We start from the raw sequence: 56776 nt of genomic DNA, 5'->3' as shown, positions 1-56776 counted from the left end.
TAGGTCGCCGCCAGTTTTTATTTGAAAGCTCATCAACATTGTTGATGAGCTTTTTTTGTTTTAGAATATAATGTAAATGGAGAAAGGGAATAAAACAAAGTTGTTTTAAACACAAAATTTTGATGCTATTAAAATTAGAATTTGGTTTTATTTTAATAGCATTTATATAAAAATAATTATTCAAAAATTATAAATTTTTCCCCATCATAAGAAGCAAATACCATAGTTGGATAAGAGTCGAAATGATATACATTGGCATTTTTGTCGATTGCTATTGCCCCAGCAAAACCATCAATTTGTTTTAATTCTTCGAATGTTTTTTCAAAAGCATTTTTCAAAGTCATACCATCGGTAACACGGGTTACGATTTTAGCAGCTGTTGCATTACTAACAATATCTTCGCCAACACCTGTACAACTTACAGCGCAGAATTGATTGGCGTAATTTCCTGCAACAGTAGCAGAGTCTGAAATTCGTCCTGGGATTTCAAAGCCTTTTCCGCCTGTAGAAGTCGCTACGGCTAGTTTGCCATTTTTATCAATTGCAACAGCGCCAACTGTACCTTTGCCTCCTGTTTTTAATTTTGAGTTATATTCTGAACGACGTTGGGGCATTTCCGTTGAAAAATCTACGAAACCATGCTTGGTGGCATAATTTTTAGCACCAGAATCTCCCAAAACACGATCGTCTTCTTTTTCTAAAGCTTTTGCAACAAAAATTGGATTTTTAACATTTTCGATGTTGATAACACCACTTAATTTTTGAGAAGTACCATCCATAATAGCAGCACTCATTCTTATAACTCCATCACTTTGGATTTGCGACCCAATGCCTGCGTTGAATAGATCATTATTTTCTAATAACGAAACTGCGTAGGCTACTGTATCATAAGAAGAATTTAACTTTAGAAACTCAAAAGATTTTTCAACAATTGATTTTAGGGCAGTTTGTTTAGCGATTTTCGTTTCTGTAGACTGATCACTTTCTGAGAAAAAACCGCCATGGATAATAATTTTCATAAGTATTAATTAACTTGCTGAATTGAATTGTACTGAGAATTAATAATTGTCATATCGCGATTAGAAAGATTGTAAGTATCGTTCACAGACATCACATTTACAATTAAATTTTCGATCGAAATTGGTTGACCCATTTCGATATTAGTAAGATTGGTATCTTTAATAAAACGACCATCTACTATGATAACAAGTCCCGATCCAATAGCAGTCATAACATCACCAGAAATGAAAAGCCCAGTATCTTCACCTAGTCCAACGCCTAAAGTCCGAGGATTGTTAACGACCGCCTGGAAAAGTCGTCCCATACGACCACGTTGAACAAAGTGAGTGTCCACGGTTACATTTTCGATAAGTCCAAGACCTTGTGTCATTTTTATTTCACCTTTCAGTAAGGCTTCTGTACTACTGCCTTGGTAGATCATATTCTCGGAAGCTGCGGCTGCGCCAGCCGAAGTCCCAGCGTAGATAAAGTCTTCGTTTTGGTATTTATTTAAAAGTTCATCGTGAAATCTAGTTCCGCCCAAAATAGAGGTTAATCGCAATTGGTCGCCTCCTGTAAACATAACGACATCTGCTGTTTTAATTCTTTCAACAATGGCATCGCTATTGGCCTGTTCACGATTAAAAATATCTAAAATATTAACATGCTTTGCACCTAAGTGTGTGAAAGCTTTAATATACTCTGGACCTACAATATCTGGGATTTGTGAAGCAGTGGTTATAATTTCAATAACAGAATCTTCTTGCAGTCGAGATTCTAAAATAATTTTTTTTAGTATGCCTCTTTCAAAAAAGTTGAGATTTTTTTCAACATCTTGATCATAAGATATTTCGGTGAAACTCCCTACGTTGACAGCGCCACCTATGATCACTAATTTTCCTATCGCTTTCATGTTACAAAATTATGAATTATTTGCAGGCTATACTTTATAAAAAGACTACTTTAGATAATTTAAATTTAATTTTAAAAAATAAAAAATACTAAAAATTTTTATAAGTACGGAATTTAATATTGTAGAAAGTTAAATAATTTTCGATTTAAATTGAAAAATTATTGAGCTATGTAATGAATACTTGATAGAAACTTTTATCTTTGATTGTAACGATTAAAAAATGATAAAGTATGCGCATTGAAAAAATCCAAATTTTGCGAGGTCCAAATATCTGGAGTATTAGAAGAAAAAAGCTTATCCAAATGCGTCTTAATTTGGAAACTCTCGAAGATTATCCCACCAATAAAATTGAAGGTTTCCGAGAGAGAATCGAATTGTTGTTACCATCCATGTATCATCATCGTTGTTCGGAAGGCGAGGCTGGTGGATTTTTCAAGCGAGTAGAGATGGGCACCTGGATGGGACACGTTATTGAGCATATTGCTTTAGAAATTCAACATTTAGCAGGAATGTCCGTAGGCTTCGGGCGCACAAGAGAAACCAAAACTCCGGGAACTTATAACGTCGTTTTTGATTATATTGAGGAAAAAGCGGGTGTTTACGCCGCGGAAGAAGCCGTTAAAATCGCGGAAGCTTTGATAGATAACAAGAATTATGATATTACAATTTGTATCCAAAGACTAAGAGAAATTCGACAACAAGAGCGTCTTGGTCCTTCGACGGGGAGTATTGTTGAAGAAGCGGAATCAAGAGATATACCCTGGATTCGTTTAGGAAGAAACTCTTTGGTACAACTTGGTTATGGTGTCAATCAGCAACGTTTCCAAGCCACTATTACTGGTAATACAAGTAGTATTGCAGTCGATATTGCATGTAATAAAGAATTGACCAAAAAGATGTTGGATGATGCCGCAATTCCTGTTCCGATGGGCGGTTTGGTGACTGATCTAGAGGAATTGGAATCAGTTATAAAAAAAATTGGTTATCCTATTGTTATAAAACCTTTGGATGGCAATCACGGACGAGGACAGAGCATTAATGTTAATGATTGGGAAACCGCAAAAACTGGTCTTCAACATGCACAAAGTATCTCCCGACGGGTTATAGTTGAAAAATATATAACAGGATTTGATTTTCGTATTTTGGTGATTAATCACAAAATGGTTGCTGCTGCTAGACGTGTTCCTGCTCATATTATAGGCGATGGCGAGCAAAATATTCAACAACTTATTGATCAAGAAAATCAGGATCCGAGGAGAGGTTACGGACATGAAAAAGTTTTAACAGAAATTAAAATCGATAAAGATACCAACGAGCTTTTAGAAAAGTTGGGTTTTACTTTGGAAAGTGTACCGAACAAAGGTGAAATGCTTTACTTAAAATCAACCGCAAATTTGTCCACGGGAGGAACGTCTATAGATGTTACAGAAATGGTGCATCCAGATAATATCACCATGATGGAGCGTGTTTCCAGAATAATTGGTCTTGATGTTTGTGGGATTGATGTTATGGCTGAGAATCTTACCCAGCCGCTCAAAGAAAGTGGTGGCGCTATTTTAGAAGTTAATGCAGCGCCAGGTTTTAGAATGCATTTGGCTCCCAGCGAAGGTCTTCCGCGCAATGTTGCAAGTCCTGTCGTTGATATGTTATACCCACAAGGAAAAGCTTGCAGAATTCCTATCATGGCCATTACGGGCACCAATGGAAAAACCACAACCACAAGAATTTTAGCACATATTGTTAAAAATAATGGTTTTCGTGTAGGATTTACAACCTCCGATGGGATATATATCCAGAATACTTTGTTGTCAAAAGGTGATACCACAGGGCCTTTGTCTGCAGAATTTATACTGAAAGACCCAACAGTAGAGTTTGCTGTTTTAGAAACTGCACGAGGCGGAATATTACGTTCGGGACTCGGATTTTCTCGTTGTGATGTTGGTATTTTAACCAATATTAAAGAAGACCATTTAGGATTAAACGATATTCATAATCTTAAAGATTTAACACGTGTGAAACGTGTGGTTTTGGATAGTGTAAAAAAAACAGGTTGGGTAATCCTTAATGCAGATGACGAATATTCAATGAAAATTAAAAATGATTTGGATAGTAATGTGGCGCTTTTCAGTATGGATGAAAACAATCCTTACATACAGCATTACGCTAAAGAAGGTAAGATTACTTGCGTTTGCGAAGAAGGTTATATCACGATAAAAAAAGGAGAATGGAAAATCCGAATTGAGAAAGTTAATAACATCCCGATTACGATGGAAGGTAAAGCCAAATTCATGATAGAAAATGTATTGGCTGCATCGCTTGCCGCTTATGTTTACGGTTTCGAAATTCAGAATATTGCTTTGGCTTTGACCACATTTATCCCGAGTGCGCACCTTACGCCTGGACGGCTTAATATTTTTAAATTTAAAAACTTTAAAGTAATGATTGATTTTGCCCATAATCCTGCAGGTTATGAGGCTATTGAAGATTTTTTGAGTAAAATAGATTCTAACAAAAAAATCGGAATAATATCTGGTGTTGGTGATCGTCGTGATGAAGACATTCGGGAATGTGGAAAAATTGCTGGACGTATGTTCGACCATATTATCATCCGAAGCGAAAAACATCTTCGTGGTAGAGAGGAAGAAGAAATTAACAGTTTGATTATTGAGGGCATCAACAGTTCGGGCCGTGAAGTTAGCTATGAGATTATTCCTAAAGAAATCGAAGCTTTGAAACATGCGATGAGCATGGCGGAGGATGGTATGTTTATCACCGCGCTTAGCGACGTATTAACCAATGCAATCGAGTTGGTGCAAGATTACCAACACCGCGAAATGTTGGACGATGAGATGAACTCTAAATTGTAAGCAAACATAAACAAAACTTAAAATAAACTAGTATCTCGATGCTAGTTTTTTTATGTCTTTGAAAAATGTAATGTCGAAATTCTTAGTTTTTGAAATAGAGGAGTAAGATTTTTTCAATATTTTTTTTAAGATGGGCTAAAAGCTACTCATAAAAAAGTCCAGGACTATATCCTGGACTTTAATAAAAAAATGTATTGGCTAATTATTTTTTAATAATTTTCGCAGATTTTGTTTCCGCACCAATTTTTAATGTAATAATATATACGCCTGGTGCAAGATTGCTCATATCCATTGTACCAGATGAAGCATTCCATAATTTACTAGAAACTTTTTGTCCTGTAAGGTTGAAGATTTCCACCGCATCAATTTTTGATGAGTAATTGATGTTTACTAAATCAATTACTGGGTTTGGATAAAGTTTAAGATCATTTTTGTTGATATCTTGTGCCAACATAGATCCAGCAAATTCATGCGCACCCATATCTGGTGTAGTCGTGCTTCTTGTTGTATCATCAATATCTACAGTAACTTCAGCTAAAGGCGTTCCTTTATTATCTAAAGAGTTGTTTTCTGTTGTAAGGTGAAGATCTGTTGGAGAAACAAAAATAGGTAAGATATTTAATGAATTGGCATCTTTTCCTGTAGCGGTTTTCCAGTCTGCTAAAGTTGCTTTTGCAGAACTTAGGTAGCCTAAGTTAGTACCAGTACTGTAATAATCGTTGTGATCGATATTGCTAAAAACTGTTGCAGGAGCAGCTGAGTAGATAGCATATCTGTTAACCGTAGTTGTCTGTGAATTGACTAAGATGTTATTTCTTAAATCAATTGCACCAGCATCCGAGATAGAACTTGTTACGTTGATAGCAGCGGTCATACCTGTTGTCACAACTTGATCGGTATTCATATTAATCGTGTTATTATAGATCTTATATCCTGTACTTTTTCCATTAAATGTGATACCTACTCCATTATCCAAATAACTATTACCATTGTAACCATGGTTTGCGACATCGGAGATAAAATTATTAAAGACATTAACGCCTCCGTTAGCAGCAGTTGAGTAACCATTAAAATAAATTCCTACTGCCGCATAACCTCCTGTGTTCGTATTTTTAATATTACTAATTTTATTTTTAGAAATTGTTACACCACTAGTCCCAGCGGCAGATGTTCCTGCGATCTGAATTCCTGCATTAACTCCAGTTCCAGCAAAAGAAATGTTAGAAATAGTATTAGCTTCAATTACATTATTGGTGTTAAGCTTTGCTCCAGTTGTACCACTAGAAACCAAGATTCCTATAGCTCCATTATTTGTTGCGCTTCCAGCAGAAATATTAGATATTGTATTTCCACTTACATTACTGTTTACAGTACCTGTAGCTAACCAAATTCCTCTTCTAGCGTAGGCTGGTGTTGGATTGAAATTTCCGATCGTGTTGTTTTGGATTACGGCACCATCCGTACCTTGTGCGTACAAACCAGCAAGACCAATAGCATCTGCACCTGTGGCTGACAGATCGTTGTCATTGATAGTAATGCTGCCATTTTCGGCACCTACTGTCGCGAATGCATATACGCCGATATAGGCTTTTTTAATGGTATTGTTCGTTATAGAAATATTACTGAATGTTCCAGCTGTACCTCCATTATCTGCAATTACAACTGCACTTGAGGTGTTTACCCCATTTGTAATAATGGTGTTTTTTAATGAATTGTTGCTCATCGAAGCAGTTCCTACACTACCAAATCTTACCACTTGTGGAGCAGTTGTAGAAAGGTTTGTGATAGAAAGGCTCTTATCTGTACCACCCGAAAGAGAACCGTCGATTGTTACATTGCTAGCGCCAACAGTTCTGATGAGTGCATTGCTGTTAGTTGTTCCAGAAATAATACGTGCTTCACCACTTGGTTTAATGGTTACCGTATAACCTCCTGTAATTGTATTAAGTGGGTTAGCTCCTGTTTCTGCAGTTAAATCTTCAATGATATTGAAAGTTAAATTTCCGCTTACAAGCCCAGCATTGATATCTTCAAAAACACCACCAGTATTTGTTAAAGATGTATAATCCCCAGTGGATCCTACAGTATAAGTACCGTTAAGGGCAGCCTTAAACTCGTCAGCACCCATATCTGGAGCTGTTGTACTTCTTGTTACGCCATCAATATCAGTAGTTACTTCAGCTAAAGCTGTACCTTTGTTATTAAGCGCAGTATTTTCAGGGGTAAGGTGTAGATCTGTAGAAGATGTGAAAATTGGGCTAACATTTAGAGAGTTTTCGTTACCACCAAAGCTGGTTTTTATATCCGCCAATGTAGCTTTTGGCGCAGCACCAATGTATCCAAGATTAGCACCAGAAGAAAAATAATCATTATAATCTATATGTGCGAAAACAGTTTTTGGAGCGCTAGAATATAGTACATATTTTTCGCCTGTTTGCGTTTGATTATTAGCAAAAATATTATTTCTAATGTCAATAGCACCTGCAGTTGTTGCTGAAGTTAAAATGTTAATTGCTGCAGGTCTACCAGCTACATTTTGATTTACATTAAGAGATACAGAATTGTGATATACTTTTACATTAGTACCAACACCACCAAGAACAATCCCGTAGCCATTATCTGCAATACCGCCCCCACTAGAATATCCATAGCTATATACATTAGAAATAAAGTTGTTAGCAACCAATACATTATTAGATGTTGTAAGTGCGTTTACATAAATACCGTTAGATCCATAGCCTGTGGTATTTGAGTTTGATACTTTATTTATTTTATTATTAGTTACAATAATATTGTTAATAGCACCACCAACTAAGATACCTGAAGCGGTTGAGGTGCTAGCAGTACTAACACCATCGATTTGGTTTCCAGTAATTATTGCATTTTTAGCATTTTGTAGCGCAATACCTCTGAAGCCTAACATTTCTGCTGTGTCGGCAGAGCCTAATGTATTATTTTTAATAATAGCACCATCATCCTGAGCAGTAGAACTTCCTATGATAAACATCGCATTTTGTGCCTTGTTAAAGGTGTTACTTTCAACAGTTAGATGGTTGTTTGGCACAGTTCCAGCTCCTCCTAAAGTTGGACCAGAAACAAGTAAGCCTGCAATCGTTGCTGATGGTGTGGCGCCTGAAAACTTCACATTTTTAATGGTCGCATAATCTGCGCCTGCTGCGGTCGTACTAGCCACCCATAATATTATAGGACTACCTGTTGTGATGGTATTTTTCAAGGTTAAGTTGTCAGAGTCTGTACCATTATTACTACCGTCAATAGTTACATAATCTGCTGCATTTACTTTGATTAACGTTTCAGCAGTATTTCCAGAAATTGTGGCATCAACACCCGCTGCCGGTTTAATAGTTAGCGTGTTGGTTGCACTAGATCCACTATTTTCCTGGATAATAATTGGAAATGTTTCCGAAGGATAAGTTGCATCCAAAAGCGTTAGCGTAACAGGGCCAGTTATAGGAGCTGAATTAAAATCTGCAATGGCAGCTGTTAAAGTTGGGTAATCACCAGATGTGCCAATGGTATAATTACCACTTAAAGCAACACTTTTAGATTGTGGTTTGATGTTGTGCCCCGTTACTTTTGATGCCATCGCATTAACTTGGTCACTGTAGCTCAATTTAGCAATAGAAGATAAATCCTCACTAACTCTTCCACTTTGGGCATTAGCAAAACCAATGCTTGTCCCAATTAATAAGAAAGACAATGCTGTTTTCATTGAGCTTCGAAAATACATATTGTTTAATGTATTGTTCGTAATGGTGTAGTTTTCTTTCATAAAGTATATAATATTTAAAAATAGTTTGTTAAAATTAATTAAATTTTGATATTGACAAAATTTAATTTGACAAAGTTGATTATTTTTTTTATTTAACATTCTATTTCTAGATTTCTATAAAATTAAATAGTGTAACTGATTGATAATTAGTAGTGTTTGTTTTGAACGTTTTTTTTTAAAATTTTAATCTTGAAGAATTAGTTAATTATATTAGAAATTTTAAATTTTGATTCTAAAACAAATTTATTTCTACAATTAAATGAGTATTTAGGTAATACCTCTTGCATTTGTCATTATGAATAGAAAATATTGCAGATTATAATTTTATTTCAGTAATTTGTTTTTTATTGAAAATAGTTTATTATAATACGCTAATATTTCCCAAAAATTCAATTGAAACATGTTTTTAATCAAAAAGACAAAATAATTGTAAGGTAGGACTGTGGAATTCTTATAATGTATTGAATTATGAAATCGAGGTATTTACAAGAAAATCACATTATTAATAATAGAAAAATCCTGCTAAATTGCAGGATTTTTATTTTGCTTTAAACTAAGTATAGAACTTATAAAGATGCACACGAGTGATATAATCCGTATCCAAAAAGTCCAATCATATTGTTCTGAAAAAATAAGATTCAGAATTAATAGAATGCTACTTATAATGAGTAAGCTAATTAGAAATGATTTTTTCATTAGGCAGCCACTTCTGTATCTGTTCTTTGTAATAGAAATTTATAGATAAGCCCACCAGTAATTCCGCCAAGGATAGGAGCCACCCAAAATAACCATAGTTGAGATAATGCTATCCCACCCACAAATAAAGCTTGCGAAGTCGATCTTGCAGGATTCACAGATGTATTGGTAATCGGAATGGAAATTAAATGAATAAGCGTTAATGCTAAACCAATAGCAATTCCAGCAAATTTTCCATTGGCCCATTTATCTGTTGCACCCATGATGATGATTAAGAAAAAGGCTGTTAAAAGAAATTCGGTTAAGAACGCGGCACCCATACTGTAGCTTCTGTCATAATAGCCAGGCATATCATAAAAATTAGAGGCAAAAGCGCCCGGACCTTCTGTCGAAAATGCGCCAGCGCCATTAAGAATAACATAAAGACAACTAGCAGCGGCAATAGCGCCAAGACATTGTGAAATAATGTAAGGAAGCAAATCTTTTGCTGGTAAACGACCTCCGGCTAACAAACCGAAAGAAACCGCAGGATTGAAATGCCCACCCGAAATAGGACCAACAGCGTAAGCCATGGTTAAAACGGTAAGACCAAATGCTAATGCAACGCCTACAAGACCAATTCCAATATCAGGAACGCCTGCTGCAAATACTGCGCTACCACAACCTCCGAAGACTAACCAGAATGTGCCGAAAAATTCAGCGAATAGTTTTTTTGACATAGTGTTTTATTTTTTTAATAAGTCTAAGGTAATAATTTAATTTTTTGATTTAGAAATAAAATGAAACTTTGTCATATTTTTTAGAGATGGTTTGTTTTTTGAGCTTTCACATTAAATTTAAAAAAATGGCAATTAAATATTCGGTGTTGGATTTAGCAACAATTCTTAAAGGTGATAGTATCCGCCAAAGTTTTGAGAAGTCTGTAAAAGCGGCTCAAAAAGTTGAAAGTTTGGGATATCATCGTTATTGGTTTTCCGAACATCATAATATGCCCAATGTGGCAAGTTCGGCGACATCTTTACTCATTGGTCACATTGCATCACAAACTAAAAGTATCAGAGTAGGTTCGGGTGGAATTATGTTGCCCAACCATTCGACATTATCGGTTGCAGAACAGTTTGGTACGCTGGATGCGCTTTATCCTAATCGAATTGATCTAGGCCTTGGACGAGCGCCAGGTACGGACATGTTAACAGCAAGTATTCTGAGAAGAGGACAATTGGAAAACCATTATAATTTTGAATTTCATATTCAGGAATTGAAACAATATTTCAGCTTAGGAAATTCGAATTCCAAAGTAAGAGCGATTCCTGGTGAGGGCGCAGAAGTCCCAATCTATATTTTGGGATCTTCAACAGATAGTGCTTTTCTTGCAGCAAAATTAGGTTTGCCTTATGCCTTTGCTGCACATTTTGCACCTTCGCAGATGGAAGTTGCTTTTGAGATTTATGAAGAACATTTCCAGCCAAGTTCCGTTTTGGATAAGCCTTACAAAATGGCTTGTATTAATATTATCGCAGCGGATAGTGTGGACGAAGCGCATTATTTATCAACGTCCCATTTTCAGGCTTTTGTTAATATTTTGACGGATCAGCGTCAGCCTTTGTTACCACCAGAAGAAACTGATTTGGCTAATATTTCTGATGAGCTTGCTATGCATCTTAACCGTATGGCAGCTAAGACTTTTGTTGGTGATAAAGCTAGTCTTGAAAAGAAACTGTCAGAATTTGTGAAACATAATAAAATTGACGAGATTATTGTTTCGGGACATATTTATGATTTTGAAGCCAAACTTCATTCTTACGAAATTGCTTCCCAAATTTTAAAAAATATGTAAAAATCAAAAGCTTCAGAATTTCTGAAGCTTTTGATTTTTTAGTTACAATCCAAATTGCATCGTGAACAAATCTGGGAAGACGCCCAAACTTACCAATGCTAAAATGATAACAACTGCAACGATATTATAAGTAATACTTACTTTTTCAGATGTGTTAAATGTACTTTCTTTATAGAAAAACATCGCGATAATAAGTCTTAGGTAATAAGCGATACTTAATGCAGAACCCAAAACGGCCACTAATACTAAGAACTCGGCACCGCCTTTTATGGCTTGGTTAAACAAGGCAAACTTAGCCATAAAACCTGCTGTCAGCGGAATACCTGCCATAGACAACATTGAGATAGAAGCTACAACTGCTAGCAAAGGATGTCTTTTTCCTAAACCATTGAATGCGCCAAAGGAAACTTCTCTTTTTACTTTCTCAACCCAAATCAACGCCATGAAAACTCCAACTGTTGCTAAGGAATAAGCAAATAGGTAGAATGCCATATTGTACATAGAAAGGCTATTAAGCCCGAAGAAGATTAATGCGAGATAACCAGCATGCGAAACGCTAGAGTAGGCCAACATTCTTTTTACATTAGTCTGTACCAAGCCCATCACGTTTGCAAGGAGCATTGTGATAATGAGTAGCACGCCAATTACGTTAATCCATTCGCCAGCTATTCCTCCGAATCCTAAAGTCATTAATTTTACAAAAGCATAAAACCCAGAAATTTTAACCACAGTGGCCATAAAAGCTGTAATCAAAGATGGCGCACCATGATAAACATCTGGACTCCACATGTGGAAAGGCGCTAGAGAAACCTTGAAAGCCATCGCAGCTAACATTAGCAATGCTCCTACGATAAGCATTAAGTCTTTAGGATTATTGATGGCAAATTCTGAAATTTTATACATGTCAAAACTTCCTGTTGTGCCATATACTAATGCTGTCCCGAATAACAAAAACCCCGTCGCAAAAGCACCCATCAAGAAATACTTCATTGATGCTTCCGTAGAACGAAGATCCGTTTTATTACTTCCTGCCATAACATATAACGGAATAGAAAGAATTTCGATACCGATGAATAATGTTACTAAGTTTTGGTAACCGAATAAGACAATACCGCCAGAAAGCGACATCAACATCAAAGCATAAAGCTCCGACTGGTGGCTTCTATGATTACTAAATGCAAATCCTCCAATGAAGAAAATAAGCAAAGTCGTAACAATTGAAATTTTTGAAAACAGAGCAGCATTGCTTCCATATTCAAACATGTTTTTGTAAGCGTTAAAAAATTCGCACTCTGGCAAAAAGCTTACATACAATGCAACTAATAATCCTGCAATACCGATGTATCTAGCATATTTGCCCTGTTGGAAAACTCCAGAGAATAATGCTAAGACAGCCGTAAGGAATAATACTATAAAAACACTCATTTTTTAAAATATCAATTTAACTTATCATAGATAAGAAGATAAACTTCAACGAACTACCCACCATGTCAACAATCACTTGTGGGAAAATCCCCATAATGATGACGAAAACAGATAAACTTGCAAGAACGGTAAATTCTGCTGGAGAAAGGTCTTTTGCTGTTGACAACAACATTTCATCTGTTTTACCAAACATCGCTTTTCCGTATAATCTCAACATATATACCGCACATAGGATAATGGTAAGACCTGATAAAATTCCCATGATAAGATTATAATCAAACACAGATTTTAAAAGGATAAATTCTCCAATAAATCCATTAGTTAACGGCAATGCCATCGATCCTAATAAGATAATCATGAACAATACCGCAAATTTTGGTGCTATTTTTGCCAAACCTCCCATTTGACGAATATCTCGCGTTTTGAAACGTTTGTAAAGAATATCCGCACAATAAAACAGACCAACCACGTTGATGCCGTGTGCAAAAGTCTGTATCAAAGCACCTTCCGCACCTTCTACTATTAGCGCAGTGGGATTGAACATTCTTACCGTTAAAATAGCAGAAGCGAAAATACCTGCCACCATCAGCCCAACGTGAGATAGGGAAGAATAAGCGATAATTCGTTTAGAATCATTATTAACAATAGCGATTAATGCGCCGTAGATAACACCGATAACTGCCAAGATGACAACAATGTCGCCCGATATACCGCCAATTGCTAGAGGTGTAATGGGTAACAAATATCTTAAAATACCATAGATGGCCATCTTCAACATGATTCCTGATAATAACATGGAACCTTGTGTTGGCGAATATGTATAGGTATCTGCTTGCCAAGTATGGAATGGGAAAACGGGGAGCTTAACTGCAAAAGCAAAGAAGATAAACCAGAAGATTACCGTTTGTTGATTAATATTAAGCGCTGCATTGTACATATCTGTTACCGCAAAAGAAGCAGAATAATTGTAAACGTAGATAAAACCTAATAACATGAATAATGAACCAACGAATGTGTACACAAAAAACTTAGTTGTGAATTTGATACGTTTGTCTTCTTGTCCCCAAAGTCCTGCGATAAACCAAATCGGAATCAACGTTATTTCCCAGAAAATGTAGAATAATAATCCATCCAAAGCGGTGAAAACACCAATTAGTCCAAACTGCATTAACAAGATTAACGCATAGAAATTATTGTTGTAAGCTTTGTTTTCGTTGTAAGACGAGAGGATAATTAAAGGTACCAAAATATTAGTGAGTATCACCAAAAGCATACTCATCCCATCGATACCGAAGTGGAGATTACTCTTAATAAATTGAAACCAAGGATATGTAATTTCGTATTGCAATTTAGAATCTACAGTTGGACCAAAATCAAATCCTGCCAACATATAGAAAGCTAAAAACATTTGTATAAACGCAATTGCCAGCGCGAGATGCTTGCTAGAAGAATTTCTCCATGCAAAAACCAATCCCGAACCTACAAGAGGCAATAGTAATAGTGTTGCTAAATATGACATTACTATTTTAATATAAAGTTAACAATTAATATTATTCCGATCGCTAAAGACATGATGAGGACGTAGTTTTCTACTTTTCCATTTTGTAATCTCTTAGCGGCTCTTCCAGAGTCTGCAGCGCCCAATCCAATGAAGTTAACAATCGGATCAAGAACTGCTCTGTCGAACATCGAAGCTGCTTTTCCAAGACCTTCTACTGGTTTTACAACGCAAGCTTGGTAGATCTCATCGATAAACAATTTCTTGGCAGAAAGTCTTTCCCAACCTGTGTATTCTTCTTCCGGAAGTGCTATTTTCTTTTTGGTGACATAGATGTTTTTCACAACGAAAAATATAACAAGCACCATAATTATGGTAACCGCTAACAAAATCATCTCGATGTTAAACGGAATGGCAACATGTTCTTGCGGATACGCATAGATGGGATGTAACCATTTTGCTAAGTTTTGATATTCGCCATGACCAATAAAGTGAGGAAGATTAACAAATCCACCAACCACAGAAAGAATAGCCAACACAACTAAAGGAAGTGTCATAGAAACTGGACTTTCGTGGATGTGTTTCTTTTGTTCCTCAGTTCCGCGGAAATCGCCAAAGAAAGTTAAGAACAATAATCTGAACATATAGATAGCTGTTAAAGCGGCACTAAACAATGTCAACCCCCAAAGAAGTGGACTCTTGTCATATATTGTTACTAAAATTTCATCTTTAGAAATCATACCTGATAATGGTGGAATACCACAGATAGCCAAAGTTCCGATTAAGAACGTCCAATAGGTTACAGGGATTTTCTTTCTTAAACCTCCCATGAAACGCATATCTTGCTCGCCACTCATTGCATGGATAACAGAACCAGCACCTAAGAACAATAAAGCTTTAAAGAACGCATGCGTCATAACGTGGAACATTCCCGTGGTATAAGCACCAACGCCTAGAGCGATAAACATAAATCCTAACTGAGAAACTGTTGAATAAGCCAATACTTTTTTAATATCGTTTTGTCTTAATCCCATAAAAGCAGCAACCAACGCTGTTGCTAAACCTATTAATAATATAACATTAAGCGTAGAAGGAGCTAATGAGAATAAGAAATTGGATCTTACTACCAAGTAGATACCTGCTGTTACCATCGTCGCAGCGTGGATCAAGGCAGAAACAGGCGTTGGTCCAGCCATCGCATCTGGCAACCATGTGAATAACGGAACCTGCGCAGATTTACCAACTGCACCAATGAATAAACAAATCGTGATAAAGATAATCGCACTGCTATCTAAAGTGAACTTCGTTGAGTTTTCGGCAACGCTTAAAAAATCAATAGCATTAAGTTGTTGTGCCAAAGCAAAAATACCAATTAACAAACCTAAGTCACCGATACGGTTCATGATAAAGGCTTTGCGAGCCGCTTTACCATATTCTTCGTTGTTATACCAGAAACCAATTAATAGATAAGAACAAAGTCCTACACCTTCCCAACCAATAAATAGAATAAGATAATTGCTTCCCAATACCAATAACAACATTGAGAAAATAAAGAGGTTAAGATAACTAAAGAATTTATGGAATCCTTCGTCGTGACTCATGTAGCCAATAGAATAAAGATGGATTAAAGATCCAATTCCTGTAATAATCATCACCATCATAATCGACAGTTGATCGACCTGGAATCCGAAATTAACTTGCATTCCGTTGACTTTAAACCATTCAAAAGCTTTTACAATAACAGGTGCACTATCGCTATTCATTCCCATAAAGATGCTAACAGCAATCAAAAAAGAAGCAAATACAAGCAACGTTGCCAGCCCACCAACAAGGACTTTCGGAAGATTTTTACCGAACAGACCATTGATGAGGAATCCTGCTAATGGTAAAAGAATAATTGCGTAAACTAAATTTTCCATTCCTAATTATCCTCTTAATTTATTAAATATACTTACGTCTACTGATCGTGTATTTCTGTACATCATGGCGATAATAGCAAGTCCCACTGCTACTTCTGCAGCGGCAACAACCATGATAAAAAATACAAGTATTTGTCCATGTGAGTCACCTTTGTAAGCAGAAAAAGCTGCTAATAGTAGATTGACAGAGTTAAGCATCAACTCGACACAGCCCAAAATGATGATGGCATTTTTACGAATTAATACACCTAACACGCCTAGACAAAACAAAATGGTACTCAGAATAATAAAATATTCTAAAGGTACAGATTGAATAAAACTGTTAACTTCTCCCATTTTTTAAATTTCTTTTTTACCAATTAATACCGCACTTACGATACCAGCAAAGATTAATACTGATGCTAACTCGAACGGTAAAACATATTCGTTAAATAATAATCTCCCCAAATTTTTGGTCAATCCAACTGAGTAATCCACAGTCGCTGCAGCTGTAGTCTCGCCTGTTAGGCCTTTGTAAGCACCTAACATCCCGATGAACAAAATCCCAACGGTGAAAATCCCAATAAATTTTGGTAAGTTTTTCTTTTTACTTTCGTCTTTAGCATTTAGGTTTAACATCATCAATACATAAAGAAAAAGTACCATAATCGCACCGGCATATACAATGATCTGGACAATACCCAAAAACTGAGCATTAAGAAGTACATACATCCCAGAAATGCTAAAAAAAGTTACGATAAGTGATAGTATACTGTATAATGGATTTCGTGCAAATACAAAATACACAGCACTAAGAATTGCAATAAAAGCAACTGTGAAAAATAATATCTGATCCATTTTTAATAAGTTTTCTTTTGACGTTCACTAATATCGATACGCTCATCGATTTTTTCTACCAATCTGTCTTTGCCATAGACAAAGTTTTGTCTTATCATTTCAACATCTACAAGACGGTCTGTAAGGAAAATAGCTTCTTTTGGACAAGCTTCCTCACACATTCCGCAGAAGATACAACGCAACATATCGATTTCGTATATTTCGGCATATTTTTCTTCTCTATATAGATGTTTTTCGTCATTTGTGCGTTCTGCTGCGGTCATGGTAATGGCTTCTGCAGGACAAGCTACGGCACACAATCCACAAGCTGTGCAACGTTCTCTACCTTCTTCATCTCTTTTCAGGACATGTTGTCCGCGCCAGATAATAGCTCTCGGTTTTTGCTCCTCGGGATATTGTACAGACGGTACACCTTTTACAAGATTTCTGACAGCATGCTTCAGCGTAATACCCATCCCTTGCGCAATGGCAGGAAGATATAGTTTTTCACCAAGTGTCATTTTCTTGTTAGAAACAACTTTTGATCTGTTTGTTAGTTTCATTTAATTATAGATATTAGATGTTAGATGTTTAGATGTTAAATAATAAAACTGAAAATCAATTTCAAATTTTAGCATTTCGCACACCATCACATCATCATATTATCAACTTTTTTAATTTCCAAATAACAGGATTAAAGCACCTGTTAATAATAGATTAACCAATGCCAATGGAATTAAAGTTTTCCATCCTAAGTGCATCAATTGATCGTAACGGAATCTCGGTAAAGTCCATCTGATCCACATGAATAAGATGATACCAAATATTGTTTTGCTTAAAAATGCAACGATACTCAAAATACCGGCAACATTTTCTCCCCAATTGTTTGTAACCCAATCTATTCCCGGATAGTTGAATCCACCGAAGAATAATACAGTAATCAACGCATTGGAAATAAACATGTTAACGTATTCTCCGAACATGAAAAGTCCTAACTTCATCGAAGAATATTCTGTTGAATATCCAGTAACCAATTCGGATTCACATTCTGGTAAATCGAAAGGGTGACGGTTGGTCTCTGCCAAAGCCGCAATTAAGAAAATAATAAATGCAACCGGCTGGTAGAAAATATTCCAATTAAGTCCAGAAACTTCAGGAATGATACCCCAAATTTTTCCGTGTGTTTGGCTTTCAGTAATCACTTTTAAATCTAAACTTCCAGCCATCATAATGATTGCTAATAACGAAAGTCCCATTGCCAATTCGTAAGAAATCATCTGTGACGAAGCTCTTACCGCACTGATTAATGAATATTTGTTGTTAGAAGCCCAACCTCCAATCATGATACCGTAAACCCCGATAGATACCATACCAATAAGATAAAGTACACCAACATCGATATTTGCAACTTGCAGATCAAATGATTGTCCGCCGATATTAAGACTTTTTCCCCATGGGATAACAGCACCAGTAATTAATGAAATAAACATCACTAAAGCTGGCCCAATTATGAATAAGAATTTTTCGGCATTGGCTGGGGTGAAGTCTTCTTTGAAGAAAAACTTTCCACCATCTGCTAGAGGTTGTAACAAGCCAAATGGTCCTGCACGGTTTGGCCCAATACGGTCTTGCATAATTGCTGCAACTTTACGCTCTGCCCATGTAGAGTAGGCTGCCACGGTAAGAGCTAGCAAGAATAAAGCAAGGACTAATATTAATTTAAAAGTTAGTAGTTCCATAAAATTGTATTAGAAATTTGAGATCTGATAGCAAATAAAGCGTTGTTACCAAAACATCAAATTATCACATTTTCATATTAAATTTCGTCTTTTTTAGCAATTTCTTTTGCATCTGGATTATCCAATTGTCTGAAATAATCCTTTGGTTTTTCATAATGGTTCAAAGAAATAACTGAATGTCTATCGATATGTCTAGGGCCTTCGATTGTCCAATATTTCACATCTTTTCTTTCAAAACGACATGTATTACAGATCCAATCTTCCACCTCGCCATATTGATCTTGACGCGCTGTAACTCTTATCACTTCGTCGCCTTTCATCCACAACACCACTTTACCACTACATTTTTCACAAGAACAAGAAGCATTCAATGGTTTTGTAAACCACACGCGACTTCCGAATCTTGCCGTTCTGTCTGTTAGTGCTCCTACAGGACAAACATCGATAACGTTACCGATAAAATCGTTGTCCAAAGCCTTGTTAAGATAGGTCGAAATTTCAGCGTGATCCCCACGGAACAAAATACCATGTTCGCGCTTTTCTGTAAGTTGATTGGCTGCCAAGACACATCTTGCACAAAGGATACAACGGTTCATATTCAGTTTGATATATGGACCAATATCGTCTGCTTCGTAGGTGTTTCTTTCGAATTCTGTTCTGGTACCTGCAACGCCGTGTTCGTAACCCAAATCCTGAAGATGACATTCTCCAGCTTGGTCACAAATAGGACAATCCAAAGGGTGATTTAGTAACAAAAATTCGGTCACAGCTTTACGACCTTCTTGTGCTTTTTCGGAGGTTAGATTTTTGACCTCCATACCATCCATAACGCCAGTTCTACAACTTGCGACTAATTTTGGCATTGGACGAGGATCGGCATCAGAACCTTTTGACACTTCTACCAAACAAGTTCTACATCTTCCACCACTTTGCTCCAATTTGCTGTAATAGCACATTGCAGGAGGTACAGATTTGCCTCCGATTTGTCTAGCTGCCTCCAAAATAGAAGTACCTGGCAAAACTTCGGTTGTCTGTCCGTCTATGGTAACTTTAAATTTTTTAATTTCTTCGCTCATTTTATTTAATTATAAGCTTATAATTGTAGGTTTTACCCTCTTATTTTTTCTTATTGAATCCAAAAATATATCCGATTCCCAGATTGGCTTGCGCGAACATAAAATCCTGAGAGGCTTTGTCCGATTTATTAAGCGTTGTTTTAATATCTGGCATGTTGATATAACCAACTTTACCTTCTAATCTTAACATGATGTGGTTTGCAAAAATTATGTTAAAACTGGCTCTTGCATCAGCACCAAATCCTGCCAAATGAAAACGATCACTTCTTTCGTTTCCAAATAATTTAACATTCGATTTTGGAAGTAAAGCTCCTACGCCAGCCCCATAAGCGAACTCGACATCTAATCCTTTTTTGTTAAGAATATTTTGATATTTTTCTGCACCAATGTTGATGTAGTTGAGCCCATCTGTATGTTCGAATGTCAAAAATTCGCCATTGCTTAAGTTAACTGCTGAGCCTGGCATAATCATATTGGCGTAGGTTGGATCAGAAATATGACCTTTGAAACCAACACTTTGATTTTGATCCATCACATACTTCATGTGATCCAAGCCCAAAACAATAGCAACATTATCTTTGATAAAATACCCAATTCTTGCATTGGTCTGTGGAATGGTTAAGTTATCTGGTGCAAAATAATCCTTGAAAGTAAACTTTGTAGGTCTATCATGTGCAGATACTCTTTTCAACGTGAAGTCATAACCATCGCCTTTGAAATGGATGTTAGAGTCGCTGTAGGCAGCGGTATTCCAACCCCAGAACACAAATATTTTTCCTTTTTTAGTTAAAGAGCTGTCCTCTTGTGATGTTTGTGCTTGTGCTAATCCCAAAGTGCTAGACAAGGCCAATACACCAGCTAATAAAATCTTCTTCATTTTAGTTTCCTGCTACAACAGGAATAGGGTCAGCATAATTTGCTAAGCCATAATTTTGAGTTAAACATAATTCGGGATTGTTCACATGCCATTCGAACTCATCTCTGAAGTGGCGAATAGCTGCTGCAACAGGCCAAGCCGCTGCATCTCCCAATGGACAAATGGTATTACCTTCGATTTTTCTTTGGATATCCCATAACAAATCGATGTCGGCTAAAGTAGCCTGTCCGTTGTCAATTTTTTTCAATATTTTGTACAACCACCCCGTACCTTCGCGGCAAGGCGTACATTGTCCACAACTTTCATGATTGTAAAATCTTGCTAAAGTCATGGTATGTTCTACAACACATTGGTCTTCATCCAATACTTCGAAACCTCCCGATCCCATCATGGTTCCTGTTGCGAAACCACCATCTGCAAGAGATTCGTAGTTCATTAATCGAGGTTCGCCGTTTATCGTTTTTAATAATAAATTAGCCGGTAAAATTGGAACTGAAGATCCTCCAGGAATACAAGCTTTTAATTTTTTTCCGTTCGGAATTCCGCCACAATATTCATCAGAGTAAATGAATTCTTCAACAGAAATGGTCATGTCAATTTCGTAAACGCCGGGTTTGTTGATATTTCCACAAGCGGAAATCAATTTGGTACCTGTAGAGCGTCCTACACCAATTTTGGCATATTCTGCACCAGTTATATCGATAATAGGAACAACTGCTGCAATGGTTTCAACATTGTTAACAACGGTTGGTCTTTCCCAAAGTCCTTTTACAGCTGGGAAAGGTGGTTTTAGTCGCGGGTTTCCTCTTTTACCTTCTAGAGATTCTAGTAAAGCCGTTTCTTCTCCACAAATATAAGCACCTGCACCACGCTGAACATAAATTTCTAAATCGTAGCCTGTACCTAAAATGTTTTTACCTAGAAATCCTGCTTTTTTGGCCTCCTCAATCGCTTCTTCTAAAATATCTGGAATCCAAGAATATTCTCCACGAATGTAGATGTACGACACATTGGCTCCTAAAGTAAATGACGAAATCAGCATGCCCTCAATCAAAAGATGAGGAATGAATTCCATTAAATATCGGTCTTTAAAAGTTCCCGGCTCTGACTCGTCGGCGTTAACTACCAAATGTCTTGGCACGCCTTCCGGTTTTGCAAGGAAACTCCACTTCATACCCGTTGGGAAACCAGCGCCTCCACGACCTCTTAGACCAGAGATTTTTACTTCTTCCAGAACTTCTTCAGGCGTCATTTTCAGGGCTTTTTCAGCCGCTGTATATCCACCTTGTTTGCGGTAAACATCGAAAAAGCGTATGCCCTCTACATGTGCGTCTTTTAATAAAAGTTTTCTGCCCATCGTTAATATATTAATCTAAAGCGATTTGTCCTTGTCTGCAAAGCTCAAGGATTTCATCTACTTTTTCTATCGTTAAATTTTCATGATAAAACTTACCCAATTGCAACATTGGAGCATAGCCACAAGCACCAAGACATTCTACTGGCTTCAATGTGAAAAGACCATCAGCTGTTGTTTCTCCATCTTTAATGTTAAGTCTGGTACGGATGTGGTCTAGGATTTTTTCGCTGCCTTTTACCATGCAAGGTCCCGTTCTACAAACTTCCAAAACATATTTGCCAACAGGTTTCATATTAAACATGGTGTAGAAAGTAGCCACTTCGTAAACCTCAATAGGGGTGATATTAAGCACCTGCGCTACATAATCCATAACAGGAACATCTAGCCAACCACCGAATTCCTTTTGTGCAATATGCAAAACGGGAATTAAGGCAGACTTTTGACGACCTTCTGGATATCTTGCGATGATTTTATTTACCTGTTCTAAAGTTTCAGGTTTAAAAGCAATTGTTTCGCTCATATTTATAGATTTTAGATTTTAGATTTTAGATTTTAGATGAAAATCAAAACACTAAAAATCTATTTTATTTATAATTTATAATTCAAAATTCCTAAGCATCAAGCTCTCCCGCAATTACATTCATGCTACACATGGTTACAATCGCATCAGAAATTACCGATCCTGTAATCATCTCTGGATAGGCTTGGTAATAAATAAAGCAAGGTCTTCGGAAGTGTAATCTGTATGGACTTCTACCACCGTCACTTACCAAGTAGAATCCTAACTCTCCATTTCCACCTTCTACCGCATGATAAACTTCGCCACGAGGAACGTCTGTTTCTCCCATTACAATTTTGAAATGGTAAATTAAAGCTTCCATTTTGGTATAAACGTCAGCTTTTTCTGGAAGATAAAACTCGGGAACATCTGCATGGAAAGGACCTTCTGGAAGGTTTTCGTAAGCTTGTTTAATAATTTTAATAGATTCCCAAACTTCTTGTTGACGTACCATGAAGCGGTCGTATGTATCGCCTGCTGTACCAATCGGAATTGTGAAATCAAAATCCTGATAAGAAGAATAAGGCTGTGCCACACGAACGTCGTAGTCGACACCTGCAGCTCTTAGGTTAGGACCTGTGAAACCATAGCTTAAAGCTCTTTCGGCGGAGATACCACCCACACCAATCGTTCTGTCCATAAAGATTCTGTTTCTTTCCAAAAGATTACAAAATTCTTGGAATCTTGGTGGGAAAGTTTTTAGAAAATCTTTTATAAGTTCATGGAATTTAGGTGTAAGATCTCTTTCGAAACCTCCAATTCTTCCCATGTTAGTTGTCATACGGGCACCACAGATTTGCTCATACATATCATAGATACGTTCTCTTTCCACGAACATGTATGTCAGTCCAGTGATTGCTCCAGAGTCCATTCCAGTAACACCATTACAAATTAGATGATCGCCGATTCTTGCCAATTCCATCAAAATCACGCGCATATAGTCAACGCGTTTTGGAACTTCACAGCCTATCAGTTTTTCAACAGTCATGTGCCAACCTAGGTTGTTAATAGGCGCAGAACAATAGTTCATACGGTCTGTTAAAGTGGTGATTTGCGAAAAGTTTCTTCTTTCAGAAATTTTTTCGAAAGCTCTATGGATGTAACCAACAGTTTGTTCTGAGTGCAAAATACGTTCGCCATCCATGGTTAGCACATTTTGGAAAATCCCGTGTGTTGCTGGATGGGTAGGTCCAAGGTTGAGGGTGTAAAGTTGACCGTCAATTTGTTCCTTTGATTCGTATTGGTTAAGTATGTTTGATAATTCGTTGTCTTTCATAAATTTTAATGCTTTAGGCTATAGGCTTTAAGCTTACTGCTTACTGCTTATTGCATTAGTTCTATCTTCCGAACATGCTATCGTTTTTGTCAGTACGTGTGCCATCTTCCAGACGATATTCTTTTAACATCGGATGATAACCAAGATCGTCCATATTAAGAATAGGGCGAAGATCTGGATGCCCTTTGAATTTGATTCCGTAGAAATCAAAAGTTTCGCGCTCCATCCAGTTGGCACCAGCAAATAGTTCTGTTAAAGAATCGATTTCCGGATTTTCTTTTGGCATAAAAGCTTTAAGACGGAGACGCACGTTAGTCATCATATTATGTAAATGATAAACCACGCCTAATTCTTTTTCGGGGTTTTCTGGATAATGAATACCACAGATGTCTGTTAAAAAATTAAATTCTAAAGAAGAATCTCTCAAGTAGTGAACCACTTTTTTAATATCATCTTTTTTAACTTCCACCGTCAACATGCCATAAGGCTCGGATGTTATAAGAATTGTTTCAGGAAATTCTCTTGTTAAAGCTTCTAATACGAATTCGTTTGTCATGTTTTCCCTGATTTATTTAATTCCGTAAGATTCTAACAATGCTTTATATTCTGGTAAGTCTCTTCTTCTAAGACTTTCTGTACGTGCTAATTCTTGCACCTGCATAACCCCTTCGATGATTTGCTCAGGTCGAGGTGGGCATCCAGGGACATAGACGTCAACAGGTATAATTTTGTCAATTCCTTGAAGTACCGAATAAGTGTCAAAAATACCGCCACTAGAAGCACAAGCGCCAACGGCTACAACCCATTTTGGTTCTGCCATTTGGGAATAAACTTGTTTAAGAACTGGTGCAAGTTTTTTAGAAATTGTGCCACAAACCATCAACATATCGGCTTGTCGCGGCGAGAAAGAGTTTCTTTCCATACCGAATCGGGCTGCATCGTAAGTGGGGTTAAGCGTTGCCATAAATTCAATACCGCAGCATGATGTCGCAAAAGGTAATGGCCAAAGCGAATAACTTCTGGCAAGACCAATAACACTGCTCAATTTTGTCGCAAAAAATCCTTCTCCTTCATAACCTGCAGGAGCTGGATTGTTCATGTTAACAACTGGTTTATTATTATCTGACATTTTTTTTAATTTAATTATTTATCCCAATCCAAAGCACCTCTTTTAAGGACATAAAAGAATCCAAGGAAAAAGATGGATACAAATGTTACAATTGCTAAAAATCCTTCTGTACCCAACTCGCGGAAGTTGACCGCATAAGGATAGAAGAAAACAATTTCGATATCGAAAAGAACAAATAGGATAGCGGTAAGGAAATATTTTACAGAGAAAGGCGTTCTTGCATTGCCGACAACTTCCACACCACATTCAAAACTTTGTCCTTTTACTTCACTCTTTACTTTTGGGCCAAGAAAGTGTGCACCGAGTAAAGAAACGATTACAAACCCTAGACCTACAGCCGCTTGGATAAGAATCGGAATATAATTTTCTGGTAAATTCATTATTGTACCTAATTTATGCACCTGCAAAAGTACTAAATTAAGATGGAATAACAGAGAAATCAACCACTTTAAGTGATTTTGGAAATGTTGAAAAAAGCTAATTTAGAATAATTATAAATAACGAAATTGCTATTTTTTCTTATTCATTCTTTTTAATATTATAAATGCAAAATATGCGATATATAGAAACAAAATACTTGCGAAAATGATGTTAATCAATGTGTTAGTTTTTGGATCTTTTATAGGGTCTATAAAGTTGAATGCTAAAAATATCAGGATAAGAATTGCGTATATGATAATTTGCTTTTTCATGTTTTGATGACTTTTAATAAAAAATTAATTTAAGCAATTGTTTAATAAATTATATTTCCTTGCTATAAGTTCGTCTTCTTTTATGATTAATTGGCTCGTAATCTTGCCAAAGTAGTTGGATGTTTTTGTTTTCTTCCAACTCTGGATTGGTCTCTAAGAATTTGACGCCTTTTTTTCTAAAAGTATCATAAATTTCTTTAAAAATAATCGCCGTAACACCGCGGCGTTGATAGTCTGGATGGATGCCTATTAAATAAAAATTCGCACGATCATTCTTTTTTCCAGCATTTAGCAAATGCCACCAACCAAAAGGGAAAAGTTTGCCTTTTGCCTTTTGTAAAGCTCGAGAATAAGAAGGCATTGTAATGGCAAATGATATCAAATTATGATCTTCGTCCTCGATACAGATAATGTAATCTTTGTCGATGAAACCAAAATATTTTTCTTTGTAATGATTGATTTGTTCATCTGTAATCGGGGTGTAAGTCGAAAGCTCTTTGTAAGTTTCATCCAAAAGTTTGAACATGGGTTCTACCAACGGGAGGATTTCTTTTTTGTTATTAAATTTAAGAACTCTTAATTTATATTTTTCTTTAATTAAATTGTTGAATTTGACTACTTTATCAGGTAAAGTTTCAGGGAATTCAATCTCGAATTCTACCCATTCTTTTTCTTTAATCAAACCTAGGTTTTCTAAATGTTTTGGATAATAAGCTTCGTTATAAATGCCAATCATTGTCGCAAGTCTGTCAAAACCCATCGTTAACATTCCGGCTTTGTCCAGATTGGTAATGCCCATTGGTCCTTCTATTTTAGAAATGTTTTTGCTTTTTGCATACTCGATTGCTTTGTTAATTAAGGCTTTTGAAACCGATTCGTCATCAATAAAATCCAACCATCCAAATCTTAGCTTTTTGATACCAAGATCTTTTTCTTCTTTATGATTAATCATCACCGCGATTCGACCTACAATTTTGCTGTCTTTTAAGGCTAAAAATTGTTGCGCATCAGCATATTCCAAAGCAGGATTTTCGGCAGGATTCCAAATGTTAAGTTCGTCCGCTGTTAAAGCAGGCACATAGTTGGGGTTGTTGCGGTACAAATCGTTTGGAAATTGGACAAAATCTGTCAAATCTTTCTTTGATTCTACCTTTTTTATGATGATTTGTGACATAATTTTCAATATTAAACAAATATAAGCGCAAAAGCTACTCATTGCAATACTTTGGCATAGTTTTTACAACAAAATAAGTGCTAAAATAAAATTTATAAAACTAAATAAAATGACAGGTTATTATTTAATTATCGGTCTTACGATGCTGGCGAGTTGGCTCGTATCGAGTAGGCTGAAATCAAAATTTCAGTATTATTCTCAGGTACATTTGAGGAACGGAATGTCTGGAAAAGAAGTTGCTGAAAAAATGTTGAGAGACAATGGGATTAATGATGTACAAGTAATTTCGGTTCCAGGTCAATTGACGGACCATTACAATCCAGAAAACAAAACAGTCAACCTTTCCGAAGGTGTATATATGCAAAGAAATGCAGCGGCAGCGGCTGTTGCAGCTCACGAAGTAGGTCACGCAGTGCAACATGCTGTGGGCTATTCGATGTTGCAATTGAGATCAAAATTAGTCCCTATGGTTAACATCAGCTCCACTTTATCACAATTCGTAATTATGGCTGGTATTGGTGTTATGGTGGCTTCAAGAACTATTGAAAACCCTCAAGGTAATACTTGGGTTTTGGCAATTGGCGTTGTGCTTTTCGCGGTGACTACTTTATTCGCTTTTGTAACGCTTCCCGTAGAATATGATGCGAGTAATCGTGCGATGAAATGGTTGAAAGATACAGGAACGGTGACGCAAGAAGAATATATTGGGGTTGAAGATAGTCTAAAATGGGCTGCGAGAACTTATGTGGTAGCAGCTTTAGGGTCATTAGGACAACTTTTGTATTGGGCTTCGATGCTTTTCGGAGGCCGTCGCGAGTAATATTTACAAATCTATAAAAGCATACTCTAAAAGCATCTCTGACAATTGGTTGGAGATGCTTTCTTTTTGAGCGGTTTTTACGCGCGCTGTGATGTGACAAATTTGTTGCGCATTGAAGTCTAAAATTTGTGCGCCATTTTTATTGAGTAAAGAAAAAATAACATTTTGCTGACTGAATTTAAAACTGAGTTTCAGTTCACTTTCCAATTCTTTAGTAATGATATTTGCTGATTCCAAGGTTAATTTAGCGCTTTCTTTATAAGTTTTGACCAAGCCTGAAACGCCAAGTTTTGTTCCGCCATAGTAACGAATGACAACCACTAAAATATTGGTGAGTTGATGGGCAAGAAGTTGGTTATAGATGGGCAATCCTGCACTTCCACTGGGTTCGCCATCATCGTTGGCGCGGTAGTTTTCGCCAGAAAGTCCTAGTCGGTAAGCGTAACAATGGTGCGTTGCTTTTGGATGAATTTCGCGTAAATGATTAAGACAAGATTTGACTTCTTCTTCAGAGATGACGGGATAGGCAAAACCAATGAATTTGCTGCCTTTTTCTTTTAGTGAAATATCTTCAATTGGCTTTTCGATGCTTTGGTATTCGAACATTTTTAAAGGAATTGATTTTCGGGATTAATATAATGTTGAATAAGATTTCCTCGGAAATTCATTTGATTATTCATTTCAAAATTAAATTCAGGTGCTTTGGTTCCGTTGGCTAAGTTCAATTCAGGATTTTTAATGATAAAAGCTTCATCCCAAAGATTGGTCTGGATAAATTGTTTCAACGTATAACTTCCACCTTCTACCAAAACCGATTGTATGTCAAGTTCGAAAAGTTTTGTCATCAAATCCGTCATCATATTTTCTTTTTCAATTTTTACAAACTGAAGATGATTTATTTTTTCATCTTTAATAACATTGAAAATTATCGTCGGTGCTTCGTTATTGTAAATTTTAAAAGCTAAAGGGACCTCCAAATTGAGATCAATTAAAATTCTAATAGGATTTTGACCTTCAATTTCGCGTACAGTTAAGCTGGGATCATCATGAAGTGCGGTATTTTTTCCGACCAAAATAGCATGTTCTTCACTTCTCATTTTATGTACAAATTGTTTGCAAAGGCTGTTACTAATTGGGTAAGGTTTATGATTTTTATCCATAAATGCATCCTGAGATTCTGCCCATTTCAGGATAATATAAGGTCTTTTCTTTTGATGAAAGGTGAAAAATCTTTTGTTGAGAGCCAAACTTTCTTTTTCTAAAATGTCAGAATCTACATCAATGTCGGCATCAGTCAAAATTTTGACACCTTTTCCACTCACTTTATCGTGGCTGTCGATAACACCGATAACGACTTTTTTAAAACCAATTTCTTTAATCTTCAGCGCGCAAGGTGGTGTTTTCCCGAAATGCGCGCAAGGTTCCAGCGAAACATAAATCGTTGAGTCTTGCAATAAGACGAAATCTTCCGCTTTTACAGTGTTAATGGCATTAATTTCAGCGTGGGCTTCGCCAGCTTTTTTGTGATAAGCTTCACCGATGATACGATTGTTATGGACGATAACTGCGCCAACCATCGGGTTAGGATAAGTTTTGCCGATGGCGTTTTCGGCTAGTTGTATGCAACGTTGTAGGAAGAATTTGTCTGTCATTTGATATAAAAAACACTTAAGCAAAGTTAAGTGTTTTTGAAGATTTTATGCGAGAAAGCTTTATTTACCTGTCAATTTAATGTTTGGCATTGGCGTTGTGATGACGCGATCCAGCATTTTGTTTCTTTGTTTATTGATGTATTTTGCAGTGCCACGAAAATCTGAGCTGTAAAATCTTTTTGAATATGTATAAATCAAAAATCCATTTTGGTCCCCATTTTTAGTTGGTCGAAAACGGTCGATATTATATTCCGCATAAGCTTCGCCAGCACCTTCTTTCGGGACAATGGTTACTAAATAATCTACAATAATCTCTTTACCGTCTGGACTTTCAATAACATCTACGAAAGAATAATTGTCATTAACCTGAGTTTTTCTGTTTTGTAAACTCTCAACTTTTTTCCGAACCGCTTCTTCAATATCGATTTCTTTGTTATAAAAAGAAAGATTAATTAGTTCTTGATAATTGTCGTAATCGTCATCGCTACGGAGATATTTTTGTTGAAACCACGTTGCCGAATTTTTTTTGCTCCAATAAAGAAAATATTCGTTATCACCAATTTTAATAGGGCCAGGAACGCTGATATAGTCAACAATATCGCGACCTTCCACTGCTTGAGTTTCTTGTGCAGAAAGTCCAATAAATGCAAATGTCAATACGAGGATTAATGATAATTTTCTCAACATCGTTTTCTGGTTAAGATTAATTTTCGTTGTTAGCAATAATATTGTGGAGACTTAGTTTTAAACTTTCTAGCAAAGCTTTTTTGTCATCCAATTTTTGATAAGTATCTTTTAATAAAGGATTTTCGCGGGAAGCATTGCTAAAGAAGGAAATATTATTTTCTAATTTAACAACTTCAGCTTCGAGATCAGAAATTTGATTTTTGATTTTTCTAGCTTTATCTGTGATTTGGCTTTCGCTAAGGTTTTCTTCGTGCAGATCAAACTCGTTGATTTTGTTAAGTTTGAGTCTTTCGCGCAAGGCTTTGTTAAATTCAGTATTGATGCTAAGTTTGTCTTTCGGAACTTTTCCAATCGCGTTCCATTGATTCTTGATTTGCTCAATCTTTTCGATGCTGCCTTCTTCATTAGAAATCGTTTTTAATTCTTCTAATAAAGCTTTTTTATGTTTGTAATTATCTTTCCAATTGTCGGTTGCAGCGTTGTTTTTGTCACGGAAGTTTTTGAAAAACGTGTTGCATGCCTCACGGAATTCGTCCCAAACTTTGTTGGCTTGCGAACGTGGAACATGGCCTACGTTCTTCCAATCTTCTTGTAGTTTTTTGAAAAGAGGAACCGCCGTTTCCCAATCTTCAGAATTCATGTTATCTTGTGCGGTTTTTATCAAAATGATTTTTGCCTCAAGATTTTTGATTTGAGAATCCTTTAGATCTTTATAAAAACTATTTTTTGCAGTATTAAAAGCGCGAAGGTTTTGTTTGAAATCTGTCCAAATTTGGTTTGAAAATTTCTTGGGAACACTACCTATTTTTAAGAAATCAAGTCTAAGATTTTCAACTGTTTTTATAGAGTTTTGCCAATAATTGTGGTTGATGTTTTTGTCTGGAGTAGCTAGCTTTTGTAGCGTTTCGATAATCTCATTTTTCTTAGCAAGATTCGCTTCTTGATCTTTTTCCAAAGTAGCGATTAACTCCGACTTTCTTTCATGGATTTTTTGAGAAACTTCTTTGAAATCTTCCCAAGTTTTTTCACGGAATTCTTCTGCAACGGGTTCTGCTTCTTCTTTCCAAAGTTTGTGCAGGTATTGCAATTCGTTGAGCGCTTTTTGTACCAAAGGTTCTTCTAGCAATTCTTTGGCTCTGTCGATGATATGCATTCTCTTTTCTAAGTTGTGTGCATACTCTTGCTCCAGATATTCTTTGTTAAGATCCAACATCTCATTGAACATTTTAAGATGATGGAAGTAGTTGTTATTAAGATTTTTAAATTCGGATTTTGGTACTTGTCCAGCATTTGACCAAGCTTCTTTGATCTCACGAATGGCTTTGAAAAGATTGGTGCCGGGCTCCGAGTTGCTGTATAGATTTTTGAGACGTTCGATAATCTCGTGACGTTCTTCTAGATTTTTGCTGTGTTCTTCGTCCTGTTTTTTGTGGAAGTCATCCATTTTTTCTTTAAAAATACTGACTAAAGCATTTAAGCGCGACGTCTTTGGATGTTGATAACTGAAAGTGTTTTCATCATTGCCTTCTTCTAGATAATGATGTTTTTTTTCATCAACTTCGTCTTGGATAAGGTGCGACGCGGCATCTTTCAACTGTTGGAATGTTCTTGAATACGAACCTGCATCTTTCAGATTAATGGTTTTTTCCATATCGTCCAAAATCTCATCGAGAGATTTGTCTTCGACAGGGTTTTCTTCCGTTAAAACTTCAAGATCAGTATTATAAGCAAATTCGCTATTGTCATGTTCTTGTGGTGAAGCGTTTTGAGATTCAGCAAGTGTTACTTTGTTTTCTTCGTTTTCAGGATTTCCAGTCTCTGTTATCATAGCCCAACTTTTTATTAGAATAAGAACTTTTTATCGTACTAAATTAGATTTTTTTTATTGAAATACCCAAATTTTAAAGCCTTTTTATTAAGATTTTGATTTTGGGTGTAAAGTTTTTAAATGTTTTTTGTCCAAATATCCCAAGCTTTTTCGGCTTGTTGTTCTAGCATATAATAGCCATTCATGGTTGTAGCGCCTTTGTTTCTCGCATTTTTTATGAAGGCTGTTTCGCTGGGATTGTAGATTAAATCGATGATGTAATGTTGACTGGTAAGTGCATCAAAAGGAAAATTGAGACAATCCTCAACATTAGGAAATGTGCCAACAGGCGTACATTGTATAATTAATAAATGCTCCGAAACGGTTCTGAAATCAAGGTTGTCAAAAGTGGTATTTGATTTTCTCGAAATGGTCAAATATTCGATTTGATGTTTTTCCAAAATATATTTAACTGCTTTTGCTGCGCCACCGTCACCTAAAATTAAAGCTTTGGTATGGTTTGGAGTTTTATGAATCATAAGACTTTTTTCAAAACCAAAGGCATCGGTATTGAATCCAATTCTTTTATCATCAATAATTTTGACGCAATTGACAGCACCGATTTTTTGAGCTTCATCACTTAGCTCGTCCAAATACGGAATGATGGCTTCTTTGTAAGGAATTGTAACATTGAAGCCTTTTAGGTTTTCTTGTTTTAAAAAGCTTTCTAAATTGTCGAGGTTTTGGAAATCAAAAAAACGGTAAGTATGATTTTTTAAAAATAGTTTTTTGAATTTTTCTTCAAAGTATTTTTTTGAAAAAGAGTAGGAGATATTTTTTCCTAAAAGTCCAAAAATGTGTGCTTGTTCCATAGAGTAAAGTTAAAAAAAAGACCGAAGAAAACTTCGGTCTTTAATATGATTCTTTTCAATATTATTCAACAATAAATTTAGTTGAAGCTGTTGAAGATTTTAGAATGTAGATTCCTTTTGGAAGCTTGTTCAGGTTCAATTTTTGTTTGTTTTTAACTTGGTTGAAGTTTTGAACTTTTTGTCCGTTAAGGTTATAGATTTCTATATTGTCAACATTTTTAATTCCGTCCACAAAGATTTCATGGTTTTTAACAGGATTAGGATAAACTTTGATTTTGTTATCTTCGTTTTTCACTTCATCTGTTGCCATTTTTGTATAACAAGTCCAAGACAGGTTATCTAGAGATACACGGTTGTTGGCAGATAGGTTTTGATCAATAATTTCGATTTCTATATTTCCTTCGATATTGATGTTAGAAATGGTGAAGGTTTTGGCATCTTTAGAATAAGCAATTGTCCCAACATTTTGACCATTAACTAATACGTTGAGTGTCCCTGCTTTGTCTGTATCGAAAGGTAGTTTGGTTCTCAAAGAAAGACTTCCGATTCCACCAGAAATTCCTGTAGCTTTTAATGCACCAGCGTTAGTACCACCAGTTTTAATACAGATAGCTTTGTTGTTGTCGCCATCAATATAGATTTGCTTATCTGTTCTGGCATTGGTCGCTTCATAAATAACACCATTGGTTGACCATTCTCTCAAAGAGTATGATGATGCTGGTGGTTGACTAGGGACTGGGATATTGTCAAAAGTTTCTGTACCACAAGTTGCTCCAGTGTTGCCACCATCGCCGTCACCATTACCAGAAGACTTCGTTGTTGTCAAGTCAATAGTATTGCTGTTTCCGGAAATGTTGCCAGCAGCATCTTTGGCTTTTACATAAAATGAATATGCTGTTTCTGGTGTGAGACCAGTAATATTCGCGCTGTTGGTTGTTGTATTTTGTTTGAATTGATTATTCATGTATACATCGTAGCTCGCAACAGCAAAATTGTCGGTTGAAGCTGTCCATGCCAATGTAGCAGAGGTAGCTGTAACATTAGAATAATTAAGATTGGTTGGTGTAGATGGTGCTTGTGTGTCTGTAGTGCCACCACCATTGAAAGAGTCTGGCCAAGTGTTTTGTGCCGCTTGTCCACCCCAAATAACAGTGGCTAAATAAGGATTGTCAATGAAAGGGTTTCTGTTACCTTGTTTGTTAGCAACGATATTGTTTCTTTGTATTTCAAAATTTGAAATAGGATCTTCTACGTTCCATTTTAATAAGATATCTGGGAAGTCGGAAGCAATGGTACTTGGTCCATAAGTGATGTTCAAAGGTTTACATCTGTCTTTGTAACGCACATACATGTACATAAGAATTCTAGCAACATCGCCTTTCCATTCGTCGCCAGGATACCATCCACCACGACTTGTTTTTTGAGCCATTGCGCCTATTCCATCGTCGAAAAGAAGACTCCCTCTTGTACTGTTTAAGCTAATGTCTGCTGGTCTCAAGTGGTGACCATCAGCGCCAGGTCCAGATGTTCCTAAGTTGGGCGTTCCTTTCGATTTTGCATAGACATGCTCTCTGTTCCAAGAACCGCCAATGCTTCTACTTCTTTGGTGCGTGCCCGAGCTTTGGGAACCGTAGATTAATAATAAATTACCAGCTACATCAGGATCTACATCGCTGGTTTTCATAAGTTCTTTAAGCTGAGAATAAGAAATTGTTGTAGTATGTGTGTTAGTAATTGTTGCAGCCAACTGGTTTTTTAATTGATTTCCTGTTAGCTGTAAGTTGACCTGGTTGTAATATGCAGGTGCTGACTGGGCATTTATTACAAATGAAATAATAGATGCTAAAAATGATAACTTTAGTTTCATAGATTTATATTTCTATTTTAGTTCTGTGGTTGCAGCAATGTGCTGATTTATTAATATTTTAAAATTGTTATTAAATAATGTTTTTTCAATAGGTTTTAGAAATTCAAAAAAATAATTGTTATCAAAACGATAAAGCTTGGCTTGTAAGACCTCTTTCTTCGGGTGTTTTTCAATCTCAATATCAATGGGAAAATCAATTGGATCATCGATTTGCCATTTTAAAAAAAAATGAGGCAAGCTTATCACTTTTGCGAATAATCCTGGATGCTGATTGCCAGCGCCTGCGAAAATTCGGTTGTCCTTTTTGTCGATTGCGATGACAAAAAGTGGCTCAGGTGATCCGCCATATTGATTAACGCCTTTTCTTTGACCAATTTTGAAATGCTCAATCCCGTCATGCCCTCCGATGAGAATTCCGTCAAATAACGAATACATCGGATGTGTTGAAAGCCATAACAATTCCTCTTTTTTCGAAGCGAACGCTGGTGTCGGCTGCGCGTAGAGTAGAGAAGAAGCTGGTATTTCGACAATTTGACCTTTGTTAGCCATTATTTCATTAATATTCTTTAATTATATTTTATCTTAGAAAAGAAAAGGGCATCAAATGTAAACATTATTTTTTACATGTAAAGCACAGGCTGTTAGTGTTTTTTGATAATTAAAAGGAATGTATTACTTATATTTTACTAAATGTCTAAAAAGCTTTAGTTTTACTAAACAATTGTTTGAAACTTTCATAAAAAAAGCATTCAGAATTTTCTGAATGCTTTCAAAAAAAATATTTTTATAAAGAATTATTCGATAATGAATTTTGTGTTTAATTCTCTGGTTTTTAAGATATAAATCCCTTTTGGTAGATTGTTAAGTTGAATGGTATTTCCATTTTTAAATGGTTGCACAATCTCTTGAACTCTTTGTCCTACCATGTTATAGATCCATGCTTTGTCATATTGTTTAAGGTCGTTGCCTTGTACGGTGATAAAACCGCCTGATTTTGCGGGATTTGGATAGATTTTATAGTTCTTAGAGAATCCAGTGTCCTCTACGGCTAGTGGAGAAAGTCCCCAAGTTCTGGTTACGAATTCTGGATTGTCGATGTATGGATTTCTGTTTTTTTGGTAGATGTAGGTTGCATTATTACGATCGATTTCTATTTGTGAAACCGGATCTTGCTGATGCCAAAGAAGCAGTGTGTTAAGCTCCCAAGTTTGTAATCCAGGGAATTTTGTTTTTGCTAAAATTTGATTGTCTTTAAAACCGGATAATTTGTCTTCATAACGCGTTGCGAAATACAAAACCATTCTAGCGACATCTCCTTTGAACTCGTTAATCGGTTCTGCGGCAGAACCTGAATAACCTGGAGAACTAGAAGAGCCAACTTTGGTTCCGTTTTTGGAAGTGAAGGTGGGCGAGTTTACTTTTGCAAAAGGAAAATTGCTACGCATGCCATTCACTTTTCCATCTGTTGGACGGATGTGGTGCATGTCAGAAACCATTGGAGAATTTTCACTGAAAATACTTTGTGGTATTATGTGTTCTCTATTATAGCAGTTGTTTTCTACAGAATAGCTTCCGCATTTTCTTTGACCATGTATGTAGTTGTAAGGGTCTGGACCATTTGGATTTTCAGAATAAATATCTAAAACAGTTCCGTCATTTTCGTAACCTGGCGTAGAATATTTGTCTGTATCTGTAGATGGATAACCATTGTATAGATTGTCATAACTCTTTGTTATGTAACCAGCGCTGATGATTTGGCTAAGTTTAGTTTTCAAAGCGGCGCCTGATAAATCATCAGTCCCGTTGTAGTATCCTGCAGGGATTTGAGCTGATACAAATCCAAATGCAGCTAGTCCTAGTAAAATAGAAAGTTTTTTCATACCTTAAAAATTGGGCGGTAAAGGTACAGATTAATTTTATAGAATAAACTTAAAATAAACTTAAAATTTGGAATTCTTCTAGCTTTTTAATTTTCTAGAGAAGATATATGCTATTAAAATCCCGAAAAATAAGCCTACAGCACCGACAACCAAATAGTTAATTGCGGTAATTCTCACAGGGAATGGTAGGTTTTCTCCCGCCATGAAGAAGTTGGTTTGTATCTGGAAATAACACAAAATGCTACCAATTATTAAACCTAAAGCCACACCAATAACAACAATTAAAAGCCCTGTGTTAAAATAAGTTTTATTCAAATCTTTTTGTGTAAAACCTAAAGATCGCAAAGTTCTCGCTTGTGGTGCTTTGTCGAGTTGTAGAATAATAACTGCACCCGCCAAATTGAAAGTGGTGATGAAAATAACCAAAGAAAAAATTAAATAAATCATTAATTTCTCAGTATTAATCATTTTCCAAAAGGCTGCATTTTCCTCAGATTTGGTTTTTATTTCGACATTATTATTAAGTTGTTTTAATAATTCAGATTTTACATTATCGGCAGAATCAGAATTTTTAAGTTTAATAACAACTTGATAAGCCGCATTTTTTGGAAGATTCAGAAGTTGTTGTGTAAGTTCTATAGGCGCCAAAATGTAGTTGTTGAGCTGGTCATTACTAGGAAAAACACCAGTAACATAGATTTCTTTTCGATTAAAAATATCATCCTCTTGTTGGATAATGCCTTTTCCAGCTTTTGGCATATAGACGGTCGCAAAATCCTGTGAAGAATTAACAGGGATTGCCAATCGGTTATCGAGTTGACTTTCCATCAAGACTTCATTGGAAAATTCAAAGCTAGGATAAGCGCCGTAGATGACAGATTTGTTAATCGGATTTACTGAAATGTAGGCCGAGTCAACACCGCGTAAATAAGCAATTTCTCCATTGTCTTTGTAAATGATGTAGACTTTCTCTTCTATAACTTTGGAAAAGCTGTCTACATTTTTATTCTTTTTCAGAATATTCTGGATATTCTCAATATTAGTGAGTGTTTTTCCGTCTTTACTTTTTATGGTGAGATCAGCATGTAGGTTTGCGATCATATCACGATTGATATCCTCCAGTCCAGAAAATACAGACACGATGACAAACATCGAGGCAATCGCCACCATCATTGCAAATGCAGCCAACCATGTGATAAAGGTTACCGCATGACTTCCTTTTTTGGCAGTTATGTAACGGGACGCGATATAAAACGGATTGTTTCTCACCAATTACAGAATAGGATTGTCGCCTTCACCTTTTAGTTCTTTTTCAATGCGCTCCACATCGTCCAAAGTAGTGTCAATATAAAATGCTAAATCTGGGATAATTCGCACTTGCTTTGCCATTTTTTGACCAAGATAATTGCGATATTGGGCTTTGTTAGCTTCAATTTCTTTCATAATCGGCTTACGCAATTCAGTTGGGAAAATGCTTAAATATATTTTTGCAATCCCCAAATCTGGCGTTACTTTAACATCGCTTACACTTACCAAAAAATTTTGAGCGCTTTCTGCAGCTTGCTTTCTGAACAATTCTGCGAAATCCTCCTGTATAATTTGTGCGACTTTTCTTTGTCTATTACTTTCGTTCATGGCGCAAATTTAATACTTTTGTTTGATATAATTTGGGCGTGCCCCTTTGTTTTTCCAAAGCTTCGGCCAATAGCAAAACAAGCGGGTCGGTCTTCGTGCAGTCGCTTTTTTATCCAGTGGCTTCCGCTTCGCTCCGCCACTGGATAAAAAGAGCTCCGACAATGCACTACGCCCTCACGCAACTCAAAAAAAGAAATTAAAATGAAAATAGAACATTTAGGTATCGCAGTCAAATCATTAGGCATCTCCGACGATTTGTTTTCAAAACTCTTAGGAAAAGAGAACTACAAGCAAGAATCTGTAGAGCGCGAAGGCGTTGTAACATCTTTCTACGAAGTAGGAGAAAGCAAAATCGAACTTCTAGAAGCTACTAATCCAGAAAGTCCCATTTCAAAATTTATTGAAAAGAAAGGCGAGGGCATTCATCACATCGCTTTTGGCGTAGAAAATATCTATGCAGAAATCGAAAGATTGAAAAAATCGGGTTTTGTATTTATTTCTGAAGAACCCAAGGATGGCGCTGATAATAAATTAGTTGTATTCTTGCATCCCAAATCGACCAATGGTGTTTTGGTAGAATTATGTCAAGAAAAGCCATAAAAAGTTTGGTTGGGAAATAAATTTTATTATTTTTGCACTCACAAAATTTAACCAAATTTTGAGGTCCTATAGCTCAGTTGGTTAGAGCACCTGACTCATAATCAGGTGGTCCCTGGTTCGAGCCCAGGTGGGACCACTAGAATGAAGAATGAAAATTTTTCAGAATTTATAAAAGCCCCTATTTAAGGGGCTTTTTCTTGTCTTGATGTAATCATATTTCGTCATCGTTCGCCAAAAAAACTTCCCCTTTTTTCTACCTAAATTTTTTTTGAGCTAAAATTCAAAATTTCGTCTTAACATAAATTAACACTCTTTAACTTTTATTGAAGTTACTGATAATCAGTTGTTTATTTTGAAATTTGGAAGATTATTTCTATCTTCGCCTATTATTCTAATGTCTACTATCTATTAGTTAAGTATAAACATTAAAATAATTAAACAATGAAAAGTAATTTTTCAGTCAAAGCAATTCTTAGAGCCGACAAGGTTCTTAAAGATGGAAAGTCTCCAATCTTCATTCAAGTAATCATTAGTTCCGAAAAAAAAACCTATTCTCTTGGAGAGAATGTCGAGAAAAAATTCTGGGACAAGAAGAGTGGTCTTGCCGTAGGAAAAGGATTCGGAACTCTAAATTCAATAATCAATAAAAGAACATCCGATTTAATTGCGCATTGTAATCAAGCAATTATGGGAGGCGTTCCTTTATCATTTTCCATTATTGATAATTTTATCAAAGGAAATCAGAATAATAATTTCTTTAATGTTTTTGATGAAGTATTGGAACTTAAACGTCCAGACATTTGTGATGATACGTACTACAAATATCAGACACTTAGAATACGTCTTAAAAATTTTAAGTCCAAAATTTTTGTTTCTGAGATAGACCTTAGTCTTATTAAAAAATTTGATAATTATTTAAAGAAACTAGATATTGGCGATGGTGGTGTCTATAATCATCATAAATGTTTGAAGTGTATCATAAACGAAGCTAACAGATTTAAAAAAGCAAAAATAGAAACACCTTATGGTGCAGGATTATTTGTTATAAAATCTTTAAAGCACAAAACTATTTTTCTTGATGAAGATGAAGTAATATTATTCAAGAAATACGAGTCTAGTAATATTCTACATCGTACTGTAAAAGATATGTTTTTATTGTCTTGTTATTCGGGATTAAGATATTCAGATTTATTTTCTTTGAAGAAATCAGATATTGATTGGGAAAATGGTATTATCTCAAAGACAATGTTAAAAACTAAACATAAAGTAGATATACCATTAAATAAGCAATTACGATCATTACTTGCAAGACATATGATTAATAAAAAATCGAATGATAAAATATTTATGGAAGTGCCTAATCAAGTCGGAAATAGAAAATTAAAAGAGATTGCTAAAGCGTGTAATATCAATAAGAAAATTTCTTTCCATGTTGGTCGACATACTTTTGCTTCATACCTTGTTAATAACAAAAATATCTCTTTACCTCTTGTTAGTAAGCTTTTAGGACACGTCAATATTTCAAATACTTTGATTTATACAAATTCTCATATTGGTAATCTAAAAAATGTTATGAATAGTGTTCATTACGGATAAAATCGTAATTTTACGACAGAAGAAATATAATTTTAAGATAAAAGCGTAAGCTGTTTATACTCGTAATCGAAAACTGGTAATTTTCTTATACACCGAGATAAATAGTGATACGCCCCGTTATGCGTGGGCTTATCCTATTAGGTGTATAAGGTATACCAGTGCCTCGATTACTAATACGGTTTAAGTTCCACGCTTTTTTTATGTTTATACTAAAGTTATTTGGAACTGGTGGCAACTTAATTAAACTATGAAAAAATTATTGTTAACAATTACCATGTTTCTATGCGTTAACATTTATTCCCAAATTACAGATTTAGAAAGCCTATTAGTTGTATGTTCAACATCTATTTCAGATTTAACGACTTTAAATGCTTTTGGTTGGAAAATTTCAGAACCAGAAAGAAATGAAGACAAGGAAAGTATAACTGATACTTACAAATTCTCATATTCAGATGATACGAATAATGAGGTTATTGAAAGGCAAATTATTTTGTATACCAGCTACAATTTTAAACAAGTGCGAACTAATTTTTATAGTAATGATTGGAATTTGTTGAAGAAGATAAAAAGTGAAATTAATGCAAATAATTACATTTTGAAATCTAATAAACCACACTTCTTATTTTACACTGGAGAACGTTCAAATATTGGAATTGTAGATGCTCCAAGAAAAGATCAACCCAATTTAAAAGAAGGTTATTTTATGGTATCGGTATTTAGTAAGAAAAAATAATTCAAATAATATGGTCATAAAATATTTTGTAATCGCTTCGTTTATAGCTTTACAATACAATGCTCAAATAAAAATTTTAGAAGCATCAGACTTCAAAAATGGATATGCAATTGTAGAAACTCCAAATGACAATGGAAGTATTTACAATGTTTATACCCGAATGATAGATAGTACAGGACAATTTGTAAGTCCAAAAAAATTTGATAAAATACGTTTTTTCAAAGAAGGTCTTTCTGTGGTCAAAGAAAAAGATAGTGAAGAGGAGGATTACATAGATAAGTTTGGTTATATGAATAAATCTGGCGAATATGCGATTACTCCAAGATATAATTATGCGAATGATTTTTCAGAGGGATTAGCATCTGTTGGAATTAAATCTATTTTTACCAAAGGAGAAATGAAATGGGGATTTATTGATAAGAAAGGTAATTATATGATACCCGCAATTTATGATGATGCAGGAGACTTTGTAAATGGTGTTGCAAAAATAAGTTTAAATGGGAAATGGGGTTATATCAATAAAAATGGAGAGGAAGTAATTGTTCCCCAATTTAGCTTTGCAAGAGATTTTCACGAAGGCTTAGCACTAGTGAAAAATTCAGTCGGTGAATATGCCTACATAGACCTTAAAGGAAACTATGTTTATAAATTTGGGCATCGTATTAGTCCTGCAATTGTAATGATAAAGGATAAAGAGGTTTTTCCAAATCCAAGTGATTTTCATAATGGCTTGGCAATAATTTACGATTACGGCATTTTTAAATATATTGATAAAAAAGGAACGGCAAAAATAATTCCTCCTGAACGAGAAACATTAATGTATAAGCCAGGTCAAGGAATTACACGAGATAAATTACTTTACGAATCTGCACAACATTTTGTAAATAATCTAGCTAGAGTAAGTATTAAAGATTATGGTTATACTTTTATTAATGAAAAAGGAAAATTTATTTCTAAGGTTCCATTTCAGTATGCTGGGAATTTTAGCGAAGGTCTTGCAAAGGTGGCTCTAAATCGGAAATGGGGCTTTATAAATACAAATGGAGAAGTTGTCATTAACAAAGAAATATTAAAACCTGAGGGCGAAGTATTAACCTCCTCTCCATTTGAAGCTGTTTCAGATTTCAAAGAAGGTTTAGCAGTCGTTAAAGTTCGAGGAAAATTTGGCTATATCAATACAAAAGGAGATTTTGTTATCAAACCTCAATTTTTGTATGCATCAGTCTTTGTTAATGGCAAAGGCTTAATTCTTCCTGACCCTCAAATTCATCGAAAACAAGGATATAATTACATTGATAAAACAGGGCAAATCTTATTTGATTTCGACTAACTTTTTTACAAAAAAATGTTTGAAAGCGGTTTTTACCGCTTTTTTTGCGTTTTAACCATTGCGGATTTAATAACATAATGTCCACTTTTAGTAATAAATTATTATAGTAATAAGAATGATGAAATGCGAATAATATAAAATATGAAAAAGTTAACAAATAATTAATATTCAAAACCCTGAATTTGGACTTCACTAGAGTTAGTACCCTTATAAAATCATTTAATTATGTCTAAAAAATCAAATTTAAAATCAAGCTACATTCTATTCTTGTTGAAGAAAATTGACAAACTGGGAATGAGGGTAAAGTCTTTAGAAAATGAACAAAAAAAGGGAATGCTTTCTATTTTAGAAACAAAACAAAAGTATGGAATCAGCCGTTCGACTATAGATAGATATAGAAAGAAGGGACTGAAAGTAGGACAGCCTACAAGGAATGGACAAATCTATATTGATGAAATAGAATTACAGGATTTTCTTAAAAATAAAATGAAATGGTAGACAGAATTAAATTTTATATCATCTGCTACATTAGTAATGATATTTTGAAATCCAAGAAAAAACATTCATTTACAAAAGATGGGAAGGAGTTTTTCGTATTTGACTATCGAAAAATTTCTTTTATGTCAAAATTGATTAATGAAGATTTGTCAGATAATGAGATTTACAAATTTTCAATTAATGATTCTGATAACGAAAATGAAAATGAGTTTTCAGATTATTCTTTTAAAAACCTTTTCATTACATATTCTAGAACCATTGGAGAAAAGGAAGAAAAAGTAGGAAGGTTGACTATTCATCAGAATATTAGAAAAAACTATATCAATTACAAAGGATTAAATGTTTTCGAAGATTTGACCTATCAAAACTTCGTTGACATAATAAATCTATATGCAGACGAATTTAAGATTCCTAGAGGAATATTTTGGAAAGCATCTGTTACACAATTAGAATTAGGTGTTAATCTAAAATTCAAGATGCATATTAGCTCTATAATTAATAGTATTTCCCAAATCAAAAGAGTACCTAAACGATTCCTTGTAGATAATTCAGCATTATATTTCAAAGCAAAGAAATTTGAAATCGTTGTATATGATAAACTAGATAGAGCGTCTGAACAAAAAGAAGTTTTTCCAAAAGCGAGTAAAATCAAAAGAAAAAAACTGATTAAAAAGATTTCTCAAAATAATAGCATTTTAAGATTTGAGCTAAAAATAAAGTCTGTAAAGCAATTTAATCAAAGGGATTTTAAGGGTAAAATAGAAAGTTTGGAGAAATTGAAAATTAACTTTCAAGATATTGCGGATTCACTTTTCAGATTAGCAACTGATATAAGTTTTGTAGATGTTATTTCTCCAGAAGTTTCAAGGAAATTAGTTCAATCTCAACTGAAAAGTAAAGGAAAGAAGGAATTTGACGAATACCTAATTTATATGGGTCTGAAAAAATTTGGAGTAATAGAGTTTATAAATTTTGCAACACCTCTTTTAAGTTCAGCCATCAAGTTGAGTTATCTAAAATCATTAGAAAAATTATACAATTCCTACAAACAAAATAATGGATACGTCAGAATTACTTTTTTTAATAAACTCCGAAAGAGGCTAGATTCACTTACAGAATCTGCTTTTTAGTGCGGTTTTATTATATAACGTTAATATATATCTATAAAGTATGATAACATATGTATATAAATATATTAACAAGCGACGCATACAAGCGAAAGCAAGTAAAACAAGTAATGAAATTAAAAGTTACAAGAAAATTAAAAACCACAAAATAATAATAGAATTTTAATTATGAAACAAGTAGAGATTACAAATACAACGGGTAGCAATGCTTTTAAACTGATTAACGCAATATACCAGAGTACTAATGCACAAAAATCTTATTTTGTTTTTGAACAAAAATCGGATGAACTGTTTGTCTGTAAATATTTTGAAAATATTGAAATCAGAATAACAAAAACAGAAGGTGCGAATTATAAAGTTTTTTTGCTAAATATTATAGATTTAAAAGCCAAAACCAAAGTAATTAGTCGGCAAATTAAGATTGTTAAAACTACACAAATAAGTACTGGGAATGTAGCTCCCAATAACAAATATACTTTACCAAGGTTTGAGAATATGTTAAGTATGAATGGAGTTAATAGAAATATAGCAATTGAATTTTCTGTAGACTTCAAAATCGCAAATGCGAGACCTGAGAAGTTAAAATTTTTATTAAAAAGGTCAAAGCTAATTATCGGAACGGATTTAGGGTTAAATACCTTTGAGGATGTCTCACTTGACGAAAGAGCTGAGATACTATTCGACATACAGAATAATTATTATGACCTTTGGGAAAATGATGATTTCGATATTACTGATAACGATTTTATTAATATAAATCTGATGAAAAAAGTGTAAATATATTTTACCTTTCATTTAGACCGCCAATACTGGCGGTCTTTTTCGATTAAATTTAATAATTATAATTTTCCAATAACTTTATTTTCTTCATTCAAACTTATCAAATTATAAGTTCCTTCTTTAAGGTTGGAAATTAAATCATCTAATTCTAATGTTTCTTGTTCATTAATTTGCTTATCCACGGACGTAAATACTATTATTTGATGATTTATAAATCCAGAGGAAATAGAAAATAAAGCTTTTAGGCTCTCAATATTTGTCCTATGTTGTCCAGGTTCATCAAATATTACTAAGCCTGGATGATTAGAGCCTTGTAGTAATGCCAATGTAAATGCCCATAAATTTCTAATAAAATCTGATGCAGAGGAATTTGTTCGGATTGATTGTGGTAGAGAGTTTATATGGTGTTTATAAACAGGGAAATATTTGAAAGGATGTGACCTATTTATAGATATTTGCCAAATTTCATTACTGTCATATTTGAAACTTTTTAGTAGCTTTTGATAAAATTTTTCAAAACCATTTAATACCTTATCATCTTCTGTTTCAAAATTCTTTAGTTTTTCTATGCTATTTAAGTTGTTATGATACTTATTGGCTAATTCCTTTAAGTTTTCCTTGATTTCTTTCAGAGAATTTTTTACAAACTTTAATCCCTCTATTTCGTTTTCAATTTGCAATCTTTTGAGAATGGTTGCCTCGGAAAATGCTCTATCATCAGCAATCAAATCTCTTGAAAGCGATTTAATCAAGGTTTCTTTTTTCCTTAAAATGTTTTTGTAGTATGTAAGAATAACTTCTTTTTCTTCGGTGGTTTTTCTTAATGAATGAATTGACACTTTTACTAACTCTTTTTGGCTTTTTAAGAAAGCTATATTTTGCTCAACGGACAAAATGGGAATTTTAAAACCTTTAGTTGATAATAAATCTGTAGATACTTCTTGACTACATGTAGGACAATGATTATCACCTTTATTAATGATATTTTCGTCGAAAACTTTTTTTATATTTATATGTTCTTTAATTTCATTATCAACCGAATTGCCCTGCTTTAATAAGTTTTGTAATTGTGTTTTTTCTAGACTTAAGCGACTTTCAAAATTTTTAACATTATGTCGTAATTGCAGATATTCTTCTTTATTTTTATTGTAGCTATCGATAGTGCTCTCACGAGTTTCCTGAATTCTTGGAATCTCATTTTGAGTTTGTTCAATTAGTTCACTCTCTTTTTGGAGCAATTTTTCTTCTAATGTTTGGCTTTCTTCTTCATTGATTGGAAAATATAGTTGTATTTTTTCAATCTTTGTTTTGTCGGTTGTCATTTCGTCTGGAATCGCTCTTAATGTTCCATTGTATTGTTTTTCAATAAGACTCAATGATCTTAGATTTTTTTGCCAATTTACTGATAGGTCAGATTTTTCTTTATTAAGGATATCTCTTTGAGTAGCAAGAGTTAATTCGCTGAGTGCTAGAAGAAATTCAACTACTTTTTGCTTATTGTCAGGAATGCCAAAATAAGGTATTGTTGAAAAAAAATCAGCCCAACCTTTAGTTTGTTCAATAAAAAGAGCAGAAAAAATTGTCTGCAAATAAAGAGGACTATAATTAGATTTTCGTGAAGTGTTACTAACTTCAGGAATAGTAATACCAATAAAAGAAGCAAGCCAAGGATAAAAACCATTTTCGTCATCATTATTTCCCGCTCCATTGATGAAATGAATATTCTCTTCTAGATTTTGTAAGTCCGTTATGCTTCCATTATAAATTTCAATATTTGAATTTTTTTTATCAACAGATGCTGGAATAATATATCTTAATAATGTAGCTGTTTGACCAGTGGAATTATTTATTTCTAGAAGCACTTTAGAATGAGTAATTTTAAAGTCTTCAACACCTACGGAGAAATTTTCTTTTAATGCTTTGTCTAATGCCTTTTCATTTCGCCCGCCAATTAACTCTTCCATTCCCAATGCATAATAAATACAAGAATTAATTGTTGTTTTCCCTCTTGAATTATGACCAGCAATAATATTTAAACCCTTTTGGAATTCAAAATCGAACCCAAACAAATCTTCAATAGATTCACTTTTATTTGTAAGTATTTCTACTTTTAATCTTGAAATATAAAACATAATCTATAATAATGTCCAGTTATTATTTGCTCTTGATATTTTTGCTTTTGGAAGCTGTCCAATTTGTTTAATTTTAGTAATATCTTCTTCAAAAAGTTTCTCATTTTCGATATTATTCAGTAATTTTTCCCCTTCGGAGCTAATTTTAATTTCTAGAGTATCGGTTATAATTTCTTTCTCAAAAAAATGATATATGTAACCTAACGACAGAACCTGATCGATTCCAGTTTCAAATGTCCAAGGAACTAATGTATTTCTATAATTTTTAGAAAAATCATATAATATCTTGTGGTTATCAGAGTTTCTTAATGACCAAAAAACAAGATGAATTAATAGTAAAGAAGCCTTTTTCCCTCTTGCACAATAATTAATAATGGCGAGTAAAACTATAAGCTTATAGTATGCATTATGCTTAATAGATACCGAAATTGGTTTTTTTTGAAAGTTGATATCAATCATATTCTTATTGTAAAATTCAAAGAACAGTCTAATAACCATTCTGTTATTTGGTATTCTGCAATATCAAATTTTAAATCATCGGGAAAAATTCTAGTTACTTCCTCTCTAAAATCTTTCTGTAATTTAATCAATGCGTCTTTTGCTTCATTATTATTATTCACACTTCTTGAATATTCATCAGTTACTGCATCTTGAAACTTATTAATTAACTTGATGAATTTTTGATATATCTCAGGATTATAATTTTCTAATTCTTGAATTTTATATTGGAAAGATAAATATTTTTTTATCTTTTTTGTTGTAACATCAATTGCCTTTTCTTCACTATCGTAGATTACCTTATTTTTTCTATCTATATTCTTGAAAAAATCTTCATTTGTTGCTCTGAAAGCTTCAATATCTTCTTTTGTAATTTCTTCTTCTAACTCCTGTTCCCATCGTTGAATTATACTTTCGTCAGATAAATCCGTAAAATCATTAATATATTCTTGTAAGCAATCAATAGCTTTACAGTTTATATCATCATTCCATGCTTTATCGGTATTGACGGAATTTAAAATACCAATTAGATAGGGTGTTCCACTTTTAATTATGAAAACTCCACTTCCTGATAAACCTTCCGCAATCTCCTTTCCACTTTCTCCATGTTGGTCAAAAGTATCTTCAATAAGTTTAATTACAAAAAATGAATTATCACTAGAAATAGTATTAACCTTAGCGCTAAAATTTCGATAAGAATTAGAACCAATCTTTTGATAGCCACAAAACTTTACAGGTTGTTCTCTAATGATATTTTTAGCAAAAGGATAATTCTTTAACAGTTCTTCTTCATTATTAAAATCTATTTCTAGTAGAGCCCAATCGTCTTTTACTTCAAATCTTGTAATATCTACTACTTTTATATCGTTAAATTCTGATTTAAAATCATATTGTTTTTGGATAATAATATTCTTCAAATCAGGTTTTGTATCTCCTAAACAATGACAAGCGGTTAAAACATAGAAACTTTGTTCCGTAGCAACTAAAACGCCACTTCCTTGTTTAATGATTTCTTCCCCTTGCTTAATACTTATTTTGACGCAGGCTTGCTCAATGATTCTTTCAGGCATTATTATAAAATGAATTCGTTTTGATGTTTTAATTTCCAATTACCTGATTCAAAATCTTTATCCGAGATAAAATTTCCGATTTTATTTTTTATTTCTTGAATTGGATAATTTGTAAATATAATTATTTCATTCTCTAAATTTCGATTTTGATTATAGATTATTCTAGCAATTGTCTCTCTTGAAGGATGTTTATGATTAGATGAGCCACCATTTGTTGAAATAAAATATTGGTTCGATTTAATTTTATCCAATATCGATGGAGATGTATTATTTTTACTCCCGTGATGTGAGAGTTTAACTAAATCACAATTAAGAGGATTCGAAGATGAATATCCCTTATTTACTAGTATATTATCAATTACTTCAGGTCTTGCATCACCAAGAAATGCTAACTTTTTCCCTTCTAAAGTTTTTAAAATGAAAGCGATAGATGAAGCATTTGTAAGGTCGTTTTCTAATGAGCTTGCTGGGTTAAAAGGTATCTTTGATAATTCTTCAAGGTTTTTATCATATGTAGACACCTCCAAAGATTGTGAAATATTTTCCTTTTGAATTGTTTTATGCAAAAAATCGGGCTTCCAATTTTTATAGAACAAAGTAAGAGTTTTTAGGTCTGGTGACAATATTTCAAATTGGATTCCATTTCTAATTATTATGTTTAAACTACTATCAATATGAGTTATTATAGTATTTGATTTCTTGGTATTTATTAGTTCTTTTAAATTGTCTCCTTGAGCAAAACTGATTAAATTACCAGTAGTGATAGAGATTAACTCAGGATGATTTATCCATATTTCGTCAATTTCAATTTTATTAATTAAACTATTTTGGAAAAATTTTATTAGACCCCCAATATGGTCAGAATCTATGTGAGTTAGAATTAATAAATTAATCCTAGATATTTTTTCTAATTCTTTTTTTAATGAATATGCAAAAGTGGAAGCAGTACCCCCATCAATAAGAATAGTAAAGATTTCTTGATTTTCATCAAGAGTTTCTAGTAAAATACAATCTCCATTGTAGGCTTTTAAAAATTTTATGGTCATTTTATAGTTTAAAACAAATTTATCAAAAATACCTATACAATTTAATGGCTAAAAAAAGAATTATTATCATAAAAATTCCCTAAAATTCTACCTCTTTTAGATGTTATCCTCGGAAACCCACATAAATACTAAGAAATAAGAGAAAAGTTCGAGCCCAGGTGGGACCACAAGAAAACTCCTTAATGCATTGATATTAAGGAGTTTGTTTTTTATAGGGGAGTGAATAGGATTTAGCTCATATTCACTCTATTATTTAAAATTTTTATATTTTCTTGCTTTACAAGAGATTCTATTGTCGAGTTGATGATGTTGTCAATCTGTGCGCCAACTTTCATAAAACCAAATGCTTTAGATGTCTGGCGAATAAGATCTTCTGTGCTTAAACTCAAATTAGCTTCGATGATTTCTAAGATAACAATCTGGATTTCTTCTTGGGAAATATCTTCAATATTCCTTTTTTCAAATGAATTTTCACGATAAAATTGAATGTTGTCTGGTGTAATTTTGTCGTTCCAATAAAACTCTTGATGTGTTTTATTTTTAGAAATAGTAGGAATACTTTCAGTAATTTCGGTTAGGTAGTTATTCAGTTTGGCACCTGCTCTAGTGGTATTCCAAAGTTTTAATATTTTTCTAAATAAATAATTTTTACTAATAGGAGCCTCTGTTGATACGATTTCTCGTATTTGATTTAGGATTATAGGTCTGTTTTCTAGAAAATAGATGCTTTCAGAATTTGCAGTTGGATTTGCTTCAAAAACGGCGCAGACGTAAGGCATCATTGCTTTATTGAAGCTGGTTTTTTCAACCTTTATTAAAGTATGTTGTGGTGTTCCAGGATCGTCTTCCGAAATAGTTTCTTCGATTTTTTCTTCGTTTGCTTGGTGTTTTAGAAACTCAACTTTCTCGATAATGTCATGGACAATCTTGTGTTTGTTTTTTAACCAATCTAAAGTCCAAATTCTATAAATATTCCAGTTTAATGCAGATAGAACATTGGGTGCAAGTAACTCACGATCATTGGTGGTGTGTATGTTAAAGTAGTTTTCTCCATCCACAAGAATTCCCAAAATATATTCTTTCTCCTTTTCGGGATGTACAATTCCTAAGTCGACTTTATAATCCGAGGTCCCGATATTTTTACGAATTACCAATCCTGTTTTTTCTAAATGTTGGACGATAGAATCTATTAATGAGATTTTCGATTCATTTTCCGAAGTCACTTTTAGTGCATAATTTCCTTTTTCGGCAAAATTTAAAAAATCTTTTAATCCTTTGACGCCTTCGGATTTTGTGCGGTTAAGGTCGATTTGGTCAGGCTTTAATGTGGAAAATACTTTCATTTCGTAACGCGCTCTCGTCACCGCAACATTCAGCCTTCTCCATCCTCCATCGCGATTTAAAGGTCCAAAATTCATAGAGATTTTATTTTCTTCATCTGGACCATAGCCAATAGAGAATAGAATGATGTCGCGTTCGTCACCTTGTACATTTTCAAGATTTTTAATGAATATGGGTTCATTTGTTTTCAATGCAAATTCCTCCAATTTTGGATATTCGATAAATAATTTCTGCAGTAGGTCTTCAATTAAAGTTTGTTGCGTTTGGCTAAATGTAACGACGCCAATCGACTTGGTGTTTTCAGATGCTAGATGCTTTTTGATATAATTGATGATGGCAAGTGCTTCGTTCTTATTGGTTCTTGTTTTCCCTTTATCGTAAAAGCCTTCCACAAATTCAAAGGTAACTTTTTGATTCAAATCATCTGGCGATGGGAAAGTTAATAATTTGCTATCATAAAAATTTTTGTTGCTGAAGGATATCAAGCTTTCGTGTTTGCTGCGATAATGTCTTAACAAATAGTTCGACGGTATAGATAACGCCAGACAATCTTCCAAAATACTTTCTAAGTCCTCCATTTCGATATTATCTTCGTCAACTTTGGATGACGCAAAGAAACTGGTGGGAGGCATTTGTTTGGGATCGCCTACAATAATGGCTTGTTTTGCGCGTGCCAAAGCACTTATCGCTTCGGATGTCGGCAATTGTGACGCCTCATCGAAAATAACCAAATCGAAATGATCTGTATTGACATCAAAATATTGTGCTACCGAAATAGGACTCATCAACATACAAGGTTTTAGCCTCGGAATTAATGTCGGAATTTGATCAAACAATCTCCTAATTGATAATCCCCTGCCTTTGCTCCGAATCGCTTTCTGCAAAAATCCAATTTCTGAACTTTGCGCAGCTTCTTGATTGATATTGGGAATGTTTGAACTCAGTTTTACAATCAATTTATTTTTAGAAAGATCGATAAATTCTTTGTGCAGATCTTTGTATTGTTGGATTTTTGATTCGTAAATATTGGCATCAAAACTATTCAAAACCTCAGCCTCGTAGGTCGTCTGTATAAAATGATTGAAATGCAATGTTTTATTAAATTCGAACGGAATCTCATGTGGGTTTAGCTTGCCTTCTTCTAGTAAATTGATGCACCATTTTAAATCAATTTCTTGCGCTTTTTCTTTATAAATGTTGTAATTAATCCAGCTTTCTAATTGACTAAGATGAGCGTGTACTTCTGTAAGTTTTTCGAGATTTGGGATTTCAGAAAGATAATTTCCGAGTGTTGTTTTGGCTTCTTTCAATTCATAAACAACGGAAAGGATTTGCTCTATTTCTTGAGAAATATCTTGATTTGCAAAATTGGATTTTAACCATTCTTCAGGATTTTCAACGGCAGATTGAGGCAGAAGTTGTTCCAGATTTTCTATATTTTGTAAATCTTTTTTTATAAAATCGGTTTCTAAAATTTCGGTTTTGAAGTAGGTTTTATTAAGACTTTCAAAAACATCATATTGCCTTGCAGAAAGCTTGTTTTTAACATCTTTGTAGTTTTCTAATTGGCGGAAAAGCTGATCTATAATTTGCTCAGAATCAATTTTAAAATGAGCAAAGCCTTGGATAAGATTTTTTACTTTTCTTTGCTTCAGCCATTTTGGGAAAAACCAAGTGTGTTTTGCTTGATTCCAAAGGATTTGCATCGTGTCAAGATTATTCTCAAAAATGCTTTTGTTGAACTTTTGTGTAATAGAAGTTTCCGTATTTTGTTTTTTAGAAGTAAGGTCTAGCCATTGTTTTAATAACTGATTTTGTTCTGGATCGAAATAAAAGTCAAAAAGTTGCGCTTGGATTTTTTGGCCTTTAATGAAGTTTAAAATCCTTTCGAACTCACCAATTTTCTTGATGTTGATTTGATATTTGTTGAATAAATTTTGTCCCTTTTCGTAATTTGAACGGTAATTTTCAATCGCATCAGAAAGATTATTTTGATGATCAAATCGATGCGCGCTTAGCGTAACAAGATGCAAAGGATGGCTTGTGGGCTGCCCAATTTTTGCCGCAATAGAGCTGAAGGGCAATAGCCAATCATTCCATAAGTTCCATTTTGATGAACTTAGATTTTTAAAATCAATATCGATTTTCGGGACATCATGAAAAGCGATCGCGTTGTTTTCTAAAAACGAAATAGAATCATACAAAGTCCAGCCAATCTGATTTTTGTGGTGGAGCTGTGTGATGTATTTATTAATCTCTTTTTTGCGATCGTCTAGGCGTTTCGCTTCTTCTAAAAAGTCTTTATTGAGCTGATATTTTGGGGTTTCTAATGCTTGTTCAAACTGTTTTAAAACATCTGATTTTTTTGATTTATTAGAATGTAATTCTAAACAAAAAGGCGCCAGGCCAATGCTTTCTAAACGTCTATGCACTACATCTAAAGCGGCTTTCTTTGCGGCTACGAATAAAACTTTTTTATGATTTGCTAAAGCATCTGCAATAATGTTAGTGATGGTTTGCGATTTTCCAGTTCCTGGAGGGCCGTGCAGAATAAAAGTTTTGTTTTGATTCGCATTGTTTACCGCGTTCAGTTGAGAGTTGTCTGTAGGAATAGGCAAAGTTAAGGATGCGGAAGATAAATCCTCCAACTCAAGATGATTGCCTTCGACACTTTCTAGAGTTTCTGTTAGTTTTCCATCAATCAAACTTTTTACGATAGAACTTTTTTGTATTTCTTCTGAGTATTTTGAAAGGTCTTGCCATAAAATTAGCTTATTGAATGAGAAAGTTCCTAACACGATTTGGTCTAAAACATCCCAACCTTCCAAATTAAGCACAGCATTTCGGATAATTGCCAAAACTCTCGGAACATCTACGCCGAATTCGTCCATTGGTAGGTTTTCCAGAGCGTTCAGATTTAGATTATATTCCTGCTTCAGATATTCGATTAAAGTTATATTAATCATGGTTTCTTCTTCTCGACTTCGCAAGGTATATTTTGTATTAACCGATTTTCTAGATAATTCGACAGGGATTAATAATATTGGAGCAAAACGTGGTGTCGTCTTATTTTTGGGATCAAACCATTTTAAAAGTCCCAAACCAAGATATAATGTGCTTTTTCCGTTTTCTTCCTCGGCGAGCTTTGATGTTCTGTACAGATTGGTTAGGATAGAATCTAAATCGTCATTATGATAGGTTGTAAGCAGTCGGTTGTATTTGAATTCGTCATCAGCAAGCTTGAACAAATCTGAAGATGTATGCAGTGGCGGAATATAATTGTTGTATTTTCGGGTTATGGCTTGGTTATTATCAGGATGTATCGTATAAGATTTTCCTTCTGCTAAAGTGTCTTCTAAAAGGTTGATTTTAAGATCAATAATCTGAAGCATGCTTTTGGTAAATCTCAAATTAAGAAGATTGTTTCTTAAGGATAAATCCAATAGCTTTCTTTCCCATATTTTTTGTTTACTTAGATTACTAAAATCCGTCAATTCGAGATTGTCATAAGTCTCGCCAATATCATAGTTATCATCAAGCTCCGTATCAGGATTTTCTTCTTTGGTTTGTATTTCTTTTTTGAATTCTGAATCCTGTTTCAGCATTGGTAAAGGTAAAACTCCGTTTGATCTTGTGTTTTTGATATCTATAGATAATAAGAAATCAGACTCGCTCATTAGCTGTTTCTCGGCTGACGCCATGGCTTTACTGAATGAAATGCTGCTGCCTTTGCAAAGCGTTGTGGTTTCTATAATGGCAATTTCTTTGATGCCTGAAGCTATCCTTTTCGAAATGGCGGCTTGGTCAAAATTAATCATCGCATCAAATCGTAAATCTTCCAACCAAACGCCGACAAAAGCATGTCCTTTTGTGAAAATTATAATTGGATTAAGATCTATTGCTTCCAAACAAGACGCAAACAAAAGGGTGATGTCAATACAATTCCCGAATTTAGTTTCCATAATTTGCTCCACCAGACGGATTCTTTGACCTTGGTTTTCAAAACTTGGAGGCAAAGCACTATAGATGAGTTCTTGATTTTGGATGGCTTTGTACAATGCGGAAGTCATCTGCAGAACACGCTCTTTACTTTCGTTTTGATAACCTTCAAATGCTGGCGGATATCCATTTTGTTCCAAGATATTGATAGCGTCTGATTTTATTTGATAAATAGTGGGATGATTGGGTGTTACGTAAGATCCCAATAGTTGTGGTAAAATCTGTAGCCCTCCAAAATAGTCCATTGGCAAAACATCCATATTGAATTGCGTGGAAATAATTTCGGTATCGTTTGCTAATAATATAATTTTTATAGTGTCTATATCTTTTTCTATAAGACTTTTGAGAAATTTAAACTGGTAGTTAAATTCAAAGTTTGATAGGCTAAAAGTATTTGCAGAAATTCGATCAATAAAAACCCTGTACTTTTCGAAAATGCCTAAGCTTGATGTTATTTCAATTTTTATATTTTCAAGATTAGAGGGGATGTTTTGAAATATAATCTCAAAAATAAAATTATACTTGTTTAAACAAAAGGTGTAGTTAAAATAGGGCGCATTCTTAATGTGTATTTCTGGATTTAAGTTTTCAGACATGTTTTTCGGATATTAGGTTATAATTTTTTTCTTAAAATTCTCGGGTCGTTCTAATGTGTTTTTGTTAAATGAGCATCAATTTTATTTAAAATGAATTGATTGTCTAAGATTTGTTTTTCTTTAAAGATAAATTTATTAAAAATTCTTAACAATTGTTTTGTTTTTCGCATATTAATACACGGAATAATTATAGAGCTTATTAATAAAAAATTAACAAACGATTATTTGTGTCTATAATAATTATAATTTATTTTTGCCGTCCATAAGTGAAACAACAGTTTTGGTAAGATGAGTAAAACACTAAAATTTTTCTTTTCTTTATGTTTACTAATAGCATTCAGTGTTTTTGGAAACGAAAAAGTTTCTGTCACGCCTGATGTTGTCAGTTATACTGTTGATACAATTCTCCCCGAATTTTGCGAACGTCACGATGCCGAGCAAGATATTCTTAGCATGGGAAGAACGATTCCCAAAGTGCTAAAAAAAATAGTGTACCTCGATAATTTTTATTTTTATTTCGTTGAGGTTGCTATTACCAAAAACCATTCGTTCTCGAGCCATACTTTTCCTAGATTACGTTGTGGCGTTAAATCTTTTCTACATTTATTACAGTTGTACTAGGTTTATTTTTAAATCAATACCCTTATTATTTAAAAAATATTTTAACCTAATTAAAATTTCCATGCAAATTAAATATTGGATTGTAGGGCTTGTTGCGCTATGTTCCGTCGTGTCTTGTAATAAAGAAAACACCACCAAAAAAGACGATGTTAAAACTGTACCCGTCTTGCTTGTTAAAGAAAAAGATACTTTGGTGAGCAATCAGTTCGTCACAGATATCCAAGCGAAAAAAAATATCGAAATCCACTCGCGTATGTCGGGACTTATGCAACAAATCTACGCGCACGAAGGTCAGTTTGTTAAGCAAGGACAATTGTTGTTTAAGATTAATGATTCCGAGCTTCAGATCGATTTATTAAAAGCAGATGCAAGCTTGAAGCAAGCTCAAGCCGATGTCAGAATTGCCGAAGTGGAGGTAAGCCAATTACAGTCGTTATTCAACAAAAATTTCGTTGCTAAAAATGAGTTGGATATGATGAAAGCCAAACTTAGTGCAGCGCAAGCCAAACGTGCTTATGCAGATGCCGAACGCAAATCTGTTTTGCAAAAGCTGAGTTTTACCAATATCCGCGCACCTTTTGATGGCGTTATCGATGTAATTCCTTTTAAAGAAGGAAGCTTGGTAGAGAATGGGTCTTTGCTAACGACTTTATCATACCTGGATCAGATTTATGCTTATTTTTCGATTCCCGAAAACCTTTATTTTGAATTTCAAAAAACAGATAAACTTAACAACGCCAACAAAATCGAACTGGTTCTTCCAAATGGCGCTAAATATGATTTTAATGGTGTTCTTAAAACTGCCGAAGGCGAGATCGACCAAGCTACAGGATCTATCCGTTACAAAGTGGATTTCCCCAACCCAGATCATTTGATAAAACACGGGACTTCGGGTAAACTTGTACTGTCTGATTACCAACCAAACGCCATTATTATTCCCCAAAAAG

General features: G+C 34.5%; 47 protein-coding genes and 1 tRNA gene (1 of these 48 running past the window's edge). 13 read left to right on the top strand and 35 right to left on the bottom strand.

What is annotated here, in order from left to right:
• Positions 1-176: 176 nt before the first annotated feature.
• Complete coding sequence (locus ACVFVN_RS11250) at positions 177-1019, bottom strand: isoaspartyl peptidase/L-asparaginase (RefSeq protein WP_456235323.1); 843 nt, start codon at positions 1017-1019, stop codon at positions 177-179.
• A 5-nt stretch (positions 1020-1024) separates the two neighbouring features.
• Positions 1025-1912 carry a cyanophycinase gene (locus tag ACVFVN_RS11245; protein ID WP_165136623.1) on the bottom strand — a complete coding sequence of 296 codons (888 nt, stop codon included), beginning with the start codon at positions 1910-1912 and terminating at the stop codon, positions 1025-1027.
• A 230-nt stretch (positions 1913-2142) separates the two neighbouring features.
• Between ACVFVN_RS11245 and cphA the strand changes: the two genes are divergently transcribed.
• The gene (cphA, locus tag ACVFVN_RS11240; RefSeq protein WP_456235322.1) at positions 2143-4779 is read left to right on the top strand and encodes a cyanophycin synthetase; all 2637 of its coding nucleotides are present in this window, start codon (positions 2143-2145) and stop codon (positions 4777-4779) included.
• A 202-nt stretch (positions 4780-4981) separates the two neighbouring features.
• Here cphA and ACVFVN_RS11235 read toward each other — a convergent pair whose 3' ends face one another.
• Together ACVFVN_RS11235 and aqpZ are read right to left on the bottom strand one after the other, a co-directional pair.
• Entirely contained in the window at positions 4982-8572 is a 3591-nt protein-coding gene (locus tag ACVFVN_RS11235; RefSeq protein WP_456235321.1) for a beta strand repeat-containing protein, read from the bottom strand.
• Positions 8573-9267: 695 nt separating this feature from the next.
• Complete coding sequence (gene aqpZ, locus ACVFVN_RS11230; protein ID WP_456235320.1) at positions 9268-9987, bottom strand: aquaporin Z; 720 nt, start codon at positions 9985-9987, stop codon at positions 9268-9270.
• Positions 9988-10112: 125 nt separating this feature from the next.
• Here aqpZ and ACVFVN_RS11225 point away from each other — a divergent pair, with 125 nt between their 5' ends.
• A complete protein-coding gene (locus tag ACVFVN_RS11225; RefSeq protein WP_456235319.1) occupies positions 10113-11105 on the top strand; it encodes an LLM class flavin-dependent oxidoreductase in 993 nt (330 codons plus the stop codon).
• Between the two features lie 42 nt (positions 11106-11147).
• Here the strand turns inward: ACVFVN_RS11225 and ACVFVN_RS11220 are convergent, their stop codons facing one another.
• From ACVFVN_RS11220 to ACVFVN_RS11145, 16 genes are all read right to left on the bottom strand, one after another.
• Positions 11148-12530: an NADH-quinone oxidoreductase subunit N gene (locus ACVFVN_RS11220; protein ID WP_165136637.1), complete on the bottom strand. Its 1383-nt coding sequence runs from the start codon at positions 12528-12530 to the stop codon at positions 11148-11150.
• A 16-nt stretch (positions 12531-12546) separates the two neighbouring features.
• Positions 12547-14049: a complex I subunit 4 family protein gene (locus ACVFVN_RS11215; protein WP_165136639.1), complete on the bottom strand. Its 1503-nt coding sequence runs from the start codon at positions 14047-14049 to the stop codon at positions 12547-12549.
• Between the two features lie 2 nt (positions 14050-14051).
• Positions 14052-15947 (bottom strand): NADH-quinone oxidoreductase subunit L, encoded by a 1896-nt coding sequence (nuoL, locus tag ACVFVN_RS11210; RefSeq protein WP_456235318.1) that lies wholly within the window; start codon positions 15945-15947, stop codon positions 14052-14054.
• A 6-nt stretch (positions 15948-15953) separates the two neighbouring features.
• The gene (gene nuoK / locus ACVFVN_RS11205) at positions 15954-16283 is read right to left on the bottom strand and encodes an NADH-quinone oxidoreductase subunit NuoK (RefSeq protein WP_165136645.1); all 330 of its coding nucleotides are present in this window, start codon (positions 16281-16283) and stop codon (positions 15954-15956) included.
• Between the two features lie 3 nt (positions 16284-16286).
• A complete protein-coding gene (locus ACVFVN_RS11200) occupies positions 16287-16784 on the bottom strand; it encodes an NADH-quinone oxidoreductase subunit J family protein (RefSeq protein WP_456235317.1) in 498 nt (165 codons plus the stop codon).
• 2 nt (positions 16785-16786) lie between these two features.
• Positions 16787-17326: a NuoI/complex I 23 kDa subunit family protein gene (locus ACVFVN_RS11195; RefSeq protein WP_456235316.1), complete on the bottom strand. Its 540-nt coding sequence runs from the start codon at positions 17324-17326 to the stop codon at positions 16787-16789.
• 111 nt (positions 17327-17437) lie between these two features.
• Positions 17438-18502 (bottom strand): NADH-quinone oxidoreductase subunit NuoH, encoded by a 1065-nt coding sequence (gene nuoH / locus ACVFVN_RS11190; protein WP_456235315.1) that lies wholly within the window; start codon positions 18500-18502, stop codon positions 17438-17440.
• 77 nt (positions 18503-18579) lie between these two features.
• A complete protein-coding gene (locus ACVFVN_RS11185) occupies positions 18580-19578 on the bottom strand; it encodes a 2Fe-2S iron-sulfur cluster-binding protein (protein ID WP_165136656.1) in 999 nt (332 codons plus the stop codon).
• A 40-nt stretch (positions 19579-19618) separates the two neighbouring features.
• Positions 19619-20455, bottom strand: a complete 837-nt coding sequence (locus tag ACVFVN_RS11180; protein WP_456235314.1) for a hypothetical protein — start codon at positions 20453-20455, stop codon at positions 19619-19621.
• 1 nt (position 20456) lies between these two features.
• Positions 20457-21812 (bottom strand): NADH-quinone oxidoreductase subunit NuoF, encoded by a 1356-nt coding sequence (gene nuoF / locus ACVFVN_RS11175; RefSeq protein ID WP_165136662.1) that lies wholly within the window; start codon positions 21810-21812, stop codon positions 20457-20459.
• Positions 21813-21822: 10 nt separating this feature from the next.
• Positions 21823-22332, bottom strand: a complete 510-nt coding sequence (locus ACVFVN_RS11170; RefSeq protein ID WP_456235313.1) for an NADH-quinone oxidoreductase subunit NuoE family protein — start codon at positions 22330-22332, stop codon at positions 21823-21825.
• A gap of 91 nt (positions 22333-22423) precedes the next feature.
• The gene (gene nuoD, locus ACVFVN_RS11165) at positions 22424-23647 is read right to left on the bottom strand and encodes an NADH dehydrogenase (quinone) subunit D (protein ID WP_165136668.1); all 1224 of its coding nucleotides are present in this window, start codon (positions 23645-23647) and stop codon (positions 22424-22426) included.
• Positions 23648-23708: 61 nt separating this feature from the next.
• A complete protein-coding gene (locus tag ACVFVN_RS11160; protein WP_456235312.1) occupies positions 23709-24203 on the bottom strand; it encodes an NADH-quinone oxidoreductase subunit C in 495 nt (164 codons plus the stop codon).
• A gap of 12 nt (positions 24204-24215) precedes the next feature.
• Entirely contained in the window at positions 24216-24776 is a 561-nt protein-coding gene (locus ACVFVN_RS11155) for an NADH-quinone oxidoreductase subunit B (RefSeq protein ID WP_165136674.1), read from the bottom strand.
• A gap of 14 nt (positions 24777-24790) precedes the next feature.
• Positions 24791-25156: an NADH-quinone oxidoreductase subunit A gene (locus ACVFVN_RS11150; RefSeq protein ID WP_165136677.1), complete on the bottom strand. Its 366-nt coding sequence runs from the start codon at positions 25154-25156 to the stop codon at positions 24791-24793.
• A gap of 361 nt (positions 25157-25517) precedes the next feature.
• Positions 25518-26642: a GNAT family N-acetyltransferase gene (locus ACVFVN_RS11145; RefSeq protein ID WP_456235311.1), complete on the bottom strand. Its 1125-nt coding sequence runs from the start codon at positions 26640-26642 to the stop codon at positions 25518-25520.
• Between the two features lie 109 nt (positions 26643-26751).
• On the opposite strand from ACVFVN_RS11145, the gene ACVFVN_RS11140 reads away from it, so the two are divergent.
• On the top strand, positions 26752-27462 hold the full coding sequence (locus ACVFVN_RS11140; RefSeq protein WP_456235310.1) for a zinc metallopeptidase: 711 nt from the start codon (positions 26752-26754) through the stop codon (positions 27460-27462).
• Between the two features lie 3 nt (positions 27463-27465).
• Here ACVFVN_RS11140 and ACVFVN_RS11135 read toward each other — a convergent pair whose 3' ends face one another.
• From ACVFVN_RS11135 to rbfA, 10 genes are all read right to left on the bottom strand, one after another.
• Entirely contained in the window at positions 27466-28068 is a 603-nt protein-coding gene (locus ACVFVN_RS11135) for an IMPACT family protein (protein WP_456235309.1), read from the bottom strand.
• Between the two features lie 2 nt (positions 28069-28070).
• The gene (gene ribD, locus ACVFVN_RS11130; protein ID WP_456235308.1) at positions 28071-29114 is read right to left on the bottom strand and encodes a bifunctional diaminohydroxyphosphoribosylaminopyrimidine deaminase/5-amino-6-(5-phosphoribosylamino)uracil reductase RibD; all 1044 of its coding nucleotides are present in this window, start codon (positions 29112-29114) and stop codon (positions 28071-28073) included.
• Positions 29115-29174: 60 nt separating this feature from the next.
• Entirely contained in the window at positions 29175-29801 is a 627-nt protein-coding gene (locus ACVFVN_RS11125) for a hypothetical protein (RefSeq protein WP_456235307.1), read from the bottom strand.
• Between the two features lie 16 nt (positions 29802-29817).
• Entirely contained in the window at positions 29818-31629 is a 1812-nt protein-coding gene (locus ACVFVN_RS11120) for a DUF349 domain-containing protein (protein ID WP_456235306.1), read from the bottom strand.
• A gap of 116 nt (positions 31630-31745) precedes the next feature.
• On the bottom strand, positions 31746-32480 hold the full coding sequence (locus ACVFVN_RS11115; RefSeq protein WP_456235305.1) for a shikimate dehydrogenase family protein: 735 nt from the start codon (positions 32478-32480) through the stop codon (positions 31746-31748).
• A gap of 61 nt (positions 32481-32541) precedes the next feature.
• On the bottom strand, positions 32542-34347 hold the full coding sequence (locus ACVFVN_RS11110; RefSeq protein WP_456235304.1) for an endonuclease: 1806 nt from the start codon (positions 34345-34347) through the stop codon (positions 32542-32544).
• A 12-nt stretch (positions 34348-34359) separates the two neighbouring features.
• Positions 34360-34896, bottom strand: coding sequence for a tRNA methyl transferase PRC-barrel domain-containing protein (locus ACVFVN_RS11105; protein ID WP_456235303.1), 537 nt, complete (start codon positions 34894-34896; stop codon positions 34360-34362).
• Between the two features lie 245 nt (positions 34897-35141).
• Positions 35142-36227 carry an endonuclease gene (locus tag ACVFVN_RS11100; protein ID WP_456235302.1) on the bottom strand — a complete coding sequence of 362 codons (1086 nt, stop codon included), beginning with the start codon at positions 36225-36227 and terminating at the stop codon, positions 35142-35144.
• Positions 36228-36305: 78 nt separating this feature from the next.
• Positions 36306-37496, bottom strand: coding sequence for an ABC transporter permease (locus ACVFVN_RS11095; RefSeq protein WP_456235301.1), 1191 nt, complete (start codon positions 37494-37496; stop codon positions 36306-36308).
• 3 nt (positions 37497-37499) lie between these two features.
• A complete protein-coding gene (gene rbfA, locus ACVFVN_RS11090; RefSeq protein ID WP_456235300.1) occupies positions 37500-37862 on the bottom strand; it encodes a 30S ribosome-binding factor RbfA in 363 nt (120 codons plus the stop codon).
• Positions 37863-38063: 201 nt separating this feature from the next.
• On the opposite strand from rbfA, the gene mce reads away from it, so the two are divergent.
• The 8 genes from mce (at position 38064) to ACVFVN_RS11050 (ending at position 44523) form a co-directional block, all read left to right on the top strand.
• Entirely contained in the window at positions 38064-38462 is a 399-nt protein-coding gene (gene mce, locus ACVFVN_RS11085; protein WP_456235299.1) for a methylmalonyl-CoA epimerase, read from the top strand.
• A 62-nt stretch (positions 38463-38524) separates the two neighbouring features.
• Positions 38525-38598, top strand: a tRNA-Ile gene (locus tag ACVFVN_RS11080).
• Between the two features lie 305 nt (positions 38599-38903).
• Positions 38904-40058 (top strand): tyrosine-type recombinase/integrase, encoded by a 1155-nt coding sequence (locus ACVFVN_RS11075; protein WP_456235298.1) that lies wholly within the window; start codon positions 38904-38906, stop codon positions 40056-40058.
• A 247-nt stretch (positions 40059-40305) separates the two neighbouring features.
• The gene (locus tag ACVFVN_RS11070) at positions 40306-40791 is read left to right on the top strand and encodes a hypothetical protein (RefSeq protein ID WP_456235297.1); all 486 of its coding nucleotides are present in this window, start codon (positions 40306-40308) and stop codon (positions 40789-40791) included.
• Positions 40792-40801: 10 nt separating this feature from the next.
• The gene (locus ACVFVN_RS11065) at positions 40802-42121 is read left to right on the top strand and encodes a WG repeat-containing protein (protein ID WP_456235296.1); all 1320 of its coding nucleotides are present in this window, start codon (positions 40802-40804) and stop codon (positions 42119-42121) included.
• A 225-nt stretch (positions 42122-42346) separates the two neighbouring features.
• Entirely contained in the window at positions 42347-42619 is a 273-nt protein-coding gene (locus ACVFVN_RS11060) for a hypothetical protein (protein ID WP_456235295.1), read from the top strand.
• Positions 42613-43749, top strand: coding sequence for a hypothetical protein (locus tag ACVFVN_RS11055; RefSeq protein WP_456235294.1), 1137 nt, complete (start codon positions 42613-42615; stop codon positions 43747-43749). Before ACVFVN_RS11060 ends, ACVFVN_RS11055 begins: the two co-directional genes overlap by 7 nt.
• A gap of 165 nt (positions 43750-43914) precedes the next feature.
• A complete protein-coding gene (locus ACVFVN_RS11050; protein WP_456235293.1) occupies positions 43915-44523 on the top strand; it encodes a hypothetical protein in 609 nt (202 codons plus the stop codon).
• 62 nt (positions 44524-44585) lie between these two features.
• Here ACVFVN_RS11050 and ACVFVN_RS11045 read toward each other — a convergent pair whose 3' ends face one another.
• The 5 genes from ACVFVN_RS11045 to ACVFVN_RS11025 form a co-directional block, all read right to left on the bottom strand.
• Positions 44586-46658, bottom strand: a complete 2073-nt coding sequence (locus tag ACVFVN_RS11045) for a hypothetical protein (RefSeq protein WP_456235292.1) — start codon at positions 46656-46658, stop codon at positions 44586-44588.
• 3 nt (positions 46659-46661) lie between these two features.
• The gene (locus tag ACVFVN_RS11040; protein WP_456235291.1) at positions 46662-47117 is read right to left on the bottom strand and encodes a hypothetical protein; all 456 of its coding nucleotides are present in this window, start codon (positions 47115-47117) and stop codon (positions 46662-46664) included.
• The gene (locus ACVFVN_RS11035; protein WP_456235290.1) at positions 47114-48226 is read right to left on the bottom strand and encodes a trypsin-like serine protease; all 1113 of its coding nucleotides are present in this window, start codon (positions 48224-48226) and stop codon (positions 47114-47116) included. The genes ACVFVN_RS11040 and ACVFVN_RS11035 overlap by 4 nt, the downstream gene beginning before the upstream one ends.
• Before the next feature lie 2 nt (positions 48227-48228).
• Positions 48229-49272, bottom strand: coding sequence for a ComEC/Rec2 family competence protein (locus ACVFVN_RS11030; protein WP_456235289.1), 1044 nt, complete (start codon positions 49270-49272; stop codon positions 48229-48231).
• A 230-nt stretch (positions 49273-49502) separates the two neighbouring features.
• Positions 49503-55208 carry a DUF3320 domain-containing protein gene (locus tag ACVFVN_RS11025; protein ID WP_456235288.1) on the bottom strand — a complete coding sequence of 1902 codons (5706 nt, stop codon included), beginning with the start codon at positions 55206-55208 and terminating at the stop codon, positions 49503-49505.
• Positions 55209-55496: 288 nt separating this feature from the next.
• Between ACVFVN_RS11025 and ACVFVN_RS11020 the strand changes: the two genes are divergently transcribed.
• Entirely contained in the window at positions 55497-55829 is a 333-nt protein-coding gene (locus ACVFVN_RS11020) for a hypothetical protein (protein ID WP_165136850.1), read from the top strand.
• Between the two features lie 61 nt (positions 55830-55890).
• Positions 55891-56776, top strand: partial view of an efflux RND transporter periplasmic adaptor subunit gene (locus ACVFVN_RS11015; RefSeq protein WP_456235287.1) — the 5' portion only. 197 nt of this gene lie beyond the right edge of the window; 886 of the gene's 1083 nt are visible here — the first part of the coding sequence; its start codon is at positions 55891-55893; the stop codon falls past the right edge of the window.

Source organism: Soonwooa purpurea, from assembly GCF_053891095.1.
Note: the sequence above shows the minus strand (reverse complement) of the source record. Positions and strands in the feature narration are given on the sequence as shown.

Excerpts from the sequence above, each read along its gene's own strand:
- ACVFVN_RS11020 (WP_165136850.1), top strand. The coding sequence starts at position 55,497 with ATGAGTAAAACACTAAAATTTTTCTTTTCTTTATGTTTACTAATAGCA.
- ACVFVN_RS11045 (WP_456235292.1), bottom strand. The coding sequence starts at position 46,658 with ATGTTTTATATTTCAAGATTAAAAGTAGAAATACTTACAAATAAAAGT.
- ACVFVN_RS11050 (WP_456235293.1), top strand. The coding sequence starts at position 43,915 with ATGAAACAAGTAGAGATTACAAATACAACGGGTAGCAATGCTTTTAAA.
- ACVFVN_RS11250 (WP_456235323.1), bottom strand. The coding sequence starts at position 1,019 with ATGAAAATTATTATCCATGGCGGTTTTTTCTCAGAAAGTGATCAGTCT.
- ACVFVN_RS11225 (WP_456235319.1), top strand. The coding sequence starts at position 10,113 with ATGGCAATTAAATATTCGGTGTTGGATTTAGCAACAATTCTTAAAGGT.
- ACVFVN_RS11140 (WP_456235310.1), top strand. The coding sequence starts at position 26,752 with ATGACAGGTTATTATTTAATTATCGGTCTTACGATGCTGGCGAGTTGG.
- ACVFVN_RS11245 (WP_165136623.1), bottom strand. The coding sequence starts at position 1,912 with ATGAAAGCGATAGGAAAATTAGTGATCATAGGTGGCGCTGTCAACGTA.
- ACVFVN_RS11235 (WP_456235321.1), bottom strand. The coding sequence starts at position 8,572 with ATGAAAGAAAACTACACCATTACGAACAATACATTAAACAATATGTAT.
- ACVFVN_RS11160 (WP_456235312.1), bottom strand. The coding sequence starts at position 24,203 with ATGACAAACGAATTCGTATTAGAAGCTTTAACAAGAGAATTTCCTGAA.
- ACVFVN_RS11115 (WP_456235305.1), bottom strand. The coding sequence starts at position 32,480 with ATGGAACAAGCACACATTTTTGGACTTTTAGGAAAAAATATCTCCTAC.
- nuoL (WP_456235318.1), bottom strand. The coding sequence starts at position 15,947 with ATGGAAAATTTAGTTTACGCAATTATTCTTTTACCATTAGCAGGATTC.
- ribD (WP_456235308.1), bottom strand. The coding sequence starts at position 29,114 with ATGACAGACAAATTCTTCCTACAACGTTGCATACAACTAGCCGAAAAC.
- ACVFVN_RS11035 (WP_456235290.1), bottom strand. The coding sequence starts at position 48,226 with ATGCCTGAAAGAATCATTGAGCAAGCCTGCGTCAAAATAAGTATTAAG.
- nuoK (WP_165136645.1), bottom strand. The coding sequence starts at position 16,283 with ATGGGAGAAGTTAACAGTTTTATTCAATCTGTACCTTTAGAATATTTT.
- ACVFVN_RS11065 (WP_456235296.1), top strand. The coding sequence starts at position 40,802 with ATGGTCATAAAATATTTTGTAATCGCTTCGTTTATAGCTTTACAATAC.
- ACVFVN_RS11120 (WP_456235306.1), bottom strand. The coding sequence starts at position 31,629 with ATGATAACAGAGACTGGAAATCCTGAAAACGAAGAAAACAAAGTAACA.
- ACVFVN_RS11110 (WP_456235304.1), bottom strand. The coding sequence starts at position 34,347 with ATGAAACTAAAGTTATCATTTTTAGCATCTATTATTTCATTTGTAATA.
- nuoD (WP_165136668.1), bottom strand. The coding sequence starts at position 23,647 with ATGAAAGACAACGAATTATCAAACATACTTAACCAATACGAATCAAAG.
- ACVFVN_RS11135 (WP_456235309.1), bottom strand. The coding sequence starts at position 28,068 with ATGTTCGAATACCAAAGCATCGAAAAGCCAATTGAAGATATTTCACTA.
- ACVFVN_RS11100 (WP_456235302.1), bottom strand. The coding sequence starts at position 36,227 with ATGAAAAAACTTTCTATTTTACTAGGACTAGCTGCATTTGGATTTGTA.
- ACVFVN_RS11170 (WP_456235313.1), bottom strand. The coding sequence starts at position 22,332 with ATGAGCGAAACAATTGCTTTTAAACCTGAAACTTTAGAACAGGTAAAT.
- ACVFVN_RS11070 (WP_456235297.1), top strand. The coding sequence starts at position 40,306 with ATGAAAAAATTATTGTTAACAATTACCATGTTTCTATGCGTTAACATT.
- rbfA (WP_456235300.1), bottom strand. The coding sequence starts at position 37,862 with ATGAACGAAAGTAATAGACAAAGAAAAGTCGCACAAATTATACAGGAG.
- ACVFVN_RS11145 (WP_456235311.1), bottom strand. The coding sequence starts at position 26,642 with ATGTCACAAATCATCATAAAAAAGGTAGAATCAAAGAAAGATTTGACA.
- ACVFVN_RS11200 (WP_456235317.1), bottom strand. The coding sequence starts at position 16,784 with ATGGATCAGATATTATTTTTCACAGTTGCTTTTATTGCAATTCTTAGT.
- cphA (WP_456235322.1), top strand. The coding sequence starts at position 2,143 with ATGCGCATTGAAAAAATCCAAATTTTGCGAGGTCCAAATATCTGGAGT.
- ACVFVN_RS11105 (WP_456235303.1), bottom strand. The coding sequence starts at position 34,896 with ATGGCTAACAAAGGTCAAATTGTCGAAATACCAGCTTCTTCTCTACTC.
- ACVFVN_RS11125 (WP_456235307.1), bottom strand. The coding sequence starts at position 29,801 with ATGTTGAGAAAATTATCATTAATCCTCGTATTGACATTTGCATTTATT.
- mce (WP_456235299.1), top strand. The coding sequence starts at position 38,064 with ATGAAAATAGAACATTTAGGTATCGCAGTCAAATCATTAGGCATCTCC.
- ACVFVN_RS11055 (WP_456235294.1), top strand. The coding sequence starts at position 42,613 with ATGGTAGACAGAATTAAATTTTATATCATCTGCTACATTAGTAATGAT.
- ACVFVN_RS11220 (WP_165136637.1), bottom strand. The coding sequence starts at position 12,530 with ATGAGTGTTTTTATAGTATTATTCCTTACGGCTGTCTTAGCATTATTC.
- ACVFVN_RS11180 (WP_456235314.1), bottom strand. The coding sequence starts at position 20,455 with ATGAAGAAGATTTTATTAGCTGGTGTATTGGCCTTGTCTAGCACTTTG.
- nuoH (WP_456235315.1), bottom strand. The coding sequence starts at position 18,502 with ATGGAACTACTAACTTTTAAATTAATATTAGTCCTTGCTTTATTCTTG.
- ACVFVN_RS11215 (WP_165136639.1), bottom strand. The coding sequence starts at position 14,049 with ATGTCATATTTAGCAACACTATTACTATTGCCTCTTGTAGGTTCGGGA.
- nuoF (WP_165136662.1), bottom strand. The coding sequence starts at position 21,812 with ATGGGCAGAAAACTTTTATTAAAAGACGCACATGTAGAGGGCATACGC.
- ACVFVN_RS11025 (WP_456235288.1), bottom strand. The coding sequence starts at position 55,208 with ATGTCTGAAAACTTAAATCCAGAAATACACATTAAGAATGCGCCCTAT.
- ACVFVN_RS11075 (WP_456235298.1), top strand. The coding sequence starts at position 38,904 with ATGAAAAGTAATTTTTCAGTCAAAGCAATTCTTAGAGCCGACAAGGTT.
- ACVFVN_RS11150 (WP_165136677.1), bottom strand. The coding sequence starts at position 25,156 with ATGAATTTACCAGAAAATTATATTCCGATTCTTATCCAAGCGGCTGTA.
- ACVFVN_RS11030 (WP_456235289.1), bottom strand. The coding sequence starts at position 49,272 with ATGACCATAAAATTTTTAAAAGCCTACAATGGAGATTGTATTTTACTA.
- ACVFVN_RS11155 (WP_165136674.1), bottom strand. The coding sequence starts at position 24,776 with ATGTCAGATAATAATAAACCAGTTGTTAACATGAACAATCCAGCTCCT.
- aqpZ (WP_456235320.1), bottom strand. The coding sequence starts at position 9,987 with ATGTCAAAAAAACTATTCGCTGAATTTTTCGGCACATTCTGGTTAGTC.
- ACVFVN_RS11040 (WP_456235291.1), bottom strand. The coding sequence starts at position 47,117 with ATGATTGATATCAACTTTCAAAAAAAACCAATTTCGGTATCTATTAAG.
- ACVFVN_RS11185 (WP_165136656.1), bottom strand. The coding sequence starts at position 19,578 with ATGAGCGAAGAAATTAAAAAATTTAAAGTTACCATAGACGGACAGACA.
- ACVFVN_RS11195 (WP_456235316.1), bottom strand. The coding sequence starts at position 17,326 with ATGAAACTAACAAACAGATCAAAAGTTGTTTCTAACAAGAAAATGACA.
- ACVFVN_RS11060 (WP_456235295.1), top strand. The coding sequence starts at position 42,347 with ATGTCTAAAAAATCAAATTTAAAATCAAGCTACATTCTATTCTTGTTG.